This window comes from Phenylobacterium sp. (assembly GCF_030697925.1).
GTDB lineage: Bacteria > Pseudomonadota > Alphaproteobacteria > Caulobacterales > Caulobacteraceae > Phenylobacterium.
The window spans coordinates 1-45,203 of the sequence record NZ_JAUYOJ010000189.1 but is presented as its reverse complement, the minus strand read 5'-3'; the positions used below and the strand labels follow the sequence as shown (position 1 = coordinate 45,203).

49 protein-coding genes, 1 tRNA gene and 1 pseudogene are annotated in these 45,203 nt (G+C 68.2%); 30 read left to right on the top strand and 21 right to left on the bottom strand.

Annotated elements, in window-relative coordinates:
• Positions 1-147: 147 nt before the first annotated feature.
• From Q8Q88_RS18560 to Q8Q88_RS18540, 7 genes and pseudogenes are all read right to left on the bottom strand, one after another.
• Positions 148-902, bottom strand: a protein-coding gene (locus tag Q8Q88_RS18560) for an IS5 family transposase (RefSeq protein WP_371129878.1) whose coding sequence is annotated in 2 segments (ribosomal slippage) — positions 148-576 and positions 579-902 — 753 coding nt in all. Because the reading frame shifts where the segments join, the coding sequence is not laid out codon by codon here.
• A 72-nt stretch (positions 903-974) separates the two neighbouring features.
• The gene (locus Q8Q88_RS18555) at positions 975-1,763 is read right to left on the bottom strand and encodes a GNAT family N-acetyltransferase (protein WP_305676667.1); all 789 of its coding nucleotides are present in this window, start codon (positions 1,761-1,763) and stop codon (positions 975-977) included.
• Positions 1,736-2,047 (bottom strand): hypothetical protein, encoded by a 312-nt coding sequence (locus Q8Q88_RS18550; RefSeq protein ID WP_305676666.1) that lies wholly within the window; start codon positions 2,045-2,047, stop codon positions 1,736-1,738. Before Q8Q88_RS18550 ends, Q8Q88_RS18555 begins: the two co-directional genes overlap by 28 nt.
• A gap of 396 nt (positions 2,048-2,443) precedes the next feature.
• Positions 2,444-3,013 (bottom strand): AMP-binding protein, encoded by a 570-nt coding sequence (locus Q8Q88_RS24805; protein WP_371129877.1) that lies wholly within the window; start codon positions 3,011-3,013, stop codon positions 2,444-2,446.
• A complete protein-coding gene (locus Q8Q88_RS18545) occupies positions 2,932-3,363 on the bottom strand; it encodes a condensation domain-containing protein (RefSeq protein WP_305676665.1) in 432 nt (143 codons plus the stop codon). Before Q8Q88_RS18545 ends, Q8Q88_RS24805 begins: the two co-directional genes overlap by 82 nt.
• A gap of 75 nt (positions 3,364-3,438) precedes the next feature.
• Positions 3,439-3,543 (bottom strand): annotated as a pseudogene (locus Q8Q88_RS24800) (hypothetical protein); the annotation flags it as partial.
• 53 nt (positions 3,544-3,596) lie between these two features.
• Positions 3,597-4,403 carry an AMP-binding protein gene (locus tag Q8Q88_RS18540; RefSeq protein ID WP_305676664.1) on the bottom strand — a complete coding sequence of 269 codons (807 nt, stop codon included), beginning with the start codon at positions 4,401-4,403 and terminating at the stop codon, positions 3,597-3,599.
• A gap of 29 nt (positions 4,404-4,432) precedes the next feature.
• Between Q8Q88_RS18540 and Q8Q88_RS18535 the strand changes: the two genes are divergently transcribed.
• A complete protein-coding gene (locus Q8Q88_RS18535; RefSeq protein ID WP_305676663.1) occupies positions 4,433-4,693 on the top strand; it encodes a hypothetical protein in 261 nt (86 codons plus the stop codon).
• Positions 4,694-4,861: 168 nt separating this feature from the next.
• Positions 4,862-4,936 (top strand) — tRNA-Gly (locus tag Q8Q88_RS18530).
• Between the two features lie 63 nt (positions 4,937-4,999).
• On the opposite strand, the gene Q8Q88_RS18525 is transcribed toward Q8Q88_RS18530, so the two are convergent.
• Positions 5,000-6,286, bottom strand: a complete 1,287-nt coding sequence (locus Q8Q88_RS18525) for an MFS transporter (RefSeq protein WP_305676662.1) — start codon at positions 6,284-6,286, stop codon at positions 5,000-5,002.
• 191 nt (positions 6,287-6,477) lie between these two features.
• On the opposite strand from Q8Q88_RS18525, the gene Q8Q88_RS18520 reads away from it, so the two are divergent.
• The 5 genes from Q8Q88_RS18520 to Q8Q88_RS18500 all read left to right on the top strand — a co-directional run bounded on the left by Q8Q88_RS18520 (position 6,478) and on the right by Q8Q88_RS18500 (position 14,514).
• Positions 6,478-7,068 carry an RNA polymerase sigma factor gene (locus Q8Q88_RS18520; RefSeq protein ID WP_305676661.1) on the top strand — a complete coding sequence of 197 codons (591 nt, stop codon included), beginning with the start codon at positions 6,478-6,480 and terminating at the stop codon, positions 7,066-7,068.
• Positions 6,998-8,011 (top strand): FecR domain-containing protein, encoded by a 1,014-nt coding sequence (locus Q8Q88_RS18515; RefSeq protein ID WP_305676660.1) that lies wholly within the window; start codon positions 6,998-7,000, stop codon positions 8,009-8,011. Before Q8Q88_RS18520 ends, Q8Q88_RS18515 begins: the two co-directional genes overlap by 71 nt.
• Before the next feature lie 86 nt (positions 8,012-8,097).
• Complete coding sequence (locus Q8Q88_RS18510) at positions 8,098-10,878, top strand: TonB-dependent siderophore receptor (protein ID WP_305676659.1); 2,781 nt, start codon at positions 8,098-8,100, stop codon at positions 10,876-10,878.
• A 29-nt stretch (positions 10,879-10,907) separates the two neighbouring features.
• Positions 10,908-12,989, top strand: coding sequence for an acylase (locus Q8Q88_RS18505; RefSeq protein ID WP_305676658.1), 2,082 nt, complete (start codon positions 10,908-10,910; stop codon positions 12,987-12,989).
• A 16-nt stretch (positions 12,990-13,005) separates the two neighbouring features.
• Positions 13,006-14,514, top strand: a complete 1,509-nt coding sequence (locus Q8Q88_RS18500) for a CRTAC1 family protein (protein ID WP_305676657.1) — start codon at positions 13,006-13,008, stop codon at positions 14,512-14,514.
• Positions 14,515-14,550: 36 nt separating this feature from the next.
• On the opposite strand, the gene Q8Q88_RS18495 is transcribed toward Q8Q88_RS18500, so the two are convergent.
• On the bottom strand, positions 14,551-15,102 hold the full coding sequence (locus Q8Q88_RS18495) for a hypothetical protein (RefSeq protein WP_305676656.1): 552 nt from the start codon (positions 15,100-15,102) through the stop codon (positions 14,551-14,553).
• Positions 15,099-15,380 carry a hypothetical protein gene (locus tag Q8Q88_RS18490; RefSeq protein WP_305676655.1) on the bottom strand — a complete coding sequence of 94 codons (282 nt, stop codon included), beginning with the start codon at positions 15,378-15,380 and terminating at the stop codon, positions 15,099-15,101. The genes Q8Q88_RS18495 and Q8Q88_RS18490 overlap by 4 nt, the downstream gene beginning before the upstream one ends.
• A gap of 214 nt (positions 15,381-15,594) precedes the next feature.
• Here Q8Q88_RS18490 and ccoN point away from each other — a divergent pair, with 214 nt between their 5' ends.
• The 10 genes from ccoN (at position 15,595) to Q8Q88_RS18440 (ending at position 25,282) form a co-directional block, all read left to right on the top strand.
• On the top strand, positions 15,595-17,160 hold the full coding sequence (ccoN, locus tag Q8Q88_RS18485; RefSeq protein WP_371129879.1) for a cytochrome-c oxidase, cbb3-type subunit I: 1,566 nt from the start codon (positions 15,595-15,597) through the stop codon (positions 17,158-17,160).
• A gap of 12 nt (positions 17,161-17,172) precedes the next feature.
• Complete coding sequence (gene ccoO / locus Q8Q88_RS18480) at positions 17,173-17,907, top strand: cytochrome-c oxidase, cbb3-type subunit II (protein WP_305676654.1); 735 nt, start codon at positions 17,173-17,175, stop codon at positions 17,905-17,907.
• On the top strand, positions 17,904-18,083 hold the full coding sequence (locus tag Q8Q88_RS18475; protein ID WP_305676653.1) for a cbb3-type cytochrome c oxidase subunit 3: 180 nt from the start codon (positions 17,904-17,906) through the stop codon (positions 18,081-18,083). Before ccoO ends, Q8Q88_RS18475 begins: the two co-directional genes overlap by 4 nt.
• A complete protein-coding gene (ccoP, locus tag Q8Q88_RS18470) occupies positions 18,070-18,936 on the top strand; it encodes a cytochrome-c oxidase, cbb3-type subunit III (RefSeq protein WP_305676652.1) in 867 nt (288 codons plus the stop codon). Before Q8Q88_RS18475 ends, ccoP begins: the two co-directional genes overlap by 14 nt.
• A gap of 7 nt (positions 18,937-18,943) precedes the next feature.
• Positions 18,944-20,440 (top strand): cytochrome c oxidase accessory protein CcoG, encoded by a 1,497-nt coding sequence (ccoG, locus tag Q8Q88_RS18465; RefSeq protein WP_305676651.1) that lies wholly within the window; start codon positions 18,944-18,946, stop codon positions 20,438-20,440.
• Positions 20,437-20,916 carry a FixH family protein gene (locus tag Q8Q88_RS18460; RefSeq protein WP_305676650.1) on the top strand — a complete coding sequence of 160 codons (480 nt, stop codon included), beginning with the start codon at positions 20,437-20,439 and terminating at the stop codon, positions 20,914-20,916. Before ccoG ends, Q8Q88_RS18460 begins: the two co-directional genes overlap by 4 nt.
• Complete coding sequence (locus tag Q8Q88_RS18455) at positions 20,907-23,099, top strand: heavy metal translocating P-type ATPase (RefSeq protein ID WP_305676649.1); 2,193 nt, start codon at positions 20,907-20,909, stop codon at positions 23,097-23,099. The genes Q8Q88_RS18460 and Q8Q88_RS18455 overlap by 10 nt, the downstream gene beginning before the upstream one ends.
• Positions 23,087-23,251: a cbb3-type cytochrome oxidase assembly protein CcoS gene (gene ccoS / locus Q8Q88_RS18450; protein ID WP_305676648.1), complete on the top strand. Its 165-nt coding sequence runs from the start codon at positions 23,087-23,089 to the stop codon at positions 23,249-23,251. The genes Q8Q88_RS18455 and ccoS overlap by 13 nt, the downstream gene beginning before the upstream one ends.
• Before the next feature lie 61 nt (positions 23,252-23,312).
• Positions 23,313-24,698: an oxygen-independent coproporphyrinogen III oxidase gene (gene hemN / locus Q8Q88_RS18445; RefSeq protein WP_305676647.1), complete on the top strand. Its 1,386-nt coding sequence runs from the start codon at positions 23,313-23,315 to the stop codon at positions 24,696-24,698.
• Positions 24,698-25,282 (top strand): NAD(P)H-dependent oxidoreductase, encoded by a 585-nt coding sequence (locus Q8Q88_RS18440; protein ID WP_305676646.1) that lies wholly within the window; start codon positions 24,698-24,700, stop codon positions 25,280-25,282. The genes hemN and Q8Q88_RS18440 overlap by 1 nt, the downstream gene beginning before the upstream one ends.
• Here Q8Q88_RS18440 and Q8Q88_RS18435 read toward each other — a convergent pair.
• The 8 genes from Q8Q88_RS18435 to Q8Q88_RS18400 all read right to left on the bottom strand — a co-directional run bounded on the left by Q8Q88_RS18435 (position 25,279) and on the right by Q8Q88_RS18400 (position 31,625).
• On the bottom strand, positions 25,279-25,656 hold the full coding sequence (locus Q8Q88_RS18435; RefSeq protein WP_305676645.1) for a response regulator transcription factor: 378 nt from the start codon (positions 25,654-25,656) through the stop codon (positions 25,279-25,281). The genes Q8Q88_RS18440 and Q8Q88_RS18435 overlap by 4 nt on opposite strands.
• Positions 25,657-25,725: 69 nt before the next feature.
• Positions 25,726-26,334: a response regulator FixJ gene (gene fixJ, locus Q8Q88_RS18430; RefSeq protein WP_305676644.1), complete on the bottom strand. Its 609-nt coding sequence runs from the start codon at positions 26,332-26,334 to the stop codon at positions 25,726-25,728.
• The gene (locus tag Q8Q88_RS18425) at positions 26,327-27,757 is read right to left on the bottom strand and encodes a PAS domain-containing sensor histidine kinase (protein ID WP_305676643.1); all 1,431 of its coding nucleotides are present in this window, start codon (positions 27,755-27,757) and stop codon (positions 26,327-26,329) included. Before Q8Q88_RS18425 ends, fixJ begins: the two co-directional genes overlap by 8 nt.
• A 212-nt stretch (positions 27,758-27,969) precedes the next feature.
• Complete coding sequence (locus tag Q8Q88_RS18420) at positions 27,970-28,365, bottom strand: response regulator transcription factor (RefSeq protein ID WP_305676642.1); 396 nt, start codon at positions 28,363-28,365, stop codon at positions 27,970-27,972.
• A 293-nt stretch (positions 28,366-28,658) separates the two neighbouring features.
• A complete protein-coding gene (locus tag Q8Q88_RS18415; protein WP_305676641.1) occupies positions 28,659-29,483 on the bottom strand; it encodes a universal stress protein in 825 nt (274 codons plus the stop codon).
• Between the two features lie 50 nt (positions 29,484-29,533).
• Positions 29,534-30,184, bottom strand: coding sequence for a BON domain-containing protein (locus tag Q8Q88_RS18410; RefSeq protein WP_305676640.1), 651 nt, complete (start codon positions 30,182-30,184; stop codon positions 29,534-29,536).
• 80 nt (positions 30,185-30,264) lie between these two features.
• Positions 30,265-30,927: a helix-turn-helix domain-containing protein gene (locus Q8Q88_RS18405; RefSeq protein ID WP_305676639.1), complete on the bottom strand. Its 663-nt coding sequence runs from the start codon at positions 30,925-30,927 to the stop codon at positions 30,265-30,267.
• An 86-nt stretch (positions 30,928-31,013) separates the two neighbouring features.
• The gene (locus Q8Q88_RS18400; RefSeq protein WP_305676638.1) at positions 31,014-31,625 is read right to left on the bottom strand and encodes an NAD(P)H-dependent oxidoreductase; all 612 of its coding nucleotides are present in this window, start codon (positions 31,623-31,625) and stop codon (positions 31,014-31,016) included.
• Positions 31,626-31,746: 121 nt separating this feature from the next.
• Here Q8Q88_RS18400 and Q8Q88_RS18395 point away from each other — a divergent pair, with 121 nt between their 5' ends.
• Genes Q8Q88_RS18395 through Q8Q88_RS18375 form a run of 5 tightly spaced genes read left to right on the top strand, consistent with a single transcriptional unit; the run spans position 31,747 to position 36,573 of the window.
• Positions 31,747-32,196, top strand: coding sequence for a host attachment protein (locus Q8Q88_RS18395; RefSeq protein ID WP_305676637.1), 450 nt, complete (start codon positions 31,747-31,749; stop codon positions 32,194-32,196).
• Complete coding sequence (locus Q8Q88_RS18390; RefSeq protein WP_305676636.1) at positions 32,196-33,734, top strand: thymidine phosphorylase family protein; 1,539 nt, start codon at positions 32,196-32,198, stop codon at positions 33,732-33,734. Before Q8Q88_RS18395 ends, Q8Q88_RS18390 begins: the two co-directional genes overlap by 1 nt.
• Positions 33,731-34,615 carry a ribose-phosphate diphosphokinase gene (gene prs, locus Q8Q88_RS18385; protein WP_305676635.1) on the top strand — a complete coding sequence of 295 codons (885 nt, stop codon included), beginning with the start codon at positions 33,731-33,733 and terminating at the stop codon, positions 34,613-34,615. The genes Q8Q88_RS18390 and prs overlap by 4 nt, the downstream gene beginning before the upstream one ends.
• Complete coding sequence (locus Q8Q88_RS18380; protein WP_305676634.1) at positions 34,612-36,240, top strand: MBL fold metallo-hydrolase; 1,629 nt, start codon at positions 34,612-34,614, stop codon at positions 36,238-36,240. The genes prs and Q8Q88_RS18380 overlap by 4 nt, the downstream gene beginning before the upstream one ends.
• Positions 36,241-36,267: 27 nt before the next feature.
• Complete coding sequence (locus tag Q8Q88_RS18375) at positions 36,268-36,573, top strand: hypothetical protein (protein WP_305676633.1); 306 nt, start codon at positions 36,268-36,270, stop codon at positions 36,571-36,573.
• A 21-nt stretch (positions 36,574-36,594) separates the two neighbouring features.
• Here Q8Q88_RS18375 and Q8Q88_RS18370 read toward each other — a convergent pair whose 3' ends face one another.
• Positions 36,595-36,888, bottom strand: coding sequence for a hypothetical protein (locus Q8Q88_RS18370; RefSeq protein WP_305676632.1), 294 nt, complete (start codon positions 36,886-36,888; stop codon positions 36,595-36,597).
• A gap of 30 nt (positions 36,889-36,918) precedes the next feature.
• Positions 36,919-37,284 carry a hypothetical protein gene (locus tag Q8Q88_RS18365; protein ID WP_305676631.1) on the bottom strand — a complete coding sequence of 122 codons (366 nt, stop codon included), beginning with the start codon at positions 37,282-37,284 and terminating at the stop codon, positions 36,919-36,921.
• Between the two features lie 213 nt (positions 37,285-37,497).
• Here Q8Q88_RS18365 and Q8Q88_RS18360 point away from each other — a divergent pair, with 213 nt between their 5' ends.
• Positions 37,498-37,824 (top strand): hypothetical protein, encoded by a 327-nt coding sequence (locus tag Q8Q88_RS18360; protein WP_305676630.1) that lies wholly within the window; start codon positions 37,498-37,500, stop codon positions 37,822-37,824.
• Between the two features lie 51 nt (positions 37,825-37,875).
• On the opposite strand, the gene Q8Q88_RS18355 is transcribed toward Q8Q88_RS18360, so the two are convergent.
• Positions 37,876-38,328 (bottom strand): c-type cytochrome, encoded by a 453-nt coding sequence (locus Q8Q88_RS18355; RefSeq protein WP_305676629.1) that lies wholly within the window; start codon positions 38,326-38,328, stop codon positions 37,876-37,878.
• Positions 38,329-38,546: 218 nt separating this feature from the next.
• Between Q8Q88_RS18355 and Q8Q88_RS18350 the strand changes: the two genes are divergently transcribed.
• From Q8Q88_RS18350 to Q8Q88_RS18320, 7 genes are all read left to right on the top strand, one after another.
• Entirely contained in the window at positions 38,547-39,377 is an 831-nt protein-coding gene (locus Q8Q88_RS18350; protein WP_305676628.1) for a universal stress protein, read from the top strand.
• An 8-nt stretch (positions 39,378-39,385) separates the two neighbouring features.
• On the top strand, positions 39,386-40,186 hold the full coding sequence (locus Q8Q88_RS18345) for an LOG family protein (protein WP_305676627.1): 801 nt from the start codon (positions 39,386-39,388) through the stop codon (positions 40,184-40,186).
• Positions 40,183-40,563, top strand: a complete 381-nt coding sequence (locus tag Q8Q88_RS18340) for a Rap1a/Tai family immunity protein (protein ID WP_305676626.1) — start codon at positions 40,183-40,185, stop codon at positions 40,561-40,563. Before Q8Q88_RS18345 ends, Q8Q88_RS18340 begins: the two co-directional genes overlap by 4 nt.
• A gap of 147 nt (positions 40,564-40,710) precedes the next feature.
• A complete protein-coding gene (locus Q8Q88_RS18335) occupies positions 40,711-41,847 on the top strand; it encodes a zinc-binding dehydrogenase (protein ID WP_305676625.1) in 1,137 nt (378 codons plus the stop codon).
• Between the two features lie 63 nt (positions 41,848-41,910).
• Positions 41,911-43,008 (top strand): alkene reductase, encoded by a 1,098-nt coding sequence (locus Q8Q88_RS18330; protein ID WP_305676624.1) that lies wholly within the window; start codon positions 41,911-41,913, stop codon positions 43,006-43,008.
• Positions 43,005-43,751, top strand: a complete 747-nt coding sequence (locus Q8Q88_RS18325; protein WP_305676623.1) for an SDR family NAD(P)-dependent oxidoreductase — start codon at positions 43,005-43,007, stop codon at positions 43,749-43,751. Before Q8Q88_RS18330 ends, Q8Q88_RS18325 begins: the two co-directional genes overlap by 4 nt.
• Before the next feature lie 52 nt (positions 43,752-43,803).
• Positions 43,804-45,203, top strand: a 1,400-nt coding sequence (locus tag Q8Q88_RS18320; protein ID WP_305676622.1) for a class I adenylate-forming enzyme family protein, incomplete at its 3' end; no start/stop codon positions are given.

Below are 45,203 nucleotides of genomic sequence, written 5' to 3'. Positions count from 1 at the left end.
TGCGCAAGGCCGCCGAACGCACCGTCGAGGCCACCTGGCGCCGCATCGGCCAACTCCTCGACCACTTCACCCCAACCGAGTGCGCCAACTACCTCGTCAACTCAGGCTACGCTCCATGCTAAAACGGTCATGCTCTAGGCTCCGGACTCATAACCACCAAATCATGATGGCTGCGAGGTGTACGGTGGCTGCGTAGTTGGCCGCGAGCTTGTCGTATCGGGTGGCGACGCGTCGGAAGTCCTTGAGCCTGCAGAACATGCGTTCGATGAGGTTGCGGCGTTTGTAGGCCTGGGCGTCGAAGGGGTGATGGCGCTTGCGGGTGGGATTGTTGGGGATCACCGGGATCGTGCCGCGCTCGATCAGGAAGCGGCGGATGGCGTCGCTGTCGTAAGCGGTGTCGGCGGCCAGGCTCTGGGACGGTGCGACGGCGGCGATCAGGTCGATGGCGGCGCGGGCGTCGCCGAGTTGGCCCGCGGTGATCGCCAAGGCGACCGGCCGGCCGCGCCCGTCGACCATGGCGTGGATCTTGGTGGTTCGACCGCCGCGCGAGCGGCCTATGGCCTGGGCTTGAGCCCCCCTTTTCCGCCGGCGGCGCAGCGATGGGCCTTGGCGTGGGTCGAGTCGAGCATCAGCTCGGCCGGCGGTCCACCCGCGGCGGCCAGCGCCTCGAAGGCGTCTCGCCAGACACCCTTGGCGGCCCAGCGGACGAACCGGTTGTAGAGCGTCTTGCGCGGGCCATAGACCGGCGGCGCATCCGCCCACCGGCCCCCGCTGGCCAGCACATGGACGATCCCGGAGATCACCCGCTGATCGTCCACCCGTGGCTTGCCCCGGGTATCCTTCGGCAGCAGCGGCTCAAGCCGAGAAAACTGCGTCTCGCTCAACCAGAACACTTCGCTCATCGAAGCCCTCCTTTTGAAGAGCTTTGAATCACTGTTCGGGCACAACGTGAATCCGCTTTATGGGTCCGGAGCCTAGGGCTCCAAAATCCAAGCCGACAATTCAGCGATGGTCTCAAAGCCGAGGCTTGCATATAGCGGCAGGCCCGCCTCGGTGGCGGTTAAGTAAAAGCGCACCACGCCGCGAGCGCGATAGTCTTCAATCACATGGCTCAGCAGCGCCCGTCCCGCGCCCTGCCGCTGGTGCTCTGGCGCCGTAGCCATCAGCGAGATCCCAGCGGTGTTGCCTGTGGGCGTCACCGAGACGGTGCAGATTGGTCCGTCATCACCTGAGCCTAGGTAGGTTTCAACGCCTGCGGTCTCAGTCACCACAACATCGATGCACCTAGCGATCACGTCCCGCGGCGAGCTAAAGGCGGCCGCTACCAGATCGCCCGCTGCGCCGACCAGCGCGGGGCCCAGGGCCCGGCTCACCTTGAGGGGTTGGCCTCGTTGAATGGTCACCCCAGCCCGCAGGACCATCAATGGCGCCGTTCCCACCTGGGTCATGCCTAGCCCTATCGCTACCGGTGCTAGGGTTTCCACCACATGCGGACTCATCATGCCTAGGAGCGGCAGTCCCCTCGCCCTCGCGCGCCCAACCGATTGGGTGAGGAAGCCTTCAGCATCGGGGTTATGCCCCAGGGTTAGCATGTTGAAATCGGCCGAAGGTTCGCCGGTCAGACCCAGAATGCAGTTTCGAGTCATATGCATTTCGACGCCAGGCACATCGCCCATTTGGGCGACAAGCGCACGTACGCAGAGCCCGATGAGTTCCTCAGTCTCATCCACGGATTTCACCAGTAACGGAGATTGACGAAGCATTCCCCTAGCTCCTGGGGGAGCCCCTTCGGCAGGTAAGGCGTCCACTCTAGGATCCTTGACTCCCACCGCACCTCGAGGTCGTCGAGGAGGTCCGTCACAGCCGGCATATGTCCGAGATCGCCCACAAGTGACTGCCGGCCAAGGGCTGCGGCCTTGGACGCGAAATCGCGAAGGACTCTCGCCATCGCATCCTCGTGGCCGTCCTCGTACCCAAGATCGAGCGCGGCGGCGACTTCGACGCGACGGTCAGGCTCACCGACCGAGGAGCGCCAGATCTCCCGCATATTGCGACCTCTGTCCCAAAGGCCGCCGCAGGCCACGATGCTTCCAGCCTTCTCGACAACATAGAAATCAGCCCAGCCGTAGACGGGGGGCGGTTGCCAGGGGGGGGGCGTCTACATTGCACCGCAGAGCGTGGAAAGCGCGCGCCGCCCCCCGGTAGACTAACGCCCGAGATATACATGGGCGGGGCGAGCACCCACCGACCCCGGAGCGAAATGTAGTGTCGCGCGATAGATTTTTTATTGATCTCGGTGCTCCGGATAGATTGATATGGAACAATCGTCGACACTGATCGACAATGTGTCCCTCGCGAATGTGTTGCGCCCCTAGACGCAAGGATGCACGCCACTACGCGCGACCGGGGCGGGATAAAATCATGGGTGCGGGTGGTAGTTTGTCTAGTCATGTCCTACGGTCGCGGAACGCCTATCCCACACCGAATCCTGCGCGTCCCACCATTGTAGACGCCAAGGGTTCGTTCCTCCGCGACATTGACGGGCGAACGTATTTCGACGCGGCGTCGGGGTCTGGCGCCATGATCTTCGGCCATGGTGACGAGGAGATGGCCCAGACCCTGGCAAGCCAGGCGTTGGGCCTGACGGTGTTTCCCGGTCGCCAATTGGCGTCCTCGGTCGTCGAGACCTACATGGAACGCTTAGACGCGCCTCGATTTCACCGAGTTCGACGCGGAAGCCGCGGATCTTCACCTGGTGATCGTTCCGACCCAGATAATCGATGTCTCCGTTTGGCAGGAAACGGGCCAGGTCGCCTGTGCGATACAGGCGGTCGCCCTTCACGAAGGGGCTCGGAACGAACTTCTCCGCAGTGAGCTCGGGCCGATTTAGGTAGCCCCGCGCGACCCCTGCGCCCCCGATGTGGATCTCGCCTACTGCTCCCAGCGGAATAGGATCGAGGCGGTTGTCCAACAGGTAGATCCGCGTGTTGAGGATTGGTCGGCCAATGGACACAGATGCGTGGTCGAAGAGGTCAACGCCTCGTGACGCGCAAAGAGCCCGTCCAGGCTGCGCTGCAAGGCGCCCACGTCCAAATGGCCCTTCAGGCGCAGCGCCGCGGGCATGTTGTAGGTGGCGCTCGGACCCTCCAACTGCGCCAAGACCCACAGCCGCTGCTGCGCAAACGACAGCGGTATGAGCCCGCCTCGGTCGATAAGCGTAATCGGCGGACCCAACGATCGCCCATCGCATCCGTTGATCGCTGAAGCGAGGTCAGAAAGCACGGGGTGCGCGAAGAGAAGAGATAGCGACGGCGTCAGATTTAGATTGTCGCGGATACGGCCAATCATCTGCACGGCGAGCAAGGAGTCCGCAGCATCGCAGAGCCGGATCGTCGCTAAGACTGTCGCCTCGGTCGGCCCATAGGCATTGTAGAAGCGCCGGCCCTTACCCCAGCGCCGGAGGAGCGCAGGGCTTGGCGCCTCGCCCGCAACGATCAGCGACCCGAGCGCGCTCAGGTCAGCATCCTGCAGGAGGCTTGTCAGGGCCGAAGGCGACAGGGTGACGTGGGTGATTTCCTCCCCTTCAAGGATCGCGGCTAATCCGCTCCCAGCCTGTGACGTCGCGCGGTCACCGCCGGCACATTCACCTGTTCTCCGCCAAATAAGACGAACGACAGGCCGGCGAAGGCGTGCGGATCGTGGGCGGAGACTTCATTGAACAGGGCTGTCGTCAGGAAGAGCCCATCGAAGCGGTCTGACCGAAGCGCTTCGGCGAAGGACGGTAGGCTGAGAGTGAGTTCCCGACTAAGGCCATGAACCTCGGCGCCGTTCAGCAACACGCTCCAAAGTTCAAATGTCACGGCGTCGTATGATGCGTTTGCGGCCTGTGCGACCCGATCTCCAGGCTGAAGCCAGACGAACGTGCGGTCGGCAGCGAGTGCGACCACGCCGCGGTGTTCCACCATCGCGCCCTTTGGGGCGCCCGTGGAGCCTGACGTATAAATCACATACGCAAGGTGGCGCGGTGTAAGCCCAAGGCTTTGGGAATCTAGGTTGGTCGTGGAGCAATTTGCCCAGAGCGCCTCATCAGCGACCAGGTCAAGCACCGTGGGCGACAGGTGCAGATTGGCTAGGGCTTCGGTAACTGCATCGGGCGTCGGACGTCCGATGAGCGCCAATCGAGGCGCGCTGTCTTCGAGCATGAAGGTCAGCCGCTCGGGCGGATAGGCGGGATCAAGCGGAAGGTACGCTGCGCCGGCCTTGAGGATGGCCAGCAGCCCGACGACCATCTCAATGGAGCGCTCAATGCAGATGGCGACGCAGTCGTCTGATCTTCTGAGCCATGGGCGGGTGGATTGGGCGGTCGGCGAGCCACTCAGCGTGCCAGAGCGGAGGGCTAACACCCACCACTGCGGTCGCGTACTCGCGTCCCATGAGCTACCGGACAGAACCACCGATGGTCACAATCCGGCTGAACCGAGACGAGGTTAGGTTCTTCAACGAGGTAGTGCAGATCTATTCTCGTGAGCGGATATTCTACCGCACCGAACGCCCCGCCCTCATTGACGCCTTTACTGGTGGAGAACGTCGGGAGTTCCGGTACCACGCCAATCCATGGCTCGATGGCTTCTTCGAAGAGGCCATCGCATTTCCCTATGAGCCGACTCCAAAATTCGGCCGTTCCTTTTTCTAGGCATGGAAGTGTGAGGCAGCGTTCAAGGGGCGACGATTGGCGCGCATGACCGCCGAGCTTGCAACACGCGTCCTCGTCTGCAAGAACCACCCCGCATTGGAACATCAGCACATGAGAGCCAAAAAAGAGCCAGGGATCGTTGGTCTAGGTATCTAAGTAGTTGATAATGCGGGCGTAGCTCAGGGGTAGAGCGTCAGCTTCCCAAGCTGAATGTCGTGGGTTCGAATCCCATCGCCCGCTCCATGTTTTCAACGACTCGGCGGAAGCATGAGTGGCCGTTTTTGGGCCGTCGTGTTGGCTAGGCCGTCAGTCCTCGGCGATCTCGCTCACCTTGCGGGTCTCAGGCATGCGCAGATAGACCAGCAGCGAGAGCGCGATCATCGCGGTGACGTACCAATAGAAGCCGCGTTCCAGGTCCATGCTCTTGAACCACAGGGCGACATACTCGGCAGTCCCGCCGAAAAGCGCGTTGGCCAGGGCGTAGGGCAGGGCGACGCCCAGGGCGCGGATGTGGGCCGGGAACAACTCCGCCTTCACCACGGCGTTGATGGCCGTGTAGCCGGTGACGATCACCAGCGCGCCAAGGGCGAGCAGGAAGGCCGTGAAGGAGTTGTCCGCCTCCTCCAGCAGCCGGAAGATCGGATAGGTGAAAAGCGCGCCGCAGGTCCCGAAGGCGATCAGCAGCGGCCGGCGGCCGATCCTGTCCGATAGCCACCCCGCCAGCGGCTGCAGCAGCATGAAGACGAACAGGGCGGCCGCGGTGATCTCGGTGGCCGCCTCCCGGCTGAAGCCGGACGTGTTGACCAGGAACTTCTGCATGTAGGTCGAATAGGCATAGAAGGCGAGCGTCCCTCCAGCGGTGAGCGCGATCACCAGGAAGGCCTGACGCGGATAGTGGCGGAACAGGATCCAGCCGCTGGACCCCATGCTGGCGGTCGCCTTGACGTTCTGGAAGCTCTCGGTCTCCATGAGCCCGCGCCGGATGTAGAACACCGCGATGGCCAGGAGACCGCCGATCCCGAAGGGGATGCGCCAGCCCCAGCTTTCCAGGTCGGCGGGCGGCAGGATCGACTGCAGGACCAGCAGCACGCATAGCGCCAGAAGCTGGCCGCAGATCAGCGTCACGTATTGAAAGCTGGAGAAGAAGCCGCGCCGTTCCCGTCCGGCCATCTCGGAGAGATAGGTGGCCGACGCGCCGTACTCGCCCCCCACCGACAGGCCCTGCAGCAGGCGCGCAGCGAGCAGGACCAGCGGCGACAGCGCGCCAACCTGGGCGTGGGTGGGCGCCACCGCGATCATCAACGAGCCCAGGCACATCAGGGTGACCGACAGGGTCAGTCCCGACTTGCGGCCGTTCCGGTCGGCATAGACGCCCATGATCCAGGCGCCGAGCGGGCGGACGACGAACCCCACGGCGAACACCGCCGCGGCGCTCAGCAGCTGGGCCGTGGGGTCGTCGGAGGGGAAGAACGACGGTGCGAAATAGAGCGTGAACGCTGAGTAGACGTACCAGTCGTACCACTCCACCAGGTTGCCGGTGGACCCCCCGATGATCGACTTCAGGCGGCGTCCGCCTGCCAGATATTTCGACACTCACACCTCGCCAACACGTCCAGGACAACCGCTTCTGTCGGTTCCTGAACGAGCCGGCGCCTGATTTTCCGCCATGCGCGGTCGCCGCATTCCGCTTGGCCGACGGGACGGCGAGGGCGTCTGGACATCGTCGCGCAAGCGTGCGCGGACTGTCATCTCATTGTCGTGGAAGTACCTGTCGGGGGCGCGGGATGAGCGAACTGCTCGTTCGGTTGGAGTGGTTCAAAGCCGTCATCCTGCCTCACGAGGCGGCCGTGCGCGCCCGCCTGCGACGCATCTGTCCAGCTGGCTTTGATGTGGAGAACCTGGTGGCCGAGAGCTTGGCCCGCGCTTATCAGATTCAGGATTTTGCACGGGTCACCTCTGGCCGCGCCTACCTCATGACGGTCGCCCGCAACCTGTTGATCGACGCCCTGCGCCGCGAGACCATCGTGTCCCTGGACTTCGTCGCCGACCTCGATGTCCTGCGCTCTGACGATGCGGCGGTGGAGCGGCAGATCCAGGCGCGAGACGAACTGCGCTGGCTCCAGCGTCTGGTTGACCGCTTGCCGCCGCAGCCGCGAAAGGTCTTCTTGCTGCGGCGCGTGCATGACCTTTCTCTCGCCGCCATAGCGGTCCAGATGAGCCTGTCCGTTTCCACGGTCGAGAAGCATCTTGTCAAAGCGCTCAAGCTCGTGGCTCAGGCGCGAGCGGAACGTGAGGATGACGAGTTTGGGCGAACCGCCCCACAAGACGTGCGATTGGCAGGCGATCGACGATCAGGCGGCCGCCTACGTCGCTAGGCTGGCCTGCGGCGTCAGCCCCGCGGAACGTCGGGAGATTTATGCCTGGGTGGGCGCCGATCCGCGCCATGCCGTCGCGTTCGCGCGCATGGAGGCGGCGTGGGAATCCGCCGAACGCCTGCGCGCCTCTCCCCCGTCGCTTGACCTGGCCGTCGAGGCCGTCGGCCACGACAGCCCGGCGTCGACAAGGTCCACGGGGGGATCGAGCCGGCGGCGCCTGATGTTCGGGTCACTGGCCGCGGCGAGCGCGGCGGTCGCCGCGACGGTGGGCTGGCGGCTGGCCGGCAATGTCGAATTGCATCGCACGGGCGTGGGCGAGCGGCGCCAGGTCACCCTGGCGGACGGATCGCGCGTGACCTTGAACACCGCCTCAACCATCGAACTTGCCTTCACCGACAAGCAGCGGCGCATAAGGCTGGTGAGGGGCGAGGCCCTGTTCGAGGTCGCCCACGACGCCGGCCGCCCGTTCCTGGTCGACGCCGGCGCCGCTCGTTTCCGGGCGCTGGGCACGGCGTTCAATGTCCGGATGCGACCCGACGTCGTGGAGTTGACGGTCACCCAGGGCGTCGTCGGCGTTGTGGCCGAGGCCGGTCGCGGGGAGACGCCGGTTGCCGCGAAGGTCAAGGCGGGTGGCGGCGCGGTGGTCAGGTCCGGCGCCGTGGCCCCCACCGCCCTCGACGGCCAGCACCTTCGGCAGCGCACGGCCTGGCAGGAAGGGGTGCTTGAGTTCGACGGCGAGTCCCTCGCCCAGGTGGTGGCCGAGTTCAATCGCTATCGCCAACAGCCCATTGTGATCGGCGACGCCCGCCTCGAGGCGCTGCGGATCGGGGGCCGATTCGAGGTGGATGAGGCCGACAAGTTCCTGGCGGCCCTGACCACCAGCTTCCCGATCGAGGCGATAACGACGGCCGACGGCGGGGTCCTGCTGGTCGAACGCCCGTGAGCTGACAATTTTTCACGGGCCACATGGCGGTGGCGCAACCGCGGTCCGTTCGATGGGGTAGGGCGTCGCATAGGGGGCTTTGCAACATGCCGAATTTCCACCGCCTGTTCTGGGCTTCGTCGACGGCGGTCGCCGCCGTGGCCTTCGCCGCACCGGTCGCCGCGCAGAACGCCGTCACGAACTTCGACATCGCTTCCCAGCCGATGCAGGGTGCGCTGAACGCGCTCTCCGCCCAGTCGGGCGTGCGGTTGCTCTATCCCTATGAACGCGTTTCGGGCCTGACGTCGCCGCCGGTGCGGGGACGCATGGCGACGCGCGCGGCGCTCGACCAGATCGTCGCCGGCTCAACGCTTCGGGTCGTCATGGTGCAGACGGACCTCATCGCGCTGTCGGCTTCCGGGCCACGGGCCGGACTTATCCGGACGGCCTCCATCGGGCCGATCTTCGCCGCGGCCGCCGCGCAGGACGAGGGTGGCGGCGTCGCGGCCAAACCCGCGGAGCCGCAGGAGCTCGAGGCCGTGGTCGTGACCGGCGTCCGCGGCGCGCCGCGGACCATCATCGACAGCCCCACGCCGATCGACTCGTTCTCGGCCACCGAACTGGAGAAGTCCGGCCGCGCCGGGGTCTTCCAGGCGCTGCAGACCCTGGCGCCCTCGTTCAACCTGCCGTTCCGGGCCGGAGGCGGCACCTCCACGATCATCGCGACAGGCGGCCTGCGAGGCTTAAATCCCGATCAGACCCTGGTGCTGATCAATGGGAAGCGGCGGCACAAGACCTCGCTGATCAACGCGGTGTCGTCGCTCTACAACGGATCGGTTCCCGCCGACCTGGACATGATCCCCACCGCCTCGATCGAGCGGATCGAAGTCCTGCGCGACGGTGCGGCGGCCCAGTACGGCTCCGACGCCATCGCCGGTGTCATCAACATCATCATGAAGGGCGATACCGACGCCGGCATGCTCAGCGCCACCTACGGCCTGAACTTCGACCGCAAGGACGGCGACCTGACCCAGTTCGCCTTCAACAAGGGCTTCAGGCTCGGCGACGCCGGCTTCGTGAACGTTTCGGTGAATCGCAAGGACCAGCGGCTGTCCAACCGCGCCTATCCCATCGCTCCCAGCATCCAGCTGTTCCCGCTGGTCGGCGGCGTCCGGGATCCGCGCGAAGCCACCATCGACCGGCTGGTGACCAAGAACTTCGGTCAATTGCCGCAGACCAACACCATCTTCGGCTTCAACAGCGAGTACGATTTCGGCGAGATCGCGCTCTACGCGTTCGGCACCTACGCGAAGCGTGAATCCGACCTGCCGTTCACCTACCGCACGCCCAACAACGTCAACACGACGCCCGCGCTCTATCCCCTCGGGTACCGGCCGAACGAAGTGGTCAACGAGGACGACTACGAGTTCACCAGCGGCATGAAGGGCGACCTGGGCGGCTGGGAGTGGGACCTCTCCACCGGCTACGGCAAGAACAAGGCCGTGCTGCACACCTCCAACACCGAGAACGCCAGCCTCGGCCCGGCCAGCCCCAAGACATTCTACATCGGCACGCTGCAGTCCGACGAGCTGACCAGCAACCTCGACGTGACCCGCGGTTTCGAGCTTGGCGAGTCCAGCCTGCAGGTGTCTTTCGGCGCCCAGTACCGGCGCGAGGGCTACAAGATCCTGGCCGGCGAACCCGCGAGCTACGCCGAGGGGCTCTACCGCGCTCCGGCCGGCCAGCCGTTCGCCGGGGTGGCGCCGCAGACCGGGGCCCAGGCGACGCCCGGCTTCCGCCCCGCCGACGCCAGCACCAGCCATCGCGACTCCCGGGCGGTCTACGGCGAACTGGGCTGGGACGCTACGTCCAAGCTCTTCGTCGGCGCCGCCGCCCGCTACGAGAACTACAGCGACTCCTCGGGCGACACCCTGACGGGCAAGCTGACCGGCCGATATGAGCTGACGGATTGGCTCTCCCTGCGCGGCGCGGTCAGCAACGGCTTCCGCGCGCCTGGCCTTGCCCAGCAGCACTACGCGGCCACGTCCAGCCAGTTCCGAACCGTCGCCGGGGTGCCCAACCAGCTCCTGCTGATCAAGACCCTGCCGGTCGGGGCGCCTGAAGCCATCGCGCTCGGCGCGAAGCCGCTGACGCCCGAGAAGTCGAAGAACATCAGCGCCGGCGTCACCCTGCAGCCCATGCCCGGTCTGGACATCACCGTCGACGCCTATCAGATCGAGGTGGACAACCGGATCGCGATCACCAGCACCCTGACCGGGACGGCGGTGAGCAACATCCTGATCTCCAAGGGCCTCTCGGGCGACCTGTCGGCCCAGTACTACACCAACGCCATCGACACGCGGACCCGTGGCGTCGACGTGGTGGCGACCTATCGCTACGACCTCGGCGACTGGGGCCGGCTGCGGGCGAACGCCGGCTTCAACTACGGCAAGACCAAGATCCTCGACATCATCCCGAACCCGCCGGAGCTGACCGCGCTGGGCTCCGGGTTCGTCCTGTTCGGCCGGGGCAGCCAGGGTTTCCTGACGACCTCGTTCCCCAAGAGCAAGGTCGCGCTGGGCCTGAATTGGGACTGGAACAAGCTGAACGTGAACCTGCGCTCGACGCGCTATGGCAAATTCACGGTGATCGCCGACCTGCCGGCCCAGGACCGCAGCTACGGGGCCAAATGGATCACGGACCTGGAGGTCAGCTACAAGGTTCTGGATCAGGTCACCTTGGCCGCCGGCGTCAACAATCTCTTCAACGAGTACCCGGACAAGAACGGCATCTACAACGCCGCCACGGGCAGCGGCCATTTCCCCGGCACCTCGCCGTTCGGGTTCACGGGCGGCTCCTGGTACGCCCGGGTGCAGTACACGTTCTGAGGACTGGGATCGCCTGAGGGAAACGCGCCGTGTATTTGGCCAAGAATCTGATGATCGCCGCCGCGCTGGCGGTGGGCCTCGCCGCGGCGCCGGCCGCCGTCGAGGCCGCTCCGAAGGGCGAGATCCTCTACGACACCTACGGCGTGCCGCACATCTACGGGAAAGACGAGGCCTCGGTCTTATATGGCTTTGGCTACGCCACGGCGCAGAACCACGGCGACGTGGTTGTGAAGCTCTACGGCCAGGCTCGCGGCCGCGCTGCCGAGTACTGGGGCGCGGCTGAGGTCGAGTCCGACAAGTGGGTGATCGCCAACGGCATCTATGAGCGCGCCAAGGCCTGGTACGGGCAGGAGCCGGCCAGCTTTCGCGCCAATCTTGACGCCTTCGCCGCGGGCATGAACGCCTATGCGAAGGCCCACCCTGAAAAGCTCGACCCCGCGGTGCGTCAGGTCTTCCCGATCACCGGCGTCGACGTCATGGCCCACGGCCACCGGCTGATGAACTACGTCTATGTGGCGCCCCAGGCGCGGACCATGGGCAGCAACGCCGACGCAGGTTCGAACGCCTGGGCCGTCATGCCCAAGAAGTCGGCCAGCGGGAACACCCTGCTGTTGGCCAACCCCCACCTGCCTTGGGCGCCCAGCCAACTCACCTATTTCGAGGCCGACCTGAACGGGCCGGGCATCAAGATGTACGGGGCGACGCAGGTGGGCCTGCCGGTGCTGCGCTTCGCGTTCAACGACCGGATGGGCTTCACCAACACCGTCAACGGCGTCCTGGGGGCCACCAACTACGAACTGAAGCTCGCGGACGGCGGCTATCTCCTCGACGGGAAGGTGCGGGCGTTCGAGACCAAGGCGGCCAGCCTGAAGGTGAAGCAGCCGGACGGGACCCTCCGCACCGAGCCGTTGGAACTCCGTTCATCGGTGCACGGGCCGGTGTTCACGCGGGCCGATGGCAAGACGGTCGCCGTGCGCGTCGCCGGCCTCGATCGTCCCGGCGGACTTCGCCAGTACTGGGACATGGGCAAGTCGAAGAGCTTCGCCGACTACCAGGCGATCATGAAGCGCCTGCAGGTGCCGTCGTTCAACATCGTCTATGGCGATCGCGAAGGGCACGTCCAGTATCTCTACAACGGCATCCTGCCCAAGCACGCCGATGGCGACGTCGCCAAATGGCGCGAGCTCGTGCCGGGCGACACCTCGGCCACGCTGTGGACCGATACGCACCCCTACGAGGACCTTCCGAAGGTCATCGATCCGCCCAGCGGCTATGTGCAGAACACCAACGACCCGCCGTGGGTCTCGACCTGGCCGCAGGCGATCCAGGCCAAGGACTATCCGGCCTATATGGCCAACCCGGGCCCAATGTCGCTGCGCGCGCAGCAGTCGTCGCACCTGATGGCCGACGCCGCGAAGATCACCTTCGACGATTTCGTCGCCCGCAAGACAACGACCCACGTGCTCATGGCCGAGCGCGTGCTGGACGACCTGCTGGCCGCCGCCGCGCAGAGCACCGACCCCGAGGTCCTGGAAGCCGCGGCCGTGCTCAAGGCCTGGGACCGCACCGTCGACGCCGACGCGAAGGGCGCGCTGCTGTTCGAGGCCTGGGCGCGGAAGTTCTCCGGTCCGACCTATAACAACGACGCCAACTATCGGGTCCGCTGGGATCCGGCCAAGCCCATCGACACGCCCGTCGGCCTCAAGGACCCGACACAGGCCGTGGCCATGCTCAAGACCGCGGCTCAGGAGGCGAAGGCCAGCTACGGATCGATCGACCGCCCGTTCGGCGAGGTCTCCCGCTTCGCCCTGGGCAAGGTCGACCTGCCGGGCAACGGCGGCTTCGGCAACACCGGGGTCTTCCACGTGATGACCTGGAGCCCGCTCAAGGACGGCAAGCGCACGCCCGTTCACGGCGAGACCTGGGTGTCGATGGTGGAGTTCTCCACCCCGATCAAGGCGCTGGGATTGATGAGCTATGGCAACTCGACCCAGCCGGGGTCCCCGCACCGCAGCGACCAGCTCGACCACCTGTCGAAGAAGACCTATCGCACCCTTTGGACCACCCGCGCCGAGGTCGAGAAGCACCTCGAGTCGACGGTCCCCTTTTGATCCGCAGGAGATGACGATGCCCCGACGCTGGATGCTGGCCGCCATGGCGGGCGCCGCCCTGGCCGTCGCCACCACGACCGCCGCCACCACGACCGCCGCCGCGCCTGACCCGGCGTTCGCTCCGATCCAGCGCGACCTGCTGGCGATGCCGGGATCGCTGTCCAACGCCTGGGCGGACTTCGACAACGACGGCGACCTCGATCTCGCCGTCTCGCTGAAGAGCGGCGAGATCCGCCTCTATCGGAACGACAAAGGCGCCCTGGCCAGTATCGGCGGCGCCATGGGCCTGCCCACCTCCGGGGGCGAGTTCCGGGCCTTGAGCTGGGGCGACTATGACGGCGACGGCTGGGTCGACCTGCTGGCGGGCTCCAGCGTTCCGGCCAAGCCCAGCGCGGTCTTTCACAGCCGGGGCGGCAAAGCCTTCGTCGATGTGGCCGCCGAGATCGGCCTCACCTTGCCTGGCCGGTCGGCCCGCCAAAACAACTGGATCGACTACGACAACGACGGCGATCTCGACCTCTACGCCACGGATCGGATCGGCGAGAACAAGCTCTATCGCAATGACGGCGGCAAGTTCACCCAGGTGTTCGCGGGGACCGGTCCCACCGTCGCCCGCTCGACCGTGGGCGCATGCTGGCTCGACTACGACAAGGACGGCGACCTGGACCTGTTTCTCGCCAACCAGTCGGGCAAGACCGACGCGCTGTGGCGCAACGACGGCGGGGCGTTCGTTGACGTGGCCCCCGCGCTCGGCATGGACAGCCCTGGCCGCCGCACCGATGAGGGCGGGGTCGGCTGCGCCGTCGGCGACTACGACAATGACGGCGCCCTGGACATCTTCGTCCCGAACTACGGCCATAACGCCCTATGGCGCGGGACCGGCGACGGCGGCTTCACCAACACCGCGGCGGCGACGGGCGTGGGCGTCGAGAACCATGCGGTGGGCGCGGCCTGGGGCGACTACGACAACGACGGTTATCCCGACCTGGCGGTGATGTCCTACGAGGGCCCGGCCGGCCAGCAGACTCCGTTCGATCGGCTGTTCCACAACGAGGCCGGCAAGACTTTCGCGAACGTGCTTAGCAAGGGCGGTCTGCTCGACGCCGGGGACCACGGCGTCGCCTGGGTGGATTATGACCGGGACGGAGCGCTCGATCTGTCGGTGACCCAGGGGTACAGCCCCGTGGGCGGGCACTTCCTCTTCCGAAATCTGCTTCCCAGGGCCGCCGCGAGGCAGAGCCTGCAAGTCACCGTCGTCGACGCCAAGGGCCATTTCACCCAGGCCGGCGCCGAGGTGCGCATCTATGGCGCCGACGGCAAGCTGCTGGGTGCGGGCCAGGTCTCCACCGGTGGCGGCTATGGCGCCCAGGGCGCCACGCCCGTCCACTTCGGACTGCCCGGCGTGTCGCGGGTCACGGTCGAGGTGACGTTCATGAGCGCGACCGGCCGCAAGGTGCAGCGCCGCGAGAAGATCGACGTCAAGGCCTATTCGGGCAAGACCCTGGTGGTTCGACGCGCGTCCTGAGATGGAGGCGCGGACGACCGGCGCCGCGCGCCGCCCTTAGTAGGCGTGGTCCTTCTTCGCCCGACGGACCGCGACCTGGATGGTGTCGAGCGCCTTGGCCGCGGCGTCGGCGGACGCCTTGGCCGCGTCGCGCGCGGCCCGAAGGGTCTCCTCGGTCGTGGCGCGGTCCGCGGCCTGCGCGGCCTGCGCAGCTCGAGCGGTTTCCTCCGCCGCGCGGCGGGCGGCTTTCACCGACCGGTCGGCGGCGATCCGCGTGTCCGCCGATCCCCGGGCGAAGGCTTCCTTGGCCCGCGCGGCGGCGGCCAAGGCGGCAGCCTCCGTCTCCTGGGAGGCGGTTCTCGAGGCTTCGGCGCTCTCGCGGGTCACCTCGCGCAGCGCCGTCTCGGCCGTGTCCAGCGCCTTGATCGCCGACTGAGCCGCCGCACTCGCCGCGTCGATGGCTCGGTCGGCCGCCGCGTGGGCGCGGGCGTCCACGGCGCGCACGGTCTGTTCAGCCTGGCTTGGAGGTTTGGCGGGTTGGGCCTGGGTCGCATAGGCCGGGAGGCTCAACAGGATCGCCGAGGCGATCAGCAGGGGGCGCTTGTTCACACGTGTTCTCCGGAGATGCGGGGCTTGGCGGTGGCGGGAAGCGGGACCCTGCGCCACGCAAGGCGAGGCGCTCCGGCGACCAGGGCGACGCCGGACAGGCCTAGGATCAGGGCCGAGGCGCTCCAGCCGCAGTGGACCTCGGGCGGCGCGCCGCAGATGATTCCCATTTGTTCGATCGCGCGCATGTGGGCCCAGGCCAGGGTGGCGCCGCCAGCCGACGCCAGTAGGCACAGCGCCCCGGCGACGGATCGAAGGTCCAACGGCTCGTTCGCGTGCATGGGTTTTCCTCGGCTCCTTGACAGCATCGCGATGCGCGAACGCGTCAGCCTTGACTGAAATCAAAGCGATCCGGCCGCCGATCGCGAGACTGGCGGCCGGGCATCGCAGCGACTCGCGGGGAACATGACCACTCAATCGGCACAAACCGACGCGGCGCCGCTGAACGCCGTCCTGCTCTATGCGCTGACGGGCCTGCTGGCCTTCGGCGCCCTTATGGCCACGGCGTTCTCCGACGACCGGCTGTTCCGGTTCCATGGCTGGATATTCATCGCCGCCTTCGTGACCGCGCTCAGCGCCATGACGGTGGGATTGTCCTCGGGCCGGTTCCGATCGCCCCAGGACCAGTACGCCGATGGCGTGGTCCGCGCCGGCGTCATCGCCACCATGTTCTGGGCCATCGCCGGCCTGCTGGCGGGGGTGGTGATCGCCGCCCAACTCTCCTGGCCGACAATCTTCTACTTCCCCGAAGCGGGCTGGCTGAACTTCGGGCGCCTCAGGCCCCTGCACACGTCGGGCGTGATCTTCGCGTTCGGCGGTAACGCGCTGATCGCAACCTCATTCTACGTCGTGCAGCGCACCTGCAGGGCGCGCCTGGCCGGCGGCGCATGGCCGTGGTTCGTGTTCTGGGGCTACCAGCTGTTCATCGTGCTGGCGGCCACCGGCTACCTGGCCGGCATCACCCAGTCTCGGGAATACGCCGAGCCCGAGTGGTACGTCGACCTGTGGCTGACCGTGGTCTGGGTCGCCTATCTGCTGGTCTTCCTGGGCACGATCTGGAAGCGCAAGGAGCCGCATATCTATGTGGCCAACTGGTTCTACCTGGCCTTTATCGTCACCATCGCCCTGCTGCACGTGGTCAACAACCTGGCCATGCCCGTCGGGCTGCTGAACAGCCACAGCTATTCGCTGTTCGCCGGCGTGCAGGACGCCCTGATCCAGTGGTGGTACGGCCACAACGCGGTCGGCTTCTTCCTCACCGCCGGCTTCCTGGCGATGATGTACTACTTCGTGCCCAAGCGCGCGGAGCGGCCGGTCTATTCGTACCGCCTGTCCATCGTCCACTTCTGGTCGCTGATCTTCATCTACATCTGGGCGGGTCCGCACCACCTCCACTACACGGCCCTGCCGCAGTGGGCCCAGACGCTGGGCATGACCTTCTCGATCATGCTGTGGATGCCGTCCTGGGGCGGAATGATCAACGGCCTGATGACGCTCTCGGGCGCCTGGGACAAGCTGCGCACCGACCCGGTCCTGCGGATGATGGCCGTCTCCATCGCCTTCTACGGCATGTCGACCTTCGAAGGCCCGCTGATGTCGATCCGCGAGGTCAACGCGCTCAGCCACTACACCGACTGGACCATCGGCCACGTGCATTCCGGCGCCCTGGGCTGGGTGGGCTTCATCTCGTTCGGCGCGCTCTACTGCCTGGTGCCGTGGCTGTGGAAGAAGGACCGGCTCTACTCCAACGCCCTGGCCGAGTGGCACTTCTGGATCGCGACCCTGGGGATCGTCCTCTACATCTGCGCGATGTGGGTCTCCGGCATCATGGAAGGCCTTATGTGGCGCGAGTACACGCCCCAGGGCTTCCTCGCCAACTCGTTCGTCGAGACCGTCTCAGCCAAGCATATCGAGAACGTCATCCGCACCCTGGGAGGTCTCATGTACCTCTCCGGCGCGCTGATCATGTCTTACAACCTGTGGCGTACGATCCGCATGCCGAGCCAGGCGCCCGTCGCCCAGGCCGCCGGTCCCGCCCCCGCGCTTGTCGCGGCCGAGTAGGGGAGCCCGACCATGTGGAAACATCACACCAAGCTTGAGCGGAATTCGCTGCCGCTCGTCCTCGCCATCCTGATCGTCGTCTCCATCGGCGGCATGGTCGAGATCGCGCCGCTCTTCTACCTGGAGAGCACGATCGAGAAGGTGGAAGGCGTGCGGCCTTACACCCCGCTCGAGCTCGAGGGGCGCGACATCTATGTCCGCGAGGGCTGCTATCTCTGCCACTCGCAGATGATCCGGCCCCTGCGCGACGAGGTGGAACGCTACGGCCACTACAGCCTCGCCGCCGAGAGCATGTACGACCATCCTTTCCAGTGGGGCTCCAAGCGAACCGGGCCCGACCTGGCGCGGCTGGGCGGCAAGTACTCCGACGCCTGGCACCGCGACCACCTGATCGATCCGCGCTCGGTGGTGCCGGAATCGGTGATGCCGCCGTACGCCTTCCTGGCGAACAAGCCGCTCGATTACCGCGACATCCAGGCCAAGATCCGGGCCATGAACAAGGTCGGCGTCCCCTACACCCAGGAGATGATCGACAGCGCCAGGGAGGACCTGGAGACCCAGGCCGACCCCTTCGCCGGCTCGGCCAAGTTCCTGGCCCGGTACGGCGCCAAGGCCCAGCAGCGCGACTTCGACGGCAACCCTGACCAGGTCAGCGAGATGGACGCCCTGGTGGCCTACCTCCAGATGCTGGGGACCCTGGTCGACTTCAAGACCTACCAGGCCGAGGCCCCGGAGAACCGGCGATGAGCGGCCTCACCTACGAAACCGTGGCGCAGATCGCCCAGCAAGGCGGGTTGATCTACTTCGGCGCCGTCTTCGCCGGCGGCGTCGCCTACGCGCTCTGGCCCAAGAACCGCGAGGCGTTCCAGCGCCTGGCCCACCTTCCCCTGCAAGACCATGAGGATCCCGATGTCGAAGCGTGAGTCCGACGAGGTCACGGGCGTCGAGACCACGGGTCACGAGTGGGACGGCATCCGCGAACTGGACAATCCCCTGCCGCGCTGGTGGCTCTGGGTGTTCTACGCCAGCATCGCGGTGGCCGCGGTCTACTGGGTGCTGATGCCGTCCTGGCCGGGTCTCACCGGCTATTCCAAGGGGATCCTGGGACAGTCCGATCGCGAGGCGGTCGTCGGCGAACTCCAGGCCCTGACCGCCGTGCGCGGCGCCCAGGCGGCCCGCCTGCGCACCGCCTCGCTGGAGGAGATCGAGCGCGATCCCGAACTGCAGGCCTACGCCCAGGCGGTCGGCCAGTCGGTGTTCGGCGACAACTGCGCCACGTGCCACGGCACGGGCGGGATCGGGGCCAAGGGCTACGCCAACCTGCGCGACGACGTCTGGCTCTGGGGCGGCGAGCTGGCGGACATCCACCGGACCATCCAGGTCGGCGTCCGATCGGGCGGCGCCGATGCGCGGTTCTCCCAGATGCCGGCCTTCGGGCGCGACCAGATGCTGACCCCGGCTCAGGTGGACGACCTTACCGAGTTCGTGGTCGCGCTGTCGCATCGGCCGGCCGACGTCGCCGCCGTCCGGCGCGCCGCCCCGGTCTATGTGGCCCAGTGCGTCGCATGCCACGGGGTGAAGGGGCTGGGCGACCAGAAGCAGGGCGCGCCCAATCTGACCGATCAGGAGTGGCTGTACGGCTCCGGCCGTCAGGCTATCCACGACCAGATCTGGAACGGGCAGGGCGGCGTCATGCCGGCCTGGAAGGACCGCTTCGACCCCGAAACGCTCAAGGCGCTCGCCGTCTACATCCACGCCAACGCCGGAGGGCGATAGTCCGGCGATGACCGTGGTGATCGACCGGTCGGCCCCAACCGCCGCCAAGACCTCGCCGGTCTCGGCGGCGGCCAAGGCGCGGGGTCCGGCCTACGTGACCGGGCTCTACAAGCCGCGCCAGCCCATCTATCCGAAGCTGGTCCACGGGCGCTGGCGCGCCATCAAGTGGGCGCTGCTGATCGCGACCCTGACCATCTATTACGTGACGCCCTGGATCCGCTGGGAGCGGCCGGGAACCCTGCCCGACCAGGCGGTGCTGGTCGATTTCGAGGGCCGGAGGTTCTACTTCTTCTGGATCCAGCTCTGGCCGCAGGAGGTCTATTTCCTGACCGGGCTGCTGGTGCTCGCCGCCCTGGCCCTGTTCCTCAGCAACGCGCTCTTCGGGCGTCTGTGGTGCGGCTATTCCTGTCCCCAGACGGTCTGGACCGACCTGTTCATCCACGTGGAGCGACTGTTCGAGGGCGACCGCAATGCGCGCATGCGGCTGGACGCGGCGCCCTGGTCGCTGAACAAGGCCTGGCGGAAGATCGGCAAGCATGCGGTTTGGCTGGGGATCGCGTTCGGCACCGGCGGCGCCTGGATCTTCTACTTCCACGACGCGCCGACCCTGATCCGCACCTTCTGGATCGGACAGGGCCCGCTCACCGGCTACATCTTCTGCGCCCTCTTGACCTTCACGACCTACGTCTTCGCCGGCTTCATGCGCGAGCAGGTCTGCATCTACATGTGCCCCTGGCCGCGCATCCAGGGGGCGATGCTCGACGAGCATTCGCTGCAGGTCACCTATCGCTACGACCGGGGCGAACCGCGCGGCCCGCATAAGAAGGGCGCCGACTGGACGGGCCGGGGCGATTGCGTGGACTGCGCCCAGTGCGTCACCGCCTGCCCCATGGGGATCGATATCCGTAACGGGCCCCAGCTTGAATGCATCAATTGCGGGCTTTGCATCGATGCGTGCGACGAGATCATGGTCCGTGTCGGACGTCCCACCGGCCTGATCGCCTTCGATACGGACGCCGCGGTCGAGGCGCGCAACGAGGGCCGGCCCGCCATCTACAAGCTACTGCGACCGCGGACCGTGTTCTATGGCGTCGCCCTGGCCGCGGTGTCGGGCGCCATGGCCTGGGGGTTCAGCGTCCGGACCACCCTCGACCTCCACGTGCTGCGCGACCGCAACCCGGTGTTCGTGCGCCTGCACGATGGCGCGGTGCGCAACGGCTACACGCTCAAGATCGTCAATCGCAGCTTCGAGGATGAGACCGTGATCGTCGGCTTCGAAGGCCCCGCGGGCGCCAGGATCAAGACTCCGGCCGCCGCCTCCAGCGGCACGAGCCTGACGGTCGTGGCGCCGGCCAACGAGGTCCGGGCCCTGCGGGTGTTCGTCACCCTGCCGCCCCAGGCCCTCAGCGCGCCCAACCTGCCCGCGAGCTTTGTCGTCCGCACCTCGAAGGCCGAGGCCCGCGCCCAAACCACCTTCCTGTCGGGAGTCGCGAACACGCCATGAATCCAGCCCCTCCCGCCGCCGGCTTTCGGGTGACCGGCTGGCACGTGCTCATCGCCGTCGTCGCCTTTTTCGGCATCGTGATCGCGGTCGACACGATCTTCGTGGTCAACGCCTATCGCACCTTCCCGGGCCAGGTCTCGGCGACCCCCTACGAAGACGGTCTGCGGCACAACCGCTCCGTCGCCCGGCTGAAAGCCCAGTCCACGCTTGGCTGGCGCGCCGTGGCCGCACCCGCCCAGGGTCAGGTCGAGGTCGAGATCGTCGACCAGACCGGCCAGCCGATCCGCGGTCTGACGCTGTCGGGCGACCTGCAGCGGCCGGCGACCGAGGCAGGGCGCATCGTCCTCACCTTCACCGAGGTCTCGCCGGGACGCTATGCGGCCGCCGCGGCGCCGGCGCCAGGCGTATGGGACCTTCGGTTCGCGGCCGGCGGGGCGCAGCCCTTCGAAGCGGAGCGTCGCCTCACATGGCCCTAACGTCGGAGTTCGCGCCGAGACAGGACTTCTCGGCTTTCCTGCGCCCCAACCCGGATGGCGGCGAACGCCTCGACCTGTTGGTCCGAGGCGCCCGCTGCGCCGGCTGCATCTCGAAGATCGAGGGTCAGGTCGGGGCGATCGCCGGCGTGGGTTCCGCGCGTATGAACCTGACGACCGGCAAGCTCTCCGTCGGCTTTACGGAAGGCGGCGGCGACCCCGCGCTCGTGATCGAGACCCTGGATCGCCTGGGCTATCCCGCGACGCCCTTCGATCCGGCCACGTCTGCCGCGGCGCACGACGCCGAGGGCCGTCGCCTGGCCATGGCGCTCGGCGTGGCCGCCTTTGGCGCCGGCAACGCCATGATGTTCTCCGTGCCGATCTGGGCGGGGCTGTTCGGCCAGGAACTGGGTCCGGCGATGCGGACCATGATGCAGTGGATGAGCGCGGCGGTCGGCGCGCCCTGCGCGGTCTATGCTGGCATGCCGTTCTTCACCTCGGCCTGGCGCTCGCTCAAGGCCGGCCGGGCCAATATGGACGTGCCGATCTCCATCGGCGTCCTGCTGACCCTCGCCATCAGCTTCGTCGAGACCGTGCTGGGCGGCGCCGACACCTATTTCGACGCGGCGGTCTCGCTGCTCTTCCTGCTGCTTATCGGCCGGTGGCTGGATCATCGCCTGCGCGCCCGGGCCCGCGGCGCGGCTGGGGACATCCTGGCGCTCCAGGCGCCGGCCGCCGCCGTCATCGGCGCCGACGGACAGGAACATCGACGGCCGCTCAGCGACATTGTTCCTGGCGATCTCCTTCTCGTCCGGCCGGGCGACCGCATTCCGGTGGACGGTCTGATCGAGGCGGGCCAGTCGTCCCTCGATAACGCCCTGCTCACTGGCGAGACGGCGCCGGTCCCGGCCCGCGTCGGCGACACGTGCCGGGCTGGGGCACTCAACCTCACAGGGACCTTGCGTCTGCTGGCGACGGCCACCTCCGAGGACTCCGCCATCGCCGACATCGCGCGGCTGGTGGAGGCCGGCGCGCAGTCACGCTCCCGCTACGTCCAACTCGCTGACAAGGCCGCGGCCCTCTACGTGCCGGTGGTCCATAGCGCGGCGGCCATGACCTTCGCCGGCGGCATGATTCTAGGAATGGGACCGCGCGAGGCGCTGCTGCGGGCCGTCGCCGTCCTGATCATCACCTGTCCTTGCGCGCTCGGCCTCGCGGTCCCCGCGGTGCAGGTCAGCGCCTCGGCGCGGCTCTTCCGCCGTGGCGTGCTGGTGAAGTCCGGGGCCGCCCTGGAGCGGCTGGCCGAGATCGACCATGTCATCCTCGACAAGACCGGCGTCCTGACAGAAGGGCGTCCATGCCTCGTCGATCCAGTCCCCGCGGCCGTGGCCATGGCCGCGCCCCTGGCGCGGGCCTCGGCCCATCCGTTGGCTCGCGCGCTCGCTCGGGAAGCCGGACCCTCGATCCTGGCCGACAAGGTGATCGAGACCCCGGGGCAAGGGGTCGAGGGCTTCATCCGCGGTCGCCGGGCCCGCCTGGGCCGGGCCGCCTTCGTAGGCGTGACTAGCGCGGGACCCAGCGAGACGGAACTGTGGCTGGCGATCGAGGGCGAGCCCAAGATCCGCTACGTTTTCCAGGATCAGCTCCGGGCGGACGCTGGCGCCACGGTCCAGGCCCTGCGGGCCCGCGGACTGAGCGTCGAGATCCTGTCTGGCGATGGCTTCGACCCGGTTCGACGCGTCGCAGAGGTTCTTGGTGTGACCGCCTGGCGCGCTGGCCTTACCCCGGCTGAGAAGGCGCAGATCGTGGCGCAGCGGACGGCCGAGGGCCGGCGCGTGCTGATGATCGGCGACGGGCTCAACGACACCGCCGCGCTCGCCAACGCCCATGCCGCTATGGCGCCCGGAACGGCCCTGGACGCCAGCCAGAACGCGGCGGATCTGGTGTTCTCGGGCGAGGGGCTCGACGCGGTGGTCACAGCCATCGACACGGCGCTCACCGCGCGGCGGCGGGCGCTGCAGAACTTCGGCTTCGCGGCGGCCTACAACCTGATCGCCGCGCCGGCGGCCATGGCGGGCCTGATCAACCCCTTCGTCGCGGCCCTGGCCATGTCGGGGTCTTCCCTCGCCGTGATGCTCAACGCCCTACGCATGGGCGCCGGAGGCGGGCGGCGATGGACATCCTGATCTTCCTGGCGCCGGCCTCGGTCTTCCTGGCCCTGCTCGGCCTGGCCGCCTTCCGATGGACGCTAGGGAACGGCCAGTATGACGATCCCATCGGCGACGCCGAACGCATCCTGGCCAAGGATCCCGAGGACGCGCCCCTACCGGGCGATTGACCGATATCACGGCGCCGGACGGCCAGGCGGCCAAGTTGGTGGCTTGATGCAGGAGCCGCCCTTGACCGCCGTCCAGTCGACCTATTCGCCCGCACCCGCCCTGGCCGATCTGGTGGCCAAGTACGACGGGCGCGCGCCGCGCTACACCAGCTACCCGAGCGCGGTTCAGTTCACGCCCGCCGTCGACGCCGCCGTCTATCGCACCTGGCTGCGCAATCTGCCGATGGCCGATCCGGTCTCGATCTACGTCCATATCCCCTTCTGCTCGCGCCTGTGCTGGTACTGCGGCTGCAATACGCGCGCGGTGCGCCGCCACGGGCCGGTGGCCGACTATGTGGGCTATCTGATGGACGAGCTGGCCCTGCTGGAACAGGCGCTGCCCGGGAAGCTCGAGGCCGGTGCGATCCATCTCGGCGGCGGGACGCCGAACATGCTGACGGTCGACGAGCTGGCCGTGCTGTTCGGCGGGCTCGGGCGGGTGTTTGGCCTTCTGCCGGCACTCGAGGTCGCCGCCGAGATCGATCCGCCGGGCTTGACCCGCGAATGGGTTCAGGCCGCGGTCGGTCACGGCCTGAACCGAGCGAGCCTCGGCGTGCAGAACCTGTCGCCGCGCGTGCAAGAGGCCGTGAATCGCCAGGGCAGCGTCGAAGAGGTGGCGCGTTGCATGGGCTGGCTGCGCGAGGCGGGCGTGGCCTCGATCAATCTCGACCTCATGTACGGCCTGCCGCATCAGACCGTGGCCAACACCCTCTCCACCCTCGACCAGGTGCTGCCCCTGCGTCCCGAACGCCTGGCGCTGTTCGGCTATGCCCACGTGCCCTGGATGAAGACGCATCAACAGCTCATCCACGAGGCGGCGCTGCCCGGGCCTGCCGAGCGGCTCGACCAGAGCGAAGCCGCCGCCGAGCGGCTCGTGGCCCAAGGCTATGTCCGGATTGGCCTCGACCACTTCGCCTTGCCGAGCGACGAACTGGCGCTCGCCCAGGCAGAAGGCCGGTTGCGCCGTAACTTCCAGGGCTACACCGCCGACGGAGCGGGGACCCTGCTGGGCCTCGGGGCCTCGGCGATCGGCAGCCTGCCTCAGGGCTTCGTTCAGAACGTCACGCCGGAGCTCGGTTGGCGCGAAATGGTCGCCAAGGGCCAACTGCCGGTCGCGCGCGGCGTGGTCGTGACCCGCGAGGATCGCTTCCGCGGCGAGATCATCGAACGGCTGATGTGCGAACTCCAAGTCGACCTCTTCGACGTCTGCGAGCGGCACAACCGGGAACTCGGCGAATTGAGCCGCGAACTCGCGCAGCTGCGGGCCTTCGAGCGCGACGGGCTCGTCGTCTGCGACGGCGGCCGGGTGAGCGTCACCGAGACCGGCCGCCTGGTGGTTCGCACGATCTGCGCGGTGTTCGACCGCTATTTCGCGGCGGCCGAGGGCCGCCACTCGAAGGCGCTCTAATGGCCGCCAAGAACATCCTGGTTCTCAACGGTCATCCCGATCCGCGGGGCGAACGGCTCTGCGCGGCGCTGGCCAACGCCTATATCTGCGGTGCGAGCAGCGCGGGTCACCAGATCCGGCGCATTGATGTCGGGGCGTTGGACTTTCCCCTGGTGCGTACGAAGGACGAGTTCATGTCCGAGGCCGCGCACCCGGCCATCCGCGAGGCGCAGGAAACGCTCCGCTGGGCGGACCACCTGGTGATCCTGTATCCGCTGTGGCTGGGCGGCGCGCCCGCCCTCCTCAAGGGCTTCCTCGAGCAGGTGTTCCGTTACGGCGTGGCCCTGAGCCCGCCCGGCGGGACGCCGACTGGCCTGCTCAAGGGCAAGTCGGCCCGCGTGGTGGTGACCATGGGCATGCCGGCCATGATCTTCCGGGTGATTTTCGGGGCGCACGGTCTCAAGAGCCTGGAGAAGGGCGTCCTATGGATATCGGGTTTCAAGCCGATCCGGCACGATCTTATCGGCGGCGTGGAAGGGATTGGCCCGCGCACCCGGCGGCGCTGGCTGGCGGCGATGGAGCGTCACGGCGCGGCGGGAACCTAGCGGGCCAGCGCCTCGCGGATGCCACCCACAAGCGCGTCGCCCAGCAACGGCTTCTCGATGAGATCCGCCCCGGCCGCCCGAATCCTCTCGCGCACATGCAGGGACGGGGTGCTCGTGATGATCAGCGCCGGGAGATCCACCTGTCGACGGCGAAGCTGGCTCAGCGCATCCAGCCCGGTGATGCCGGGAAGATTATAGTCGAGAACCACACAGGCCCGACCGGACGGCAGATCTCGCAGCAGCAGGGCCTCTCCGCTCTCGCAGGTCTCGACGTGGAAGCCCTCGATCTCAAGGTTGAACTTCAAGGCCGCTCGCAAGGCCGCATCGTCGTCGACCAGGATAATCGTCGGTCTGGGATCGGTACTGTCGAGCATGGCCTGTCGGCGGAAGTGGCGGTTGGGAGTTCAGATTACCCGCTCCGCGCCGCGCCGCTTTGACGAGCCTCAAAGGCCGCCGGCCAGCAGGGCCATGCGCACCAGTTCCGAGAGGCTGCCGGCGGAGGTCTTGGTCATGACGTTGGCGCGGTAGACCTCGACGGTGCGCGCACTAATGCCGAGTTCGAAGGCGATGACCTTGTTCTGCTTGCCGGCGAGCACGCCCTTCAGCACTTCGGTCTCGCGCGGCGAGAGCGCGGCGAGCATCGCTTCGAACTTGCGGCGCTCCTCGCTCGCCTGGGTCGCCTGGCCGCCGATCGTCAGCGCCGTCCGGATCGAACCGAGCAGGGCCTCGTCGTCGAAAGGTTTCTCCAGGAAGTCGACCACGCCGGCCTTCATGGCCTCGACGGCGAGCGGAACATCGCCGTGGCCGGTGATCACGATGATCGGATGGCTCGCGCCGCGGTCCTTCAGGCGGCGGACGAGCTCGAGGCCGTTCATGTCCGGCATGCGGATGTCGGTGACCACGCAGCCGGGGGCCGCGCCGGCCAGCTGGTCGAGGAAGGTGACGGCCGACTCATAGGTCCGGGAGGCGATCCCAGCTGTCGTAAGCAGGAAGGCCAGCGAATCGCGCACGGCCTCGTCGTCATCGATCAGATGCACTACGGCTTCAGTCACCGTCGACAAGCTCCCCTTCGGTCACCGCGCGCAGCGTGAAACGGAACACCGATCCGGCATCGGGCCCGGGCTCGACCCAGATTCGACCGCCATGCGCTTCGATGATTGTACGCGAAATCGACAGCCCAACCCCCATGCCCTGCGCCTTGGTGGTGAAGAACGGTTGGAAGAGCTGTTCGGCGACCTCGGGGCTGATGCCGGAACCGGAATCGGTTACCGCGATCTCGACCACGCCCTCCTTGGCGAGGCGGGCGGAGACCGTGAGTTCCCGTCGCGGCGCGTCCTCCATGGCGTCGATGGCGTTGCGCATCAGGTTCAGAACGACCTGCTGGATCTGAACCTTGTCGGCGAGGACCAGCTCCACCCGCGGATCTATGCGGTACTGCAGCCGCACGCCGCGCTCCTTGGCCCCGATCATGGCCAGGGCGCCTGCTTCCTCTAGCAGTTTGTGCAGGCTCTCGATGCGCGGTTCCGCCTCTCCCTTGGAGACGAAGTCCCGCAGGCGCCGGATGATCTGGCCGGCTCGCAGCGTCTGGTCGCCGGCGCTGGCCAGCGCGTCACGGATCATGCCGCGATCGGGATTTTCCGCCTCCAGCAGACGCACCGAGCCTTTCACATAGTTGGCGATGGCCGACAGCGGCTGGTTCAGCTCGTGCGCCAGGGCCGAGGCCATCTCGCCCATGGCGGTGAGGCGCGAGACATGGACGAGCTCCGACTGCACGTCCTGCAGCCGCCGCTCCGTGGCCTGCCGTTCGCTGAGATCGCGGACAAACCCGGTGAAGAACCGGGGCGTCGTGGCCATCTCGCCTACGGAGAGCTCCATGGGAAAGGTCGATCCGTCGCGCCGCTCGCCCACCACCACGCGGCCGATACCGATGATCCGCCGTTCGCCGGTCGTAAGGTACCGGGTGATGTAGCTGTCGTGGCCCTCGCGGTAGGGCGATGGCATCAGCATGGAGACATTCCGCCCGATCGCCTCACCCGATGTCCAGCCGAACAGGCGCTCGGCCGTGGCGCTGAAGGACTGCATGATCCCACGCTCGTCGATGACCACCATGGCGTCGGGCACCGTGGCGAGGATCGAGCGCAGGTGCGCCTCGCGGTCCTCGAGGTGGGCCAGGGCCTCGGCGTTCTCGCGTCGGCCGCGATGGTACCGCCAGCCGCCAAAACCGATCGCCGCCCCGATCATCAGGAACAGGCCGGCATTGGTGAAACCGGCTGCGTCCCCCAGGATGTCACTCCAGCGAAACACCAGCACTCCGCCAAGCGCGACCCCGGTCGCGGCCATGGCCGGCCCGACGCCGCCCAACGCGGCGCTGACGATCACGGCCGGTACGAAAATCAGGAACACGACCTGGTCCCCGAAGATCGGCTCCAGGCCGCGGTGCAGGACCAGAGACGCGATGCTCGCGGCGACCGCCAAGGCGTATCCCGCCCACCGCGGCACGTGGCGCGTGGCGACGGGGCGTGCTGCTTTGGTGGAACCCTTCATGGTCTCAACTGGTAGGCGCCAAGACCGGCCCCGGCAAGGCGCTTCGCCGAGCGCCGACGTCCAGCCGCCGTACTTGGCGGTCCGACGCTGGCGCCCGGATTCTCGGGTTCGGGATGGAAGGACATCTCAGGCTCGGACCTCGGTCACGGTCGGGTCGCCACGAGGGTGAGGACGGAACGCAGCAGCGCGTCGGAAAGCAGCGGCTTTTCGACGATCTCGACGTCGGCCGCCTTGGCCTTGCGGCGCAGGTCCGCTGCCGGGTGGGTCGTGATCAGGACCGCCGGGATCGTGGCGTCGCCGCGGCGCAGGACACCCAGAAGGTCGAGGCCGGTCATCCCCGGGAGATTCTGGTCGAGCACCAGGCAACTGGCATCCGCCACGTCGGCCCGCTGGAGCAGGTCTTCCGCGCTGGCGAAGGTCTCCACCGACAGGCCGTCAAGCTGGAGCGCGAACTGCAGGGCCGCGCGAAGCGCTGCATCGTCATCGACCAGCAGAACCCTCGGCCGGTCGCCGCGGGCCGCCACTTGCGCCCGGGTCAAGCCGCGACCTTCCAGGCGGGATCGGGGGACTGATGGGCCGGGCAGGGTGCGTTCATACTGTTCCTCAGCCTATTCGGCGAGCCATCACGGCCGCCGAGGTACATCCGCGAGGTGTCGGCCGAAACTCGGGAGCACCCCCTAAGGGGAATCCCGGAGGTCAGGCGTCTGCGGGAACCGGCCCGGCGCCCGCGCGCGCCAAGCTCGGCGATCAGGCCCGGAACCGTGGGCGCCGGCGTGGCGATCACGGCCAGGTCCGTTTCGAGTGGTCATGGCGCCGGCGGCCCGGGAACGGGCTAGTGGCTCAGGAGCACGAACCGCTCCGGGGCCTGGATCAGACCGCGGCTCACGCCGCCCATCACCCACTCGCGCATCCGGCTGTGGCCGTAGCAGCCGGCCACGATCAGGTCGGCCGCCATCGCCTGGGCCTGGATGTTGAGCTCGACGCAGGCGCGGTCATCGGCTTCGACCTCGACCTTGGCGCTGGCCTCCACACCATGGCGCTTCAGGTGGGCGACCACCTCGGAGGTATGGAATTCCGCGGCCTCGACCTGGTCCTTCGTGCAGACCTCCATGACCACGACCGCTTCGGCGCGCTTCAGGAACGGCATGGCGTCGGCGACCGCACGCCGCGCTTCGCGGGTGTCCTTCCACGCTACGAGGATACGGTCGCCGTGGAAGGTCCGGTGGGTTGGAGGCGCCACGAGGACCGGGCGGCCGGCGCGGATCGCGAGTTCGGCGGTGTCGGCCTGGCGCCAATAGTCGGCGCCCGTCAGGGGCGCGCCGCCGGCCACAATCAGGTCAGCGGCCCGCGCGGCGCCGCACAGGGCGTCCGTGGGCGGCGCATAGAGCGTGCGCCAATCGGTCCGCAGACTTCCCGCGTGCAGGCGAAAGGTCTGTTCGGCGGCTTTCAGGTTGTCCTCCAGCTGCTGGCGCATCACGCCCTGCCACTCCATGGCGAGCATGCCGAAGGGGTCGGCGACGGCGGTCGATTGCAGGAGTTCGGCGCCGACCCCCATCAGCAGCGCGTCGAAGCGTTCGGCGACGGCGACCGCGCAGGCCAGGCGCGGCGAGGCCGCGGCGTCGGGTTCGGCGTGAACGAGAATGCTCGTAAAGGTCACGGATGCCTCCCTGGAAGGCCGGCCGATGCGCGGGCGGCGTGGGTCGCGCCTCAGGCGCCGATCTTCATGTGGTCGTCGACGGCGGTGACGCCAGGCGCGGCTAGGACCGCGGCCTTGGCGATGTCGCGCTGATAGGCGGCGCGGACGCTGCCCTCGAGGCGGACTCTGCCGTCTTGGACCAGGACCACGATCTTGCCAGCGTCTAGGCGCGCCTGCTGGTCCAGCGCCTCTTCGATCCGATGCTTCAGGTCCGGCGCCAATCCCCGGGGCCTGACGGTCACGTGGTTGGTCAGCCGCACGACGCCGCGCAGGCCAAGCAGGCATTCTTCGGCGGCCTTGCGTTGGTAGTCGTAGTCCACCTCGCCGGCGAGGATGATGTGGCCGTCATCGACGCGGACCTGGACGGCGTCTTTGGGGACCGAAACATTCCAGTCGAGCGTCCGGAGCGCGCTGGCCGCGACTTCATCGTCAGGCGCTCCCATCCCATTGGGAGGACGAACCTCCAGGTCCTGGGCCAGGCCGCGGAAGCCCTTCACGCGCTTCACGGCCCGTTCGGCGGCGATGCGTTGGACATAGTTGGGGACATGTCCGCTCAGGGTGACGACGCCGTCCTTGACGGTGACACCCACCCGGCTGGCGTCGATGGCCGGATCCCACTCGAGCTCGTGCTCGACCCGGTCCTTGAGCTTGCGATCTTCCATGGCCTTCGCCCCTTTCGTCGGCCCGCAGCCTGCGGACAGTCTACGCTCATCCGCCCGGCGGTGGGCGACCTTGACGGCGGTCAACCCGCGGCCATTTCCTGCAGGGCCGCTGCGTCGCAGATCCGGAACAGTCGGCTGCCCTTGAATTCCACCACCTTGGCGGCCTGGAGCTGGGTGATCATCCGCGAGACGGTTTCGATGGTGAGACCCAGGTAGTCGGCCGTATCCTGCCGCCCCATGGCGAGCTCCACGTGGCCGCCCCGGCGGCGATTGGCCAAGCCCAGCAGGAAGCTCGCGACGCGCTCACAGGCGGTCTTGCGCACCAGCAGGGTCAGATGCTGGCGGGCGCTTTCCAGGTCGCGAACGGTCGCTTCCCAGACCAGCCGCTTGAGTTCGTCCTCTCCGCCCGCGCCGCGCAGGGCCTGCCGGTTGGCCACCAGGATCGTGCAGTCGCTGAGCGCCTCTGCGGCCATGTCGTGCTCGTCGCCGGTCTCCAGGCCGAAAAGGTCGCCCGCATAGTAGAAGTCGCCGATCGGCCGGCGTCCATCGGACATGAACCGCGAGGTGCGCACGGTCCCGCTGATCACGCGGTAGATCAGGTCGGCGTTCTCGCCCTGACCGTAGATCTCCTCGTCCTTGGTGAAGGTCATCCGCACGCCGATGCGCGACATCAGGTCGTCAGGACCGGCCTCGGCGGCGACGGGGGTAGCGCGGGTGTCGTCGAAGGATTGGATAAAGGACATGTCGAGCCTCCTGTTGACCTATGGCTAGGCCCATGGCGGTCGGCTCGAAATTCGGGAACGCTCCCTAAGCAGCGCCCCCTAGGTAGTCATACGGAGGCCGGGACTCCGACTTGTGGGAACGCCTGGGCGACTGCGGCCCGGACCTCGGCCAAGAGATCCTGGACCGACTCCTCGGTGATGTCGGGGACGACCCCGGCCAGATGCACGTGGTCGACGAACCGCAGGCCGCAGACCCCCGCGAGGTGCCGATCGAAGCCCGCGATCAGATTGTTCAGGGCGCCCGTCTCGCGCACCCAGCTGTCGGGCGCGCCGGAGGAACTGAAGCTGATCAGCTTGCGGCCCGTGAGCAGAGGCTCGGACCCGCCGAATGTGGGCCGGTAGCCGAAGCCGGTGCTGAAAATCCTGTCGATATAGCCCTTCAGGATCGCCGGCGGCGCGTTGAACCACCACGGATAGAAGAACGCGAACACGTCGACATCGGCGACCCGGGCGCGTTCAGCCGCCGCGTCAGGGCTGGTTTGGTAGCCAGCGCCGGTAGGGACCTCCTCGCGCTTCAGGCACGGGTCGAAGCCCATGGCGTAGAGGTCGCGCTCGACCGCTTCATGGCCCTGGGCGGCGATGGCGGCGCTGTAGGCGTGCGCGACGCTGTGGGTGAAGCTCTTCGGATTGGGGTGGGCGATGATGACGGCATGTCTCATGGGCCGGTCTCCTGCATTCGAGCGTCGCGATTGAAGACCTAATCGACGCGCCTGGGTTTGATCGTCGTCACAGCGCGCCTGACGGCGGGCCTCCATCGTCGCTTCAAGGATGGAGGTTCCCATGATGGAAGACGTCACGACCTGGATCGTCACCGCCGACGGACGCCAGGCGCGGGTGTTCGAGGAGCGCGTGCGCGGCGGTCCGCTGCATCCCTTGCCGCAATACGCGATCGACGCCGACAATCAGGACCGCCCGGCGGCGCACGCCCATAGGGCCACGGTGCGCGACCGCACAGGCTTCGGCCAGCACGGCGCCGGCGACAAGCCGCTGACCCAAATGCAGGAACGCCGCTTCCTCACGAGAGTCGCCCACGCCCTCGACCTTGCGGCCGAGGCGGGACGGTTCGAACGCCTCGTGTTGCTGGCGCCGGCCCGCGCTCTGGGGGTGCTGCGCGCCGAGCTCGATCCCAAGACCGCGCGCCGCATCGAGGTCGACGCGCCGCGCGACAGGTCGAGCCTGGCTGAGGAAGTGCTCCGCGAAGCCCTGCAGGCGGCGCGGATCGCCCGCTGATGCGCGCCGAAGCCCTGCCAAGGGCCGAGGGCCCGCCTCCAGCGCAGTCCGGGCTGCGGGTGCGCCCGCTTCCGCTCGACACCGTGCGCGAGAATGTCGTGGTGCTGGCGCGCGGCTGCACGGCCGTGCGGCCGGAACGCTTGACCGGGGTGCGAAAGGTCGAGATCGCGCTTGAAGGCCGCCGGCTGCTGGCCACCTGCATGATCTGCGATGACGGGAGCCTGGTCGGGCGCGACGAGGTCGGCTTGCCGCAGCCGCTGCTCCGCCGATTGGGGGCCGCGCCCGGCGCCATGGTTCAGGTCACGCCGGCGCCGCCGTCGCGCACCTTGGGCGCGGTGGCGGCGAAGGTGGCGGGCGATGTGCTTACCGACGCGCAATACCGGGCCATCGCCCGGGACCTCGCCGACCATCGCTGGTCCGACATCGAGGTGGCCGCCTTCCTGATCAGCTGCGCCAGCTTCATGACCGCCGACGAGGTTCTCTCGCTGACGGAAGCCATGGTCGTGGCCGGTCGTCGGCTGGCGTGGAGCCGCCCGGTCATCGTCGACAAGCATTGCATCGGCGGGATCCCGGGAAACCGCACCTCGCTGATCGTGGCGCCGATCGTGGCGGCGCACGGACTGTGGATGCCAAAGACCTCGTCACGCGCCATCACCTCCCCGGCGGGCACGGCCGACACCATGGAGGTTCTGGCCCGGGTCGACCTGGACGAGGGCGAGATGCGCGACGTCGTCGAACGTTGCGGCGCCTGCATCGTCTGGGGCGGGCGGGTGAATCTGTCGCCGGCCGACGACGTGCTGATCGCCGTGGAACGGCCGCTTTCCATCGACACGCCCGAACAGATGGTCGCCTCGATCCTCTCCAAGAAGCTCGCCGCCGGCGCGACGCACCTGGTCCTGGACGTGCCGGTCGGACCGACCGCCAAGATCCGCGACCGGCGCGCCGCCCTACGCCTCAAGAAGCTCTTTGAGCACGTCGCCGGGCGGCTCGGCCTCGGGATCGAGGTCTTGCTGACCGATACGGCCCAACCGATCGGATTCGGGGTCGGACCGGCCCTGGAGGCGCGCGATGTCCGCGCCGTCCTGGAGGGCAGGGCCGAGGCCCCGTCCGACCTGGCCGAAAAGGCCGTCATGCTGGCCGGGCGCGTGCTCGAGGCCGATCCGGCCCTGCAGGGCGGCCAGGGCGAACGCCGCGCCCGCGAGCTGCTCGCCTCGGGCGCGGCCGCCCGCAAGATGGACGAGATCATGGCCGCCCAGGGTCCCTCGCCCAAAGCCCCCGGGATCGGCGCCATGACCCAGGTCGTCTGCGCCGGCCAGGCCGGTCGCATCCATGAGATCGACTGCCTGCGGATCGCTTCGATCGCCCGGCTGGCCGGCGCTCCGACCGACACCGGCGCGGGCGTGGACCTGTTGCGCAAGGCTGGGGCGAGCGTGTCGCGCGGCGAGCCGCTCTTCCGCATCCACGGCTCGGAGCGTTCCGATTTTTCCTTCGCGTGCGAGGCCGCCTGCGAGGACGATGGCTACCGGATCACTCCATGAGCGCGGTTGTCCAGGCCTTCGCCGCCGACCAGCTCGGCGCGGCGCGGCTCGCCGCCACCCTGGGGCTGGAGCTCAAGATCGTGCAGCTGCACGTCTTCCCCGATCGCGAGGTCCTGCCCACCGTCGCGCCGTTCGTGGGCACGGTGATCGCCTATTGCCCGCTCAACCAGCCCAACGCCAAGCTCGTCAGCTTGATGCTCGCCTGCGACGCCTGGCGGCGCGCCGGCGCCACGCGGCTCGTCCTGGTCGCGCCCTATATGTGCTACCTGCGCCAGGATACGCTCTTCGCCCCCGGCCAGGCCCTGAGCCGCGATGTGATCGGCCGTCTGCTGGGCGAGCGGTTCGACCGGATCGTCACGGTCGAACCTCACCTGCATCGGACCTCCGACCTCGGGGCGGTGTTCGCACCGGCCCAGGTCACGGCGCTGTCGGCCGCCGGACCCCTGGCAGGCGCCATCGGAGCCGACCCGACACCGGTGGTGATCGGGCCCGACGGCGAGTCGGAGCCCTGGGCGCGGGCGATCGGCGAGGCTTTGGGCGCGCCGCATATGACCCTGCAGAAGACCCGCCAGGGCGATCACCGCGTGCATCTGGCCCTGGACGGCGGCCGTGATCTGAAGGGCCGTCGCGCGGTGATCATCGACGACATCTGTTCGAGCGGCGGAACCCTTGAGGCCGCCACCGCCCTGGTCCTGGCCCAGGGCGCCGAGCAGGTGGAGATCGCCGTCGTGCATGCGCTCTTCGACTGGGCGACGGCGCGGCGTCTCGCCGAGGCCGGCGCCAGCCGGGTGATCTCGACCGACACCTGTCCCCATCCCAGCAACGCCGTGGCGATGGCGCCCATCCTAGCGGCCGCGCTGACCCAGGAGATGTCCACATGAGCCTGAAACTCACCTTCCATGGCGCCGCCGGATGCGTGACCGGTTTCTGCGCGCGTCTCGAGACCGGGCGCGCCACGCTGCTTGTCGACTGCGGCATGTTCCAGGGGTCGAAGACCCTCAAGGCGCTCAACTACGAGCCGTTTCCCTTCGAGGCGTCAAAGATCGACGCCGTGCTGCTGACCCACGCCCATATCGACCACTCGGGCCTGTTGCCCAAGCTGATGAAGGCCGGCTTCGAGGGGCCGATCTTCGCCACGGCGGCGACCCGCGACCTGTGCGGCGTGATGTTGCCCGACGCCGGCAGTATCCAGGAAAGCGAGGTCCGTCAGCTCAATCGCCGCAACCAGCGACGCGGTCGCGACCAGGTCGAGCCGATCTACACCGTGCGCGACGCGGTACAGACCACCGAGCTCTTCGAGCGGGTGAAGCTGGGCGAGAGCGTCGCCGTCGCTCCCGGCGTGACCGCGACCTATTGGGAAGCGGGCCACATCCTGGGCGCGGCCTCCATCGAGGTGTGCGTCGAGACCGAAGAAGGTCCGGTCACCATCCTGTTCTCCGGCGATATCGGGCCGGGCGGCCGGGACTATTCACCCGACCCGGAAGGCCCGGCCGGGGTCGACCACCTGGTGTTGGAGTCGACCTACGGCGACCGGCCCCGCCTGCTTGTCGATCCGGCCACCCGCCGCAAGATGCTGGCGCAGGAACTCAACGCCGCCCACGCCGCCGGCGGGCCCTTGCTGATCCCGGCGTTCGCCGTGGAGCGCTCGCAGGAGCTGCTGGCCGACATCCTGGCGATCATGGCCGACGGCCACGCGCCGGAAGCCGACATCTTCCTGGACTCCCCGCTCGCCATCGAAGCCACCGAGGTCTTCCGTCGCCGCGGCTGGAACCGGGCGACCGACGTCAATCCGTTCCAAGGCCTCTACGCCAACGACCGGCTGAAGTTCCTGCGCGAACCCTGGGAAAGCGACCGGCTCGAACGGCTCAAGGGCTGGCACATCATCCTGGCGGCCAGCGGCATGTGCGACGCCGGTCGGGTCCGCAAGCACCTGAAACGACTCCTATGGCAGCGCCAGGCCACGGTGTTGCTGTCCGGCTATCAGGCCGTCGGCACGCTGGGCCGGATCCTCGAGGAGGGCGCCGAACGGGTGCGCATCCAGGGCGAGGACGTCCGTGTGCTGGCGCGGATCCGGTCCTTGGACGTCTATTCCGGCCATGCCGACGCCGATGGTCTCGTCGCCTGGGCCCAGGCTCGGGCGCCCGTGGCCGGCAACGTGTTCCTGGCCCACGGCGAGCCGCCGGCGCTCGAGGGCCTCAAGGACCGATTGGCGGCGGCGGGCTTCGCCGAGGACCGGCTGGCGATCCCGTCCCTGGACCAGCGCTTTCTTCTTCTCAAGGGCAAGGCCACCGCCGACGTCCAGGGCAAGCCCCGGCTCGCGGCGGTCGCCGTCTCGCGCCCGGACTGGCACAACCAGCGCGCCGCCTTCCTGCTCGACCTCGACGGGCGCATCGAGCTTGCCGGCTCGGACGAGGCCCGCAGCGCCATGATCCGCCGCTTGCGCGCGGCCCTGGAGGCTCCCGTTGACAGCGATCAAGGCGCTGAGGCGCCGGCCCCGGTCTCCTGAAGGCGCACAGCAACAAGGAGCCGCGCCATGAGCAAGTCCGTCGCCAAGAGGATCGCCAACGACCTCGATGACGCCCTCGACGACATCGGTCACGAACTGAAGAAGGCCGGCGAGGCCATCAGCGAGGAGGCGCGGGACAACCTCACCCGCGTTTCCACCAAGCTCCAGCGGGCGGCCCGCGAGTTCACGGTGGAGGCCCGCCGGCAGTCGCGTGACCTGACCGACCAGGCCGTTACCCAGGCCAGGGCGCACCCGGCGACCGCCGTCGCCATCGCCGCTGCGGCGATCGCCCTGATCGGTCTGACGTTCTGGCGCGCCCAGCCGTCCGACTGAGGCCGTCCCGGACGCTTGGCGCTAGTCGTGAACCGGGAAGGGGGCGAGCGGGTTGTCGGCCGTCGCGGGCGGCTCAGGCTCCGGGGGGCAAGAGACTTCGGTCGCCGAGAAGCTCGGCAGGCGTCCCGAGAACAACTCGAAGACCGCCGACAAGGCGGCGCCGAAGAACGCCGCGACCTCGAAGGCCGGGCGCATCTTGCGGCAGACCCGCACGCGCAGCCGACGGAGTCTGGAGCGGACCGTCCTGGCTCGACGGACCGGGGCTCGACGGACCGGAGGTCGAATCGCCAGCGGCGAGGTTTGGTTCACGGACATTGGGAATCTCCTCCTCGGCCACGTCCGCCGTCAGCGCCGATCGAGGCGGCTCAGCAGATTGTAGAACGCCGCGATGAGCGCGCCGGTGAGCGCGCCGAACACGAACGACCAGCCAAACCCTTCAACCAGCGCAGTCGTCGAGGCGACCGGCTGGGTCGTGAACAGGGCGATGAACATATGTGACTGGCTCTCGACGACGACGGCCCCGGCCCAACAGAGGGCGAACAGAATCGCCAGACTCAGCGCGGCCGAGGCGGCGCAGCGGATGACGTCCAGCGGCCTCGGAGAACGGATAGATGAAGGTGTGGCGGTCATCGTATGACCCTCGGCGATGGCTGGCGAAGGCGCCGGCCTCGAAACCATATCGCGCCGCGCGCCACCGGCTTTGACCGACATCAAGAGCCTTGCCGCAGGTGAGACAGGCGCCGGCCCGGTCCTCGAGACCTGCAACGGGTCCTGGCGCCGTCGATGCCGGCGCGACCGAAGCCCCGGCTGTCTGGTCGTGGGTCGGAGTCTTTCTGGCGGCTCGTTTGGAACGACTTGACGCATCGCAAGGCTCAAGGCGCGGAACGCACCACTTTGGGCGCTCTCGCAAACAGGAGATCTGCAATGCGCGCTCTACTCACATCTGTCGCCAGCCTCGCGGCGTTCGCCGCCGGGCCGACCCTCGCTCAACAGGACCACGCGGGTCATCATCCGACGACCGCGGGAACGGCGCCCGCAGCCTCGACGCCGGCCGCCGACGCCATGCACGAAAAGTGCAAGACCGTGATGGCCTCCAAGATGGCGGCGAAGCAGCCGCATGATCACGGTCGCGACAAGACCGGCGCTCCGACCTGGCCGCAGGGCAAGAAGCTCTCGCCGGAGGAGATGGAGAAGCTCCACAAGCAGTGTGAGACGATGATGTCCAAGGACCCGGCGCCGGCCCCGAAGTAGGCGCTTCGACCACCATGGGCGGCCCGGACTTCGCCGGGCCGCGGGCGAGGCTTAGCGCAGGCGTGGCTCCGGACTCGAACGGACTTGCCGCAGCGGACCCCGACCGTCCGCGCCGCGCCAGATCTGGTCACGGATTTCCTCACGCGCGCCGCCGTTGACCCACACGTCGTCAGTCAGATCGGGCGTGCCCGTCATCGCGTCGCCTTCGCCCGCCAGGCCATGGCACGCGGCGCAGTTTCGTTCGTAGAGAGGGAGGGCGCGCAGCACCGCAGCGCTGTGCGTCGACCGCATGGAGAGCGCCAGGACATACTCGGTCAGGTCCTCGATTTCCGAGGGACCCAGCATCTCCTCCCGGCCGAAACCCGGCATCGTGACCGTCGGCGGTGACGGGCGGAGCGAAGTGGGGCTGACAGCCTGCGGTCGCGACGCCAGGCCCAGCGTCGTCGCCGCCGCCGTCAAGACGACGACCGTCGTGACAGCCCAGGCATGGGCGGGCTTGACCATGGAAGTCTCCTCGGAACGCAAGCACAGCATGGCTTTCCGGGCGACAGGCGGCCTTGACGCCGATCAAGGCGCCAGCCCGGCTCTGAGATCCGATGGCGATCGCAATACCGACGCCCACGCCCCTGAAGGACGATCACGCCGTCACCGCCACCCGTTGAGGACGATCAAGGCGGGGCTGTTGACCCTGTCCGATCCTCGCGCCGCAAGGAGATGGTTCAATGACCTATCGCGACATACTGGTTGAGGTGGACGCCGACCCCGCAGCTCAAGATCGCTGCGACCAGGCCGCGCGCCTGGCCAAGGGCTTCGGCGGCCACGTCACGGGGGTCTTCCTCGAGCCCGACTTCACCATGCCGAGCACCGCGGCGGGCGGCGCTTGGATCCCGCCGGCGCTGCTGACCTCGGTGCTCGAGGCGCACTCGGCGGCGGTCAACCGGGCGGAGCAACAGGCCGGCGCCTGGCTCGCCGCCGCCACCCAGACCGCCCAGGTCGGCTGCGATTGGCTTAGACTCAAGCAGGACTCGACCCGGCGTTTCATCGATTACGCGCGTGGCGCGGACCTGGTCGTCGTCGGGCCAGGGCGGACGCCGCAAGGCGATTTCCACGTCACGCCCACGGAGGTGGCGTTCGGCTGCGGCGGGCCGGTGCTGGTGTTGCCTGACGCGCCGCGGCCGGCCAGCGTCGGACGCCGCGTCCTGGTCGCTTGGAACGGCAGCCGCGAGGCCGCCCGCGCCCTGCGCGACGCCTGGCCGCTGGTTTCCGCCGCCGACCAGGTGGCCGTGGCCATGGTGTCGCCGCGGCTCGACCGGGCGGACGTCTCGGCCATGCAACAACGCTTCGAACGGCGCGGCTGCAAGGTCGAGGTCTTCGTGGAGACGTCGGAAGAGGCCTCGGTCGGCGACACGCTGCGCGGCCAGGTCAACGATTGGAAGGCCGATCTGCTGGTCATGGGGCTCTATGGCCGCACGCGGCTGGCCGAGCGGATCCTCGGCGGGGTCAGCCGCGCCTTCATGAACGATCCGCCGACCGCCCTCCTGGTCTCCCACTAGGCGTCCCGATGCCCGCCGACCTCCAGCCTCAAGCCCCGACAGCCGATTCGCGCGGCAGTGGGGCGCAGCGAGCCTCGCCCTCCTACACCCTGGCCGCGCTCGACCAGCCGTTCTTGCTGGGCGGCTCCATGCGCGGCGTGAGGTTCCTGCTCGAGTTCGCCAAGGCCGACGAAGCGCTTCGCGCCTGGGGCGTGAGATCCACGATCGTTGTCTTTGGCAGCGCGCGCATCAGCGAAACCGGAAGCCCCGACCAGCGCCGATGGTACCAGCAGGCGCGGCGGTTCGGCCAGTTGGCGTCGGAAGAGGGCGGGGCGCTCTGGCCCGACGGTGGGCAGCGCGATAATGTCATCGCCACCGGAGGGGGCCCCGGCGCCATGGAGGCGGCCAATCGCGGCGCGGACGACGCCGGGGCTCCGTCCATCGGCTTCAACATCACCCTGCCGAAGGAGCAGGGCCCCAACGCCTACAGCACGCCGGACCTGACCTTCCGCTTCCACTACTTCGCCATGCGCAAGATGCACTTGGCGATGCGCGCCAATTCGCTGGTGGTGTTCCCGGGCGGCTTCGGGACGCTCGACGAGCTCTTCGAGATCCTGACCCTGCGCCAGACGGGAAAGAGTCCGCCCATCCCCGTGGTCCTGGTCGACCGGGCCTATTGGAACTCGGTGATCAACTTCGAGGCCTTGCTCGTCCACGGCATGATCGATGCGCCCAACCTCAACCTCTTCCACTTCGCCGAGACCGCCGAGGAGATTTGGGCGCGCCTGCTGGCGGAGGGCGTAAGGCCGGGCCAACGGGTGGCTGGGTGAACTGGCTCGTCATGCTCGCCACCGGGGTGATCTCCACATCACCCGTTCCCGACCTGCGCGGATTCCTCGATGGCCAGCAGCTCCACGAGCATTGCTGGCCGGATCCGGCGGACGACCTGGCGGATCTGCGGTCGGCCCTTTGCCTGGGCTATGTCGTTGGGTCAGCGGACCAGATCCTGGCCGCCGAGGCCGGCGCGCGCCCGCAACTCAGGACCTTCTGCCCTCCGGCGAACGTGACCGCCGAGGACCTGCGTGGCGCGGCGGTGGCCTTCCTCGCTCGTCACCCCGAGGCCCGAGGCGCGGCGGCCTCGACCGTGATGGCCGCGGCGCTCGCGGACGGCTTCGGGTGCGATCGCGCCAACCCGGGGATCGATTGACCTGAGCGAGCGCGGAAGGTCTGCCCGACCGCCGCCAATGCGCGCCATCCCAAGCATTCTCATCCTCCCAACAGAAAACCGCGCATTGCCGCGGGCGGTGCGACGCGCTCTCTTGCGCGCAACGAAACACGGGATGGGAGACGCCACATGGCGAACGAAAATACGGGTCTGCAACTGCGCTCACTGGTCAAGGCGAGCGGCGAGCTTGAGCTGTCGCTGGCGCGGGTGGCGATCCCGGAGCCGGCCGCCGACGAGGTCCTGGTCCGGGTCGAGGGCTCGCCCATCAATCCCTCCGACCTCGGCCTGCTGCTGGGCGCCGCCGACATGTCCACCGCCGTGGCGAGCGGGACGGCCGAGCAGCCGGTTGTCACCGCCAAGATCCCCCAGGCCTTCATGCGCGCCATGGCCGGACGGCTGGACGAGTCCATGCCCGTCGGCAACGAGGGGGCCGGCGTGGTCATCAAGGCCGGGGTCGACGCCCAACACCTGCTGGGCAAGACCGTCGCCATGCTGGGCGGCGCCATGTACGCGGAATATCGCTGCCTGAAGGCCGCCGATGTCCTGGTCCTGCCGCCGGGCGCCACGGCCGCCGACGGCGCCTCGTGCTTCGTCAATCCGCTCACCGCGCTCGGCATGGTCGAGACCATGCGCCGTGAGGGCCACACCGCGCTCGTCCACACGGCCGCAGCCTCCAATCTCGGCCAGATGCTGAACAAGATCTGCCTCGCCGAGGGCGTGGGCCTGGTCAATATCGTACGCAGCCCGGAGCAGGCGGCGATCCTCCAGACCATCGGCGCCAAGCACGTGGTCGACTCCAGCACGCCCGGCTTCATGGAGGACCTGATCAAGGCCCTGGTCGCCACCGGCGCGACCCTGGCCTTCGACGCCATCGGCGGCGGCAAGCTGGCCGGCCAGATCCTCAGCGGCATGGAGGCGGCCGCCAACCAGACCGCCAAGACCTACAGCCGCTATGGCTCCTCGGTCCACAAGCAGGTCTACATCTATGGCGGCCTCGACACCCGGCCCACCGAGCTCAACCGTGGCTTCGGAATGGCCTGGGGGCTGGGCGGCTGGCTGCTGACGCCGTTCCTGATGAAGATCGGCCCCGAGGCCGGCCAGGCTCTGCGAGAACGGGTGGCCCGCGAGCTGAAGACCACCTTCGCCAGCCACTACACCGCCGAAATCTCCCTCGCCGAGGCCCTGCGGCCGGAGGTGATCGCCGCCTACAACCGCCGCGCCACGGGCGAGAAGTTCCTGATCAATCCCAACAAGCCGGCCAGCTAGCGCTTGCAGCCCCGCGCCCCGAGCGCTGGGCCTTCGACTCCGTCTTGATCACGAGGAAGCCCGATGCCGACCCTCTTCGACACTCTACGAGTTGGCGATCTAACCCTCCCCAACCGCATCCTGATGGCGCCGCTGACCCGCAGCAGGGCCGGAGAGAGCCGCATCCCGAACGACACGATGGCGGAGTACTACCGCCAGCGCGCCTCGGCGGGACTGATCATTTCCGAAGGGGTCCCGGTCTCGCCCATGGGCGTGGGCTACACCGGGGTGCCGGGCGTTTGGTCGGCGGAGCAAGTCGAGGGATGGAGACGGGTCACCTCCGCGGTCAAGGCGGCTGGCGGCCGCATCTTCATGCAGATCTGGCATGTGGGACGGATATCGGACCCGTCACTGCTCGTCGGTCGGGCGCCCGTCGGCCCGAGCGCGATCGCCGCCCAGGGTGACGTCAGCCTGCTGCGCCCGAAGCGTCCCTATCCGGTCCCTCGCGCGCTCGAGACGTCGGAGGTCGCCGATGTCGTCGAGGCCTTCCGCCAGGCCGCGGAGAACGCCCAGGCGGCCGGTTTCGATGGGGTAGAGCTGCACGGCGCCAATGGTTACCTGCTCGATCAGTTCCTGCAGGACGGCTCGAATCAGCGAACCGACCAATATGGCGGCTCCGTCGAGAACCGGGCGCGCCTGATGCTCGACGCCGCCGACGCTGCCATATCGGTGTGGGGGCCGGACCGGGTCGGTATGCATTTGGCGCCCCGCGCCGACTCCCACGCCATGGGCGATTCCGACCTGGCCGCCACCTTCACCCACGTGGCGCGGGAACTGGGGCGCCGGAAGATCGCCTTCCTGTGCGCCCGCGAACATGTCGCCGCCGACATCCTCGGACCCCGGCTGAAGGCGGCGTTCGGAGGGACCTACATCGCCAATGAGGGCTTCACGGCCGAGAGCGCCCAGGCCGCGCTCGACGCCGGATGGGCCGACGGCGTCGCGTTCGGCAAGGCGTTCATCGCCAACCCCGATCTTCCGCGGCGCCTGCGCGAAGGCGCGCCGCTCAACGAGCCTAAACCCCACAGCTTCTTGATCGGTGCGGCCGACGGCTACACCGACTATCCATTCCTCGACGAAATCGCCGCCGGCCAAGCCGCCAAGTCCCCGGTGGCTGTCGCGTGACTGTTGTTGTGACGGGCGGCACCAAAGGGATAGGTCTGGCGATTGCCGAACGGCTGGCGCGGCCAGGCGAGCCGCTGGTCCTGGCCTATCGCTCCGACGATGCGGCCGCCGAGGCGGCCAAGGCGCGTTTGGCGCCGACCGGGGCCGACGTCTTCACGGTCCGCGCCGATGTGGGCGAGATCGACGGCGCGGCGGCGGTAATGGCCGCCGCGGCCGACCGCGCCGCCGGGCCGATGCACCTGGTCCACAGCGCGGCCATGATCTACCCGACCACCTTGCTGCAGGCGGATCTGGCGAAATTCACCCAGGCCATCCAGGTCAACGGACTATCGCTCCTTTACCTCGTGCAAAAGGCCCTGCCCCTGCTCGACCGAGGCAGCGGCATTGTCTTCATATCGAGCGCTGGCGCCCGGACGGCCCAGCCCAACTACGGGGCCCTGGGAGCGGGTAAGGCCCTGGCCGAGAGCCTTGTTCGCTACCTCGTACCTGAACTCGCACCCATGGGTGTGCGAATCAACGCGGTGGCGCCGGGCCTCGTCGACACCAGCTCCGTGGCGGACATGGTGGGCGGCGAGGACGCAGCCCTGCGGGTTCTCGAGCGCGCCGCTCGCACCAACCCCTCCGGCCGTCTCAGCCGCGACAGCGACTATGCGGCGGTCGTCGAGTTCCTGCTCAGCTCCGATGCTGAATTCGTTCAGGGCCAAGTGATTCACGCCAACGGCGGCGCCTACATCTCAGCCTAGCGGCTGGGGCGGGGCCCCGCGCCCTTGACCTGCAATGAAAGAGGATTGGACCGTGAACAGGATCGAGGCGCTTGCGCAGCTGACGGGCGAGGGGTCGCCCTATGAACTGGTTGGGATCGAGGCGTTAGGTCGGCGGGTGCGGGCGTTCGAGAATGCGCCGGCGAACCTGCGGGCGCTGTTCGAACAGGGTCGCAGCGATCTGCCCTTCGTCGTCTACGAGGACGAGCGGCTGACCTTCGAGGAGGCTTGGGTCCAGTCGCAGCATCTCGCGGCGGTGATGGCGCACGACTATGGCGTGGAGAAGGGCGACCGGGTCGCCATCTCCATGCGCAACTATCCAGAATGGATCCTCGGCTTCATGGCGGCGACCTCGATCGGGGCCATCGCCGTGGCGATGAACGCCCTGTGGCAGCCGCACGAGATGGACTACGGGCTGAAGGACAGCGGCGCCAAGCTGCTGCTGGCCGACCAGGAGCGGCTGGACAGGCTGGCGGCCTGCGAGGCGCCGCCCGCCGGGCTGTCGGTGATCGCGGTGCGGGCGACGGGCCCCCTCGCGCCCGGCGTGCGCGGCTATGAGGAGGTGATGGCGACGGCGGTTCCCAAGGGGCCGCCGGCCCGCGAGGTTGGGCCCGACGACGACGCCATCATGCTCTACACCTCGGGCTCGACCGGGCACCCCAAGGGGGCGGTCTCGACGCACCGCAACATCATGTCGGCCTTGCTGTCGTGGGAGCTGGACGCCCAGGCCGGGATGCTTGCGGGCTTCGCGCCGGTGGCGGGCGGCCCGCAGCCGGCGGCTCTGCTGGCCATCCCGCTGTTCCATGTCTCGGGGCTGCACGTCAGCCTGCTGCAGAGTTTCCGCGCCCAGCGGCGGCTGGTCTGCATGTACAAGTGGGACCCGGCGCGCGCGGTCGAAATCATCGAGCGCGAGCACATCACCGGCTTCAACGGACCGCCGGCGGTGACCGGCGACCTGGTGGAGATCGCCCGGCGGCAAGGGCGCGACCTGAGCTCGTTGATCGCCGTGGGCGGCGGCGGGGCGTCGCGCGCGCCTGAGCAGGTCCGCGCCATCGACAAGGCCTTTCCCAACGCCGCGCCCAACACCGGCTGGGGCATGACCGAGACCAACGCCATCGGCACCAGCATCGCCGGCGCCGACTACCTGGCCCATCCGGCCAGCTCGGGCCGAGTGTCCGGCGTGCTGGACATCCGCATCGTTGATGAGGAGGGCGTGGAGCAGCCCCGCATGGCGCGCGGCGAACTGCAGATCCGCGGCGCCTCGATCATGCGCGGCTACTGGAAGCGGCCGGACGCCAACGCCGAGACCTTCGTGGACGGCTGGATGCGGACCGGGGACGTGGCCTATGTGGACGCCGAGGGGTTCGTCTACATCGTCGACCGCATCAAGGACCTGGTGATCCGGGGCGGGGAAAACATCGGCTGCGGCGCGGT

Excerpts from the sequence above, each read along its gene's own strand:
- Q8Q88_RS18555 (WP_305676667.1), bottom strand. The coding sequence starts at position 1,763 with ATGCTTCGTCAATCTCCGTTACTGGTGAAATCCGTGGATGAGACTGAG.
- Q8Q88_RS18550 (WP_305676666.1), bottom strand. The coding sequence starts at position 2,047 with ATGCGGGAGATCTGGCGCTCCTCGGTCGGTGAGCCTGACCGTCGCGTC.
- Q8Q88_RS18535 (WP_305676663.1), top strand. The coding sequence starts at position 4,433 with ATGAGCTACCGGACAGAACCACCGATGGTCACAATCCGGCTGAACCGA.
- Q8Q88_RS18520 (WP_305676661.1), top strand. The coding sequence starts at position 6,478 with ATGAGCGAACTGCTCGTTCGGTTGGAGTGGTTCAAAGCCGTCATCCTG.
- Q8Q88_RS18510 (WP_305676659.1), top strand. The coding sequence starts at position 8,098 with ATGCCGAATTTCCACCGCCTGTTCTGGGCTTCGTCGACGGCGGTCGCC.
- Q8Q88_RS18500 (WP_305676657.1), top strand. The coding sequence starts at position 13,006 with ATGCCCCGACGCTGGATGCTGGCCGCCATGGCGGGCGCCGCCCTGGCC.
- Q8Q88_RS18490 (WP_305676655.1), bottom strand. The coding sequence starts at position 15,380 with ATGCACGCGAACGAGCCGTTGGACCTTCGATCCGTCGCCGGGGCGCTG.
- ccoN (WP_371129879.1), top strand. The coding sequence starts at position 15,595 with ATGGCCACGGCGTTCTCCGACGACCGGCTGTTCCGGTTCCATGGCTGG.
- ccoO (WP_305676654.1), top strand. The coding sequence starts at position 17,173 with ATGTGGAAACATCACACCAAGCTTGAGCGGAATTCGCTGCCGCTCGTC.
- Q8Q88_RS18475 (WP_305676653.1), top strand. The coding sequence starts at position 17,904 with ATGAGCGGCCTCACCTACGAAACCGTGGCGCAGATCGCCCAGCAAGGC.
- ccoP (WP_305676652.1), top strand. The coding sequence starts at position 18,070 with ATGTCGAAGCGTGAGTCCGACGAGGTCACGGGCGTCGAGACCACGGGT.
- ccoG (WP_305676651.1), top strand. The coding sequence starts at position 18,944 with ATGACCGTGGTGATCGACCGGTCGGCCCCAACCGCCGCCAAGACCTCG.
- Q8Q88_RS18460 (WP_305676650.1), top strand. The coding sequence starts at position 20,437 with ATGAATCCAGCCCCTCCCGCCGCCGGCTTTCGGGTGACCGGCTGGCAC.
- Q8Q88_RS18455 (WP_305676649.1), top strand. The coding sequence starts at position 20,907 with ATGGCCCTAACGTCGGAGTTCGCGCCGAGACAGGACTTCTCGGCTTTC.
- ccoS (WP_305676648.1), top strand. The coding sequence starts at position 23,087 with ATGGACATCCTGATCTTCCTGGCGCCGGCCTCGGTCTTCCTGGCCCTG.
- Q8Q88_RS18440 (WP_305676646.1), top strand. The coding sequence starts at position 24,698 with ATGGCCGCCAAGAACATCCTGGTTCTCAACGGTCATCCCGATCCGCGG.
- Q8Q88_RS18435 (WP_305676645.1), bottom strand. The coding sequence starts at position 25,656 with ATGCTCGACAGTACCGATCCCAGACCGACGATTATCCTGGTCGACGAC.
- Q8Q88_RS18410 (WP_305676640.1), bottom strand. The coding sequence starts at position 30,184 with ATGGAAGATCGCAAGCTCAAGGACCGGGTCGAGCACGAGCTCGAGTGG.
- Q8Q88_RS18405 (WP_305676639.1), bottom strand. The coding sequence starts at position 30,927 with ATGTCCTTTATCCAATCCTTCGACGACACCCGCGCTACCCCCGTCGCC.
- Q8Q88_RS18400 (WP_305676638.1), bottom strand. The coding sequence starts at position 31,625 with ATGAGACATGCCGTCATCATCGCCCACCCCAATCCGAAGAGCTTCACC.
- Q8Q88_RS18395 (WP_305676637.1), top strand. The coding sequence starts at position 31,747 with ATGATGGAAGACGTCACGACCTGGATCGTCACCGCCGACGGACGCCAG.
- Q8Q88_RS18390 (WP_305676636.1), top strand. The coding sequence starts at position 32,196 with ATGCGCGCCGAAGCCCTGCCAAGGGCCGAGGGCCCGCCTCCAGCGCAG.
- prs (WP_305676635.1), top strand. The coding sequence starts at position 33,731 with ATGAGCGCGGTTGTCCAGGCCTTCGCCGCCGACCAGCTCGGCGCGGCG.
- Q8Q88_RS18380 (WP_305676634.1), top strand. The coding sequence starts at position 34,612 with ATGAGCCTGAAACTCACCTTCCATGGCGCCGCCGGATGCGTGACCGGT.
- Q8Q88_RS18375 (WP_305676633.1), top strand. The coding sequence starts at position 36,268 with ATGAGCAAGTCCGTCGCCAAGAGGATCGCCAACGACCTCGATGACGCC.
- Q8Q88_RS18370 (WP_305676632.1), bottom strand. The coding sequence starts at position 36,888 with ATGTCCGTGAACCAAACCTCGCCGCTGGCGATTCGACCTCCGGTCCGT.
- Q8Q88_RS18365 (WP_305676631.1), bottom strand. The coding sequence starts at position 37,284 with ATGTCGGTCAAAGCCGGTGGCGCGCGGCGCGATATGGTTTCGAGGCCG.
- Q8Q88_RS18360 (WP_305676630.1), top strand. The coding sequence starts at position 37,498 with ATGCGCGCTCTACTCACATCTGTCGCCAGCCTCGCGGCGTTCGCCGCC.
- Q8Q88_RS18355 (WP_305676629.1), bottom strand. The coding sequence starts at position 38,328 with ATGGTCAAGCCCGCCCATGCCTGGGCTGTCACGACGGTCGTCGTCTTG.
- Q8Q88_RS18350 (WP_305676628.1), top strand. The coding sequence starts at position 38,547 with ATGACCTATCGCGACATACTGGTTGAGGTGGACGCCGACCCCGCAGCT.
- Q8Q88_RS18345 (WP_305676627.1), top strand. The coding sequence starts at position 39,386 with ATGCCCGCCGACCTCCAGCCTCAAGCCCCGACAGCCGATTCGCGCGGC.
- Q8Q88_RS18335 (WP_305676625.1), top strand. The coding sequence starts at position 40,711 with ATGGCGAACGAAAATACGGGTCTGCAACTGCGCTCACTGGTCAAGGCG.
- Q8Q88_RS18330 (WP_305676624.1), top strand. The coding sequence starts at position 41,911 with ATGCCGACCCTCTTCGACACTCTACGAGTTGGCGATCTAACCCTCCCC.